Below are 55995 nucleotides of genomic sequence, written 5' to 3' on the forward strand. Positions count from 1 at the left end.
CTGCTCAACTCCGTGCGGCTGGGCACCACCCTCGCCGGACGACGGGTCGAGTTCGTGGACTGGGGGTTCTACCCGCCCGAGCCATGGCGCAACTACTGGCACAGCCACTCCTACTTCGAGTTCTGCTACGCCTACGCCGGGCGCGGGACGTTCCGGCTCGGCGCGCTGGAGCACCCGGTCGGAGCCGGCGAGCTGTTCCTGGCCCGCCCCGGCGAGGTCCACGAGATCACCACCGACGCCCGGGACCCGCTCGGCATCGTCTTCTGGTCCTGGACGATGGTCCCCGAACGCGGTCCGCGCGGGGCCGCCAGGCCCGGCTCCCCGGAGACCGCCGCCCTGCTCGACGCCGTCGCGGCCGGCCCGCGCCAGGTCGTCCCGGCCGCCGGAACCCCGCTTCCCCGGCTGTTGGCGACACTCGCCGAAGAGGCCGCGGCTCCGGGGCCGGCCAGCCCCGACCTGCTGGCCGCCCTCGGCCCCGCACTGGTCCTCACCTGCGCCCGCGTCGTCGCCGGCCTGCCCGACGCCCCGCGCCCGACGCCCGTGCCGGGTGGGCGCGCGGCGGCGGTCGCCGCGCGGATGACCCGCTACCTGGACGACAACTTCGACCGCCCGGTACGGGTACGGGACGTCGCCACCCAGGTCCACCTGAGCGAGCGCCACGCAGCACGGCTCTTCCAGCAGGAGACGGGGTGCACGATCATCGCCTACCTGACCCGCCGACGGCTGGACGTCGCCGCGCAGCGCCTGGCCGATCCCGCGCTGCGCCCGCTGTCCGTCGCGGCCGTCGCCCGCTCCTGCGGCTATGCGGACACCCGGCACTTCAGCACCGCGTTCCGGCGCTACTGGGGAGCGCTCCCGACGCAGGTGCGGGCCGGGGGCGGCACCACCCACGGCCTGTCCGCGGACCGCGGCGCGATCCGGTAGCCGGTGGCCGACCACGCCGGGGATGGGCGGGGCCGGGGCCGGGCGTCGGTTCTTGGGCGGATCGGCCTAGTCGGCCCCGCGAGCCGTGGCTGCGACGGCGACGGCCGTCCTACCGTGGGCGAATGACCGATCATCAGACCGCGCGACCCGCGATGGGCCGGGCGGGTTACCTCGGGGCGGCCGCCGGCTTCGCCGTCTGCATGGCGGGCACCACCCTGCCCACCCCGCTGTACGGGCTGTACCAGGAGCAGATCGGCTTCTCCGAACTGATGGTGACGGTCGTCTTCGCCATCTACGCCTTCGGCGTCATCGGCGTCCTGCTGCTCGTCGGCAACGTCTCCGACTCCGTCGGACGCCGGCCCGTCCTGCTCTGCGGACTGGCGCTCGCGGCGTGCAGCGCCGTCGCCTTCCTGGCCGAAGGCGGCCTCCCGCTGCTGGCCCTGGGCCGCCTGCTGTCCGGCCTGTCCGCGGGCCTGTTCACCGGCACCGCCACCGCGTACGTCCTGGAGCTCGCCCCACCCGGACACCAGGCCCGCGCGGGCTTCGTCGCGACCGCCGCCAACATCGGCGGCCTGGGCTGCGGACCGGTGCTGTCGGGACTGCTCGCCGAGTACACGGCCCACCCCCTGACCCTGCCGTTCGCCGTGCACCTGGTGCTGCTCGCCGCCTCCTTCACCGTCACCTGGCTCCTGCCGGAAACCGTCACCGGCGCCCGCCCGCTGCGCACCGCCCGGCCGCGCCGGCCGTCCCTGCCGCCGGAGGTCCGCGGGGTGTTCGTCCCGGCCGGCCTCGCCGCGTTCGCGGGCTTCTCCCTGCTGGGCGTCTTCACCTCCGTCAGCCCGGCCTTCCTCGCCCAGCGGCTGGGCGTCCACAGCCCGGCCGTCGTCGGTCTGATCGTCTGCACGGCCTTCTTCGCCTCCACCCTCGGCCAGCTCGTGGTGCCCCGGCTCGGCACCGCCCGGGCGATCCCGATCGGCTGCCTGGTGCTCATCGCCGGGCTGGCCCTGATGGCGGGCTCCCTCGCCTGGACGGCCCTGCCCCTGCTGGTGCTCAGCGCCCTGGTGGGCGGCGCCGGCCAGGGCATGGGCCTGCGCGGAGCCGTCGGCGAGATCGCCGCCGCGGCTCCCGCCGAGCACCGCGGCGGCGCCCTGTCGGCGCTCTTCGTGGTCGCCTACTTCGGCATCTCGATCCCGGTGATCGGTATCGGCCTGCTCACCGCGCCGATCGGCCTGGCCCGCGCCGGCCTGGTCTTCACCGCCTGCATGGCCCTGCTCGCCGCAGCCTCCGGCGCCTACCTGCTGCGCCGGGCCCGCGCCGGCTCCTGAACCGGCCGCGGCCCGGTGGCGCCCGCCCGCTTCCACGCGCTCTCGCGCAGCAGCCGCAGGCCGTTGAGGCCGACGATGACGGTCGAGCCCTCGTGGCCGAGGACGCCGAGCGGCAGGGGCAGGGTGGCGACCAGGTCCCACACGACCAGGCCGGAGATGAACACCGATGCGATCACCAGGTTCTGGACGACCAGCCGCCGGGCCGCCCGGGACAGCGCGATCACCGTGGGGACGGTCGCGAGTTCGTCGCGGACGACGACCGCGTCGGCGGTCTCCAGCGCCAGGTCGGAGCCCGCCCGGCCCATCGCGATGCCGGTGTGGGCGGCGGCGAGGGCGGGGGCGTCGTTGACGCCGTCGCCGATCACCAGCACCTTGCGCCCGGCCCGCTCCTGCTCCTGGACGGCGGCGACCTTGTCCTGGGGGAGCAGCCCGGCGCGGACGTCGGTGATGCCGACCTCGGCGGCGAGGCGGGCGGCGGCGCGCGGGTTGTCGCCGGTCACCAGCACCGGGGCGGCGCCGGTCAGGGCCGCCAGGGCGGTGACGGTGGCGGCGGCGTCGGGACGCAGGCGGTCGGCGATGCCGAGCACGCCGACCGGGACGCCGTCGCGCTGGACCAGGACGGCGGTGCGCCCGTCGCGCTCCAGCTCCTCGGCGACGGCGACGGCGACGGCTGCGGCGGTGGCCTCCGTCTCGGTGGAGGGCGCGTCGGCGGCGCCGTCGAGGAGCCGGGCGGGGGCGCCGACCGCGATGACGGCACCGGAGACGGTGGCGGTCACCCCGATGCCGGGGGTGGAGGCGAAGCCCTCGGCGACCGGCAGGTCGAGGCCGCGTCGGCGGGCGGCGTCGACCACCGCGCGGGCCAGCGGGTGCTCGCTGGGGTGCTCGGCGGCGCCCGCCAGGGCCAGCAGTTCGTCCTCGTCCAGGCCGCTGCCGGTGAGGGGGAGCAGGTCGGTGATCCGGGGAGTGCCCTCGGTGAGGGTGCCGGTCTTGTCCAGCGCCACCGCGTCGACCTGCCCGAGCCGCTCCATCACGACGGCGGACTTCACCAGGACGCCGTGGCGGCCGGCGTTGGCGATCGCGGACAGCAGCGGCGGCATGGTGGCCAGCACCACCGCGCAGGGCGAGGCGACGATCATGAAGGTCATCGCCCGCAGCAGCGAGCCGGTCACGGCGGCCCCGAAGGCCAGCGGGACCAGGAAGACGGCGAGGGTCGCGAAGACCATGCCCAGGGAGTAGCGCTGCTCGACCCTCTCGATGAACAGCTGGGTGGGGGCCTTGGTCTCCGAGGCCTCCTCGACCATGGCGACGATCCGGGCGATCACCGAGTCGGAGGCGTCGCGCTCGACCTTCACGCGCAGGGCGCCGGTGCCGTTCAGGGTGCCGGCGAAGACCTCGTCGCCCTGCTGCTTGGCGGCCGGCAGCGGCTCGCCGGTGATGGTGGCCTGGTCGATCTCGCTCGCGCCGTCCAGGACGCGGCCGTCGGCGCCGACGCGCTCGCCGGGGCGGATCAGGATGGTGTCGCCGACCACCAGGTCCTCGGTGGGGACGGTCTCCCCTCCGCCGTCGTCCAGCAGGCGGGTGGCGGTGGTGGGGGCGAGGTCGAGCAGGCCGCGTACCGAGTCCTGGGTGCGGGCGGTGGCCAGCGCCTCCAGCGCGCCCGAGGTGGCGAAGATGACGATCAGCAGCGCGCCGTCCATCACCTGCCCGATCGAGGCCGCGCCGATCGCGGCGACGATCATCAGCAGGTCGACGTCGAGCGTCTTCTCGCGCAGCGCCCGGAGGCCGGCCCAGCCGGGCTCCCAGCCGCCGGTGCCGTAGGCGATCGCGTACAGCGGCCCCCAGGCCCAGGCCGGGGCGCCGGTCAGCTGGAGCGGCAGGGCGGTCAGGAAGGCGACGGTCGCGGCGGCGGCCCAGCGGGCCTCGGCCAGCGCGAAGACGCGCGTACGGCGCTTGGGAGCGGCGCCGCCGCGCGGGGCTGCGGCGGCTGGGCGCTCGGTGAGGGTTGCGGACATTGCTGTGGTGTTCCTCCACGCGGGCAGGACGGGGCGACGCGTCGACCATACAGGAATACATGAACAGCTCTTCATTTATTCCCGCTGGATTGACCCTCCCGGGTGATGCGGTTGTCGCCCCCGCCGGGCACGCCCTAGTTGGCCCGCGCGGCGAGGCCCTGCGGCCAGTGGCGGTGGTACTGGTCGATGACGTAGTCGTGGCCGTGGAGCCAGCCGTCCGTGGCCGGGTGGGCGTCGGTGAGGTGGGGGTGGCCCGGGGGCAGGTCGGCGTGGACGTGGTCGAGCCTGGCGGGGTCGCGGGCGGGCCAGATCGCGGTGGCGGCGGTGGCGGCGAGCAGGGCGATGGCGCCGAGGACGACGGCCGTCACCGGGAGGCCGGCGCCGGCGGCGAGCCAGCCGGCGAGGGGGTAGGTGAGCAGCCAGCAGCTGTGCGAGAGGGAGAACTGCGCGGCGAAGGCGGCGGGCAGGTCCGCGTCGGCGGCGGAGCGGCGGATCAGGCGCCCGCCCGGCGTGAGGACGGCGGAACAGGCGGCGCCGATCGCGGCCCAGGACGCCAGCAGTGCGGCCCAGGACCAGCCGCCCGGGGCCGCGGCGGTGACGGCGGCGACGGCGGCCAGGACGGCGGGGAGCGCGAAGGCGGCCGGGAGCATGACGGCGCGGTCGGAGAGCCGTCGCAGGAGTCGGGGCAGGAGCAGGGCGGTCAGCATGGAGCCGGCACCGTAGGTGCCCAGGGCGAGCGAGACCGCGCCCGCCGGGCGGTGGAAGTGCTCGCGGACCGCGACGACGGTGTCGACGAAGACGATCGCCCCGGCGGCGGCGACCGCGAGGTCGAGGGCGAGCAGGGCCCGCAGGCGCGGGGTGGCCCAGAACAGGCGGGCGCCGAAGGCGGCCTTGGCGTGGACGCCGCCGGTCCGCTCGACGGGGGCGGGCTTGGGAAGGGCGACGGAGACGACCAGGGTGGCGGACGCGAGGAAGCCCGCGGTGGTGCCGGTGAACAGCCAGGTGTACGGGACCAGGGCGAGCAGGCCCGCGGCGAGCGCGGGACTGAACAGGGACTCCAGGTCGTAGGCGAGGCGGGACATCGACAGCGCCTGGGTGTAGTCCCGTTCGGCCGGCAGCACCTCGGGGATGGTGGCCTGGAAGGCCGGTGTGAAGGCGGCCGAGGCGGCCTGGAGCAGGAAGATCAGGACGTAGATCTGCCAGGCCTGGCTGACGAACGGCAGGGCGAGCGCGACGGCGGCGCGGGTGAGGTCCATCGCCACCAGCAGCGTTCGGCGCGGAACGCGGTCGGCGAGGGCTCCGACCACCGGTGCGACGGCCACGTAGGCGACCATCTTGACGGCCAGCGCGGTGCCGAGGACCGCTGAGGCGTCGGCGCCGGCGATGTCGTAGGCGAGCAGGCTCAGCGCCACGGTGGCCAGGCCCGTGCCCACCAGGGCGATGACCTGGGCTGCGAACAGGTGGCGGTAGGTGCGGTTGCGCAGTGTGGACAGCATCGGCCCCGTCCCGGTCGGCGGCGTGGTGAGGCGGCACCATCGTAGCCAACACGTGCATACGTGTGCACGTGTTGGCTACGGTGGTGCGGCTCTCGCTGCCGTTCCGGGCTGCGGGGGTGGGTCGGTCGTGCGGCGGGTCAGTCGTGCGGCGGCAGGGAGCCGATCTGGTGGTCGGCGACGTTCAGCGCCTCGTCGACCAGCCGCCGGAGGTGCCCGTGGCGCAGCGAGTAGACGACGCGGCGCCCGTCCCTGCGCGTGGTGACCAGGCCCGCGAGGCGGAGCTTCGCGAGGTGCTGGCTGACGGAGGTGCGCGGGGCCCCGCACGCCTCGATGAGGGAGGTGACGTCGGCCTCGCCCGCGCCGAGCCGGTGCAGCAGCGCGAGCCGGGTGCGGTCCGCGAGCAGGGCGAGGACGGACGCGGCGACGTCCAGCCGCTCGCCGCTGCCCTGCCCCTGTTCCTGCGAGCCGTGTGCAGCTGCTAGGTCGGTGCTTGTGCTCATGTGCTCATCGTAGATCGGCGCGCGCCCGATGCGTGCACGCGTGCGCACGTGATGGCTCCGCGCTGTCGGGGCCGCCGGGGCGGGCCCGGCTCTCGGGGTGTTCAGCGACCGGGGCCCCAGCGGGCTTCGAGCCGGCGGGTGCCGTCGGGGGTGGTGACGGCCCGCCAGCTGGCCCGCATCCGCACCGTGCGGCGAGCGGCGCCGGCGCCCCTGGAGGCGGTCGGGGCGCCCACGGCCTGGAGCACGGAATTGTCCAGGGGGCTGTCGGCGAGCCTGCGCACGATCGCGGACAGGGTCGCGGCGACCGAGCCGCGCGCCGGTGCGGATGCGGGCCAGCTGGCGGGGAGGGGCTGGCGGCGGTGGAAGGCGCCGAGAACGGCCACGGGGACCTCACCTTCGTTGACGTATCGTCCGACGCGGCGGATCGATCGGGTGTGGGCGGCTGAGGGCGTGTCTTGTGGATGCTCCGGAGGGCGGTGACGGGGCGCCGGGCCCGCGTCAGCCGGGCGGGGACGAGTCCGAGCCTAGGCCGCGGACCCTCGGGGGGTGGGCGATCCTGACGCCCCCTTGACTGCGCGGGCGTCGTCACTGACGGTGTCCTGACGGCGGCCCCGCGTATCGAGGGCCTCCGGCCCGGACGCGATCGCGCTCCGGCGGGGCGGCGCGTCGGGCGGACGGCCGTCGATACGCGGGCGAGGGGAGGGAGAGCCATGGCAGGCCGGTCAGACGGCGCCGGCGCGGTCCGCGACGGCCGGGGGGCGAACGATTGGGACGGGACGGGTTCGTTCACTAACATCGACAGTGGCCCTGGATATAGGGAACACATCCGTTCATTGCGGACAGCCGGTGAACGGGCGTGTCGAGAGGTGGAACCGAAGAAGGTGCGCAGCCATGCCCGCTGAACCCGCAGTCGCGCGCGGACCGGCGACGGGCGCCCCGCTCCGCAGGCGCGGCGAGGCGCTGGAGAACGCCATCTTCGAGGCCGCCCTCCAGCAGCTCACCGCCGACGGCTACGCCCGGCTCACCATGGAGGGCGTCGCCGCCGCCGCGCAGACCGGCAAGGCCGCGCTCTACCGGCGCTGGCCCTCCAAGGAGGAACTGGTCAAGGACGCGCTGCGCGCCTGCCTGCCCCCGGCCGGCCCGCCGCCCGACACCGGCGGCCTGCGAGGGGACCTGCTGGAGGTGGTGACCAGGCTGCGCGCGGCGATGCTGAGCGAACCCGGGGCCGCCGTGCGGGCCATCATGGGCGAGCTGGACCGGCACCGGGCCCACACCTTCCTGGCGATCGTGCTGGAGCGGGTGGTGGAGCCCACCGCCGCGCTGATCGCCGAGGTGCTCGCCCGCGGTGCCACCCGGGGCGAGGTCCGCCCCGGGTCCGTCACCCCCCTGGTCACCGACGTCGTCCCGGCGCTGATGCTGTACCGGATCAAGATGTGCGGCGGCGCGCCGGCGCAGCTCGACCCGGCGGAGATCGTCGACGAGGTGCTGCTGCCGATCGTCCGTCCGTGACGGACGGTCAGGCCGATGGCTGATGGCCGACGGCCGGTCCGGGGTGGGCCCCGGACCGGCCGTGGCCGTGCGGGCGGGCCGTCAGCCGGCGTCGGACGGCGCCTGGGCCGGGACGGCGGGCGCCGGCCCGGAGCCCGCCTCGGCGGCCCGGGCGGCGGAGGCCTCGAAGAAGCGCAGCAGCTCCACCGGGAACGGAAGCACCAGCGTCGAGTTCTTCTCCGCCGCGACCTCGACCACCGTCTGCAGCAGCCGCAGTTGCATCGCCGCCGGGGTCTCGGACATCGTGACGGCGGCCTCGGCGAGCTTGGCGGCGGCCTGGAACTCGCCGTCCGCGGTGATGATCCGGGCCCGCCGCTCGCGGTCGGCCTCCGCCTGGCGGGCCATCGAGCGCTTCATCGAGTCGGGCAGGCTGACGTCCTTGATCTCCACCCGGTCGATGTGCACGCCCCACCCGGTGGCCGGGCTCTCCAGCATGACCTCCAGCCCCTGGTGCAGGTTCTCCCGGCCGGAGAGCAGATCGTCCAGCTCGCTCTTGCCGATGATCGAGCGCAGCGAGGTCTGGGCGACCTGAAGCATCGCGAAGGAGTAGTTCTGGACGTCCACCGTGGCCTTGACCGGCTCGACGACGCGGAAGTACAGCACGGCGTCGACGCTGACGGAGACGTTGTCCTTGGTGATGCCCTCCTGGGCGGGCACCGGCATGGTGACGACCTGGACGTTGACCTTGCGCATCCGGTCGACCACCGGCACCAGCAGGGTGAGGCCCGGCTGGCGGACCTGCTCGCGCACCCGGCCGAGCCGGAACACCACGCCGCGCTCGTACTGCTGCACCACCCGCACGCCGGTGATCAGCCAGAACAGCGCCAGCACGACGACGAGAACGACAATTGCCACGTTCGTCCGACCTTCCCCGTAGCGGCGCAGCCCGGGCCGGGTCCGGAACGGGCCCTGTCGCGCGGGTGCGAGCCGCGCAGGACAGTATGCGCCCCGGCCGCGGGGATCGACAGCCGCGTGCGCCGGGGATCCTGACGGGCCGTCCGCTCCGCCGGTCGGTCCGTTCGGCGACGCCGCGGACGGCGGGCGGGTGGGCACCCTTCTCGGTGCCCACCCGCCCGCCGCCGCCCCGGCCTACCCCGCCGAGGCCGCCTGGACGCCCTGGAGGGCGGACACCAGGGCGTCGACGTCCTGCACGGTGTTGTACAGGGCCAGCGAGGCCCGCACCGCGCTCTGCAGGCCGAAGGCGGCGAGCGCCGGCTGCGCGCAGTGGTGCCCGGCGCGCACCGCGATGCCCTGCTGGTCGAGCGCCCCGGCCAGGGCCATCGGGTCGGTGCCGGCGAGCAGGAAGGTCAGCACCCCGATCTTCTCCGGCGCGTCGCCGATCAGGCGCAGCCCGGGGACGGTCGCCAGCGCGCCCATGGCGTACGCGGTGAGCTGTTCCTCGTACGCGGTGGCGGCCTGGCGGTCCAGCCCGGCCAGGTACCGCAGCGCCGCCCGCAGGCCGGCCACCCCGCCGATGTGGCCGGTGCCCGCCTCCAGCCGGTGCGGTACGGGCGCGTAGGAGGTCTCCTCGAAACCCACCGAGTCGATCATGTTGCCGCCGCCCTGCCACGGGGGCATGGCCTCCAGCAGCTCGCGCTTGCCGAAGAGCACGCCGATGCCGGTCGGGGCGAAGATCTTGTGCCCCGAGAAGGCGTAGAAGTCGGCGTCCAGCGCGGTGACGTCCACCGGGAAGTGGCTCACCGCCTGTGCGCCGTCCACCAGGACCTTGGCGCCGTACCGGTGCGCCAGCGCGGTCATCTCGGCCACCGGCGGGACCGTTCCCAGCACGTTCGAGGCGTGGGTGAGCGCGACGAGCTTCGTCCGCGACCCGAGCAGGTCCCGGTAGGCGTCCTGGTCGAGCTGCCCGTCGGGGAGCAGCGGGATCGGCCGGATCCGGGCCCGGCGCTCCTTGGCGATCAGCTGCCAGGGCACCAGGTTGGAGTGGTGCTCGGCCGCCGAGACCAGGATCTCGTCGCCCACGCCGAGGTTGGCGCGGCCCCAGGACTGTGCCACCAGGTTGACGGCCTCGGTGGTGCCCCGGACGAAGACGATCTCGCCGGCGTCCTGGGTGCCGAGCAGCTTGGCGGCCTCCTCGCGGCCCTCCTCGTAGACCTGGGTCGCCTGCTTGGCGAGGGTGTGTGCACCGCGGTGGACGTTGGAGGTGCCCATCGAGTAGTGCTCGGCGACCGCCTCGGCCACCTGGCGCGGCTTGAGGGTGGTGGCCCCGTTGTCGAGCCAGACCAGCGGGTGGCCGTTCACCTCCCGGTGCAGCTGGGGGAAGTCCCGCCGGACGGCCTCGACGTCGAACCCGCCCGGCGGTGCGGAGGGCGGGGTGGCGGGGTCGGCCCGGGCCGCCTGGTCCGGCTGCTGCGGCAGCCAGTACCGCGGACCGCCCGCCGCGTGGGCGAGCGCTGCGGGCAGCGGGACCGGGCCGGGTACCAGGCCGCTTCCCGGGCCCGTCGAGGAGCCGGTGTCGAGCGGCGGTCGACCCACTCCGGTGACCCCGGTACCGCGCCCGAATCCGTCAGGAGTAGTCATGGTAGTTCGACACCTCGACGTTCTGGAGCACCGCGATGGCGTCGTCCACCAGCGCGGCGGCCGAGAAGTAGCTGGTGACCAGGTACGAGGTGATGGCCTGCCGGTCCACGCCCATCGCCCGCACCGAGAGGCCCGGCTCCACCTCGTCCGGGACCTTCGACGGGCGCAGGCCCACCACGCCCTGACGGTCCTCGCCGACCCGCATCAGCAGGATGTTCGTGGTGCCGGGCGCCGAGGTGGCCGAGCCCTTCAGGTCGAGCTTGTCGGAGGGCAGCAGCGGGACGCCGCGCCAGGTCAGGAACGGACTGCCGAAGAGTTCCACGATCTGCGGCGGCACCCCGCGCCGGGTGCACTCGCGCCCGAACGCGGCGATCGCCCGCGGGTGGGCGAGGAAGAACGCCGGCTGCTTCCAGACCCGGGCCAGCAGCTCGTCCATGTCGTCCGGGGTCGGCGCGCCCTTGCGGGTGCGCACGCGCTGGTTGGGCACGACGCTGTTGAGCAGCCCGTACTCGGGGTGGTTGAGCATCTCCCACTCCTGGCGCTCGCGCAGCGCCTCGGTGGTCAGCCGCAGCTGGGCCTGGACCTGGTCGATCGAGGAGTTGTAGACGTCCGCGACCCGGGTGTGCACCTTGAGGACGGTTTGCGCGATACTCAACTCGTACTCGCGGGGGGCCTCCTCGTAGTCCACGAAGGTCTCCGGCAGGTACGGCTCGCCGGAGTGGCCCGAGGTGAGGTCGATCGGGTGCTCGCGGTCGGCGGGCTCCCGGCGGTCGTTGCCGAAGGCGTCCAGCTGAGCGCGCAACGACGGCTCACGGTCGGCGAGTTCGACGAGCATCCGGCGGTCGAGGGAGAGCACGGTACACGCGCTGACCGCCTTGACCCGGTAGGGCATCGGGGTGCCGTCGACCCAGGCGGTGGCGTCGAAGAAGTCGCCGTCGCCGAGGACGGCGATCAGGGCGTCCGAACCGTACTCCCCGGTGGCGCGCTGCTCGGCTCGCCCGAACGCGATGAGGTGCAGCTGCTCGGCGGGGGCACCGGCGTCGACGATCAGCTCGCCGGGCGCCACCTCGCGCTCGACGAAGCCGTTGGCGAGGGCGGTGAGCAGCGGGCTGTCCACCTGGCTGAGGAAGGGCAGCTCGCGCAGGTCCTCGGCGATCACCCGGGAGGCGCCGTCGCCGTTGACGTAGGTGCTGATCTGCCCGTCGCCGAGGATGAAGCCCCGGCGGCGGTTGACCCGGTAGACCCCGGCCTCCAGGTCCACCCAGGGCAGGGCGCGCAGCAGGTAGCGGGGGGTGATCCCGAGCATCTGCGGCGCGGTCTTGGTGGTGGTGGCCAGGTTCCTGGCGGCTGAGGTGCTGAGACTCTGCCTGCTCTGCTGACTCTGCTGGACGGTCTCGGTCGTCATGGCTGGCCCCTGTTCTGGTCGGGAGAACTGAGTTGGCGTCAAGTTCGTTGCGGAGGCGGGGATTCGGCCTCGGCCGACCCGCCGCGACGATTGTTCCGGCCGCACCGAGGGGGCGTGAGCGTGTTCGATGAGGGGCCGTGAGGACCGGTGCAAACCATCGGGTGTGCACCGTCGCCAAACTCACCCGATCGTATGAATTTATCTATAAGCAGATGTGAGATGTTCGAAAGTTGATCTTGGAGCTGGCCGGGTCGGGGCCCGTGCCCTCGGCCCGCCACCGGTCCCGGCCCGCGTCGAACATCCCGGCCGGGGCCGACACGCACGGCGCCCCGCCGTTCCTCGACTTGGCGCACGCCGGGCGCTTGGATGGATCCGGCCTGGTCACCGCCCGGACACGACCCCGGGACACGACCTCGGGCACCCGCCGGCAAGCCGAGGAGCCACCACCGTGAACGACACCCCTGACGCCGTCGACCGGGCCGAACCCGCCGCCGTGGCCGGCCGGATCGCCGAGCGGCGCGAACAACTCGGCCTCAGCGAGGACGACCTCGCCCACCAGGCGGCCATGGCCCCCCGCTACCTCCGCTACCTACTCGAAGCCGGACCGGCCTTCGATCCCGGCGGCTTCGTCCGGATCGCCGCCGCACTCGGCCTCAGCCGCGGCGAACTGCTCGAAGGCCGCGCCGACGCCCCGCCCGGCCAGGGCGGCCCTGGCCCGCACCCGCGGCTGTTCGGCCTGACCGAACCCGAGTGCTGGGAGCTGATCGGCACCCACGGCGTCGGCCGCATCGCCCTGCCGCTCCAGCCGGGCCCGGTCGTCGTCCCCGTCAACTACGTCGTCGACGACGCCGCCATCGCCTACCGCACCACCGAGCGAGGCGCCCCGGCCGAGGGCACCTCGCTCTCCTTCCAGATCGACCACATCGACGAATACCTCGGCCGGGGCTGGAGCGTCCTCCTCCTCGGCACCGCCCACCACGTGCACGACCCCGCCGTCCTGCACCACCTGGCCGGCCTCCCCGGCGCCATCCCCTGGGCCGGCGGCGACCGGACCTGCTGGATCCGGATCAGCCCGGACGAGATCACCGGCCGCCGCCTGGTGAGCGACTGAACGGTCCGTTCCGGTCGCCGGGAATCGCGGTGCTGAGCGGCCGAGTTGGCGGTGTCGAACCCCTGTCGCGGACCGGTCGGCGTGGCTAGCATGAGGCGCCAACCGCAAGGAACACCGGCCCAGGCCCCCTCTTGCGGGTCACGTCGCATCAGCGTGCCCAGGTGTCCCGCGCGCCCGGCGTGATCCAGGAGAGCAGGTCCAACCCCCAAGGGAGGAACCACCCATGAGCGCAGTGGTGACCGAGATCCGCGACGCAGGCCTGCTGGACATCGACGAGGACGCCATCGTCTTCGAGGACGAGCACGACGCGGACCTCGCCCCGGTCGCGTGTCTCGCCGACCCGTGGGTCACCTACGTTCCGACGCGCTTCGAGTGCGCCGTGGACTGCTGACCCGTACCGAGGAAGCGGACCGGGGGAGGGGCGGAGCGATGACCACACCACCCGACCCCGGCTCCGCCGAGGCACTGCGGCGCCGGGTCGCCGACCTGGCGGCCGCCGCGCCCGGCCCGCGCCGCCCGCTGCACACCGACGGGCAGTGGTGGTACCTCCAGGACCCGCGGATGCCGGCGCGCGCCCACGGCTGGAAGCTCCACCTGTCCGCCCGGCAGGGCCAACTCCCGCAACTGCTGGACGCGGTGGTCCCGATCCTGCTGCGCCGCACCTGCGACGCGAAGTTCGCGGCGGGCGCGGCCGTGCTGCGGGAGCTCAACAGCGGGCTGCGCGGCCCCGCGGCCGTGGGCAAGGCCGTCACGGTCTACCCGGACGAGGCGGACCTCGTCGCGCTGGGAACGGAGTTGGCCCGGGCGCTGGCCGGCTGGGCCGGGCCCCGGGTGGTGAGCGACCGCCGGCTCCGGCCGGACGCGCCGGTCTACTACCGCTACGGACTGTTCCGGGTCACGGACGACGGCGCCGACTACGGCATGACCGGCCCGGACGGGTCGGTCTTCCCCGGCCTGGCCGAAGCCCGCTACCGCCAACCGCCCTGGGCGAGCGACCCGTTCACACCCGTCGCGGCCGCCGCCCGGCCGCCGACCACCCGGGTCGGCGAGGGCCGGTACCGGATCACCGCAGGGATCACCCGCTCGCCGAACGGCCACGTCTACCGCGCGGTCGAACTCGCCACCGGGCGCGAGGTGGTGGTCAAACAGGCCCGTGCCCACGTCGGCGAGGACGGCGCGGGCACCGACGCGCGCGGCCGGCTCCGGCACGAACGCCGGGTGCTCACCGCCCTGGCCGGGGTGCCCGGGGTACCGGTGCTGGTCGACTACTTCCGGCACGGCGCCGACGAGTACCTGGTCAGCGGCGCGTGCGGGCCGCGCGACCTGCGGCGCGACGTCCTCGCCGCGGGCCCGTACGACCCCGGGCCGGGCACCGGCGGGCGCGACTGGTGGGACCTGGCGCGCGGACTGCTGCGGATCCTGGACGCGGTGCACGCGCGCGGCGTGGTGGTCTGCGACCTGAAACCCGCGAACGTGGTGCTCGGCGCCGCCGGCCGCTGCTCGCTGGTCGACTTCGGTGTCAGCGCCCTCGACGGCGCCCGACCGCCCGGGGCCACGGCGGGCTACGGGCTGCCCGGCGCCACCGGGACCGACCCCACCGAGGACTACTACGCGCTGGGCACCACGCTGCACCACGCCCTCACCGGCCTCGACCCGGTGGTGATCGACCCCGACCCGGCGACCAACCGTGACCGCACCCTGGCCTGTCTGCGCGCGGCCCTCCCCGGCCCTTCGGACTCGGCGGATTCCGCGGTGGCCCTGGTCGCGGGCCTGGTGAGCCCGGACGGGGACCGGCGCTCGGCCGCCGCCGCCGGCCTGCGGGGCGGGAGGCCGCTCGGCCGACCCCCGGCACGGCGCTCGGCCGGGCCGCGGCGGGCCCCGCTCGGCGAGGCCGTCGACCACACCGTCGGCACCTGCGTGCGGATGGCCCGCGAGCTGGTCGCCACCGACCCGCGCGCCGCCGAACCCCGCACCCTGCTGTCGCTCTACGACGGGGCCGCCGGCCTCGGCCTCGAACTGCTGGAGCACGCGGACCGCCCCGACGCCCGGGCCGCCGCCACCGCCCTGGCCGACTGGACGGCCGGCCACCCGGCGCTCGACCGCCTCGACGGCTCGCTCTACCAGGGCCGGGCGGGCGCCGACCTGTTCCTCGCCCGGGCCGCCGCCACCCTCGGTACGGAGCCGCCCGGCACGAAGTCCCCGTACCACCGCCACCACGAGCCCGCCGGGGCCGACCAGATCGCCGGGGCGGCCGGGATCGGCACCGCCCACCTGCTGCTCGCCGCCCTCGGCCGGGACACCGACCGGCACCTCGCGGCGGCCGCCGCGTGCGCTACGGCACTGACCGCCCGGCCCCTCGACGATCCCGGCGAGGAGCCCAACCCCGGCACCGCCGCCCTCGCCGAGGGTTTCGCGCACGGCCGCGCGGGCATCGCCCACTTCCTCCTCGCCCGGCCCGACGAGGCGTCCCGCCGGACCGCCCGCCGCATCGTCGACGGACTCGCCGCCGACCTTCCCCGCCTCAGCGCGGCCGCCCTGCGGCCCGGGGCGACCCGCCGCTACCTCTCCTGGTGCCGGGGCCTGGCAGGCCTCGGCACGGTCCTCGTCCAGGCCGGAATCCGGTACGGCGACGACACCCTCCTCGCCCTGGCCGCCGACGCGGCCGACACCTGCCGGACGCTCGCCCCGCGCACCGCCCTGGTGGTCCGCTGCTGCGGCCTGGCCGGAGTCGGCGACCTCCTCGTGGACCTCGCCGCGGCCACCGGCGACTCCCGCCACTGGCACGCGGCGGAGCAGCTGGCAGCCCTGCTCCTCACCCGCGCCGGCGGGCCGGCGGGCCGCCCGGTCTTCCCCGGCGGCGACCCGACCGCAGAGTCCCGCGCCTGGGCGGTCGGGACACCCGGAGTGCTGACGTTCCTGCGCCGGCTGTCCCGTCGCGGCGGCCCGGTGCCCGGACTGCTGCCGCTGGCGTGAACCGGCCGAGGTCGGCGATCGGGTCGGACGGGCGGACGTTCTGCGGCCGGTCGACCGAGGCCCGGTGGCCCACCGCTCAGCCGCGGTCGAGGAGTTCGCGGATCCGGGCGGCGACCACGTCGGGCCGCTCGCCCTGGATGAAGTGGCCGGCGGCGACGGTCTCGTAGCGGCCGTCGGGGAGGGTTTCGGTCCAGCGGCGCTGGTGTTCCTGGAGGGCGGGGTGGGTGCGTTCGCCGCCTCGGCGGGGACGGTCGGCGGACAGCAGGACGGTCGGGCAGACGGGGGGTGCCGGGGGTTCGGCGCGCAGCCGGGGGACGGCGGCCGCGACGGCGCGGAACTCGCGGCGGGTCTGGGCGAGGCCGGCCGGGACGAAGTCCTCGGCGAGCATGGTCTCGTAGGTGTCGGTGGGGAAGACCCGGCGGGCGGTGCCGCTGAGCAGACGGGCCACCAGGCGGCTGCGGACCAGGGGTTGGCCGATGGCGAGCGTGCGGTCGACGCGGCGGGCGATCTGGTCGATGGTGTCGAAGGCGGGCGCGGTCTCCGGTGTGGTGTCGACCATCAGGATGCCGCGCAGCCGGGGCGCGAGGCGCTGGTACGCGAGGCGGGCGACCAGGCCGCCCATGCTGTGGGCGACCAGGACGAACCGGCCGGGGGCGACGGCCTCGGCGAGGGCGACCAGGTCGGCCGCCAAGTCGTCGAGGTCGAGGGGGGCGTCGGTGCGGGCGCTGCGGCCGAAGCCGGCGCGGTCGTAGGCGACCAGCCGGGCACGGTCCGCGAGCAGCGGCAGGACCGGGTCCCAGGAGACGCGGCCGAGGCCCTGGCCCGACTCGAAGAGCACGACGTCCGTGCCGTGTCCGGACTCCTCGACGTAGAGCGATCGCCCGTTGACGGTGATGGCCCGCCCGTTCGTCTGGCGCATGGTGCTTCCCCCCTGGGAACCGGCACCCGGGTCGTCTCCCGGGCGCACTGTTTTCATCTTTGATAAAGATAGCGACTGTGAAATCGTGGGGCAATGGACCTCGACGCGGTAGACCTCCTCCTCCACCCGGTGCGCCTGCGTGTGGTGCACGCTCTCGCCGGCGGGCAGGTGCTCACCACGTCGCAGCTGTGCGAGCGGCTGTCCGGCGTGTCGAAGGTGACGGTGTACCGGCACGTCGCGCTGCTCGCCGAGGCCGGCTTCCTGGAGGTCGCCGAGGAGCGCCGGGTGCGCGGCGCCGTCGAGCGGCACTACCGGCTGCGCGAGGACCGTCCGGTCGTGGACGCCGCCGTGGCCGCCACGATGACGCGGGAGGACCACCGCCGGGGCTTCGCCGCCGCGATGGCCGTCCTGATCGCCGAGTTCAACGCCTACCTCGACCGCGAGGACGCCGACCCGGCCGCCCAGGGAGTGGCCTACCGGCAGGGCACGTTCTGGCTCGACCCGGCGGAACTCGCCGAGTTCAGCGGCGAGTTGCGTGCCGTCCTGGAGCCCCGGCTGGCGAACGGGCCGGGGCCGGGCCGGGAGCCGTACCTGCTCAGCCCGATCCTCTTCCCCGCCGCGCCGCCGGCCGCCGGCCCGTCCCCGATGGAGTAACACGAAACGGCGGGGGGGGGGCGCCCCGCCCCCCCGGGGGGGGGGGCGCGCGGGGGGGCGCCGGGGGGGGGCCCGGCCGGGGGGGGCCGCCCCCCCGGGCGGGGGGGGGGGGCGCCGCCGCCCGCGCCCGCCCCCCCCGGGGGCCCGGGGCCCGGGCCGGGGCGGGCCCCCCCACCCCGCCCCCGCGCCCTCCCCCCCCCCCCCGGCCCGGCCCGCCGCCGTTTCGCGCCGGGCGCGGGCCCGGTCAGGCCTTCTTGACCACGTTCGACTTGAGCTGCATCGCGCCGAACCCCTCGATCCGGCAGTCGATGTCGTGGCCGTCGACGCCGTCGACCAGACGGATGTTGCGGACCTTGGTGCCCGCCTTGATGCCGGAGACGCTGCCCTTGACCTTGAGCGCCTTGACGACGGTCACGGTGTCGCCGTCGCTGAGCACGTTGCCGACCGCGTCCCGGATCACCCGCTCGCCCGGGCCGGCCGGTTCGGCGGCGCCGCCTGCCGCGGGCATCCACTCGTGGCCGCACTCCGGGCAGACCATGAGGGCGTTCATCTCATAGGTGTACTCGCTGGAGCACGACGGGCACGGGGGGAGGTGGTCGCTCATGCGCGCGGGCTGTCCTCTCGGGTCGGGCCGGGGGTCGGCGGCTCGCCAGCATGTATGAAGTTGAAGAATTTTTCAAATCGCTTGTTCGACCGCGTCCGACCGCGGACGGTGACGTTCCCGGCCGGGCGTGCGCGGGCCGTGGACGCGGGTGCCCGATGACTGGTATCCAGGCCACTGGCAGCGCGACTGGCGGCCGACCGGTGCCCACCTCCCCCCGCGGGCTCACCAGCCCACGGACGGACGGGTGTTGAGGCCGGGCCAGGACGTACAACCAGGAAAGCGGAGACGATGCGCAGAGTTCTGATCGTCGGCGCGGGGCAGGCCGGCCTCCAACTGGCCCTGGGGCTCCAGGCCCACGGCTACGACGTGACGGTGATGACCGACCGCGACGCGGACGCGGTCCGGAGCGGCCGGGTGCTGTCCACCCAGTGCATGTTCGACGCCGCGCTGCGGACCGAACGCGACCTCGGCCTGGACCTCTGGGCGGACACCGCACCCCGGATCGAGGGCGTCGGAGTCTCCGTCGCCGGGCCGGAGTCCGCGCGGGTGATCGACTGGGTCGGGCGCCTGGACGCGCCCGCGCAGTCCGTCGACCAGCGGCTGAAGATGCCCGCCTGGCTGGAGACCTTCGCCGGGCGCGGCGGCCGGGTCGTGGTCCGCCCGGTGACCGTCGGCGACCTCGAACACCTCTCCGGCTCCTACGACCTGGTCCTGGTCGCGGCCGGAAAGGGCGACCTGGCCGCGATGTTCGAGCGCGACCACGAGCGCTCCCGCTACGACCGGCCGCAGCGCGCGCTGGCCGCCAGCTACGTGTACGGGCTCGGCCCGCGCCCCGAGCACGACTTCCCCGCCGTCCGCTGCAACGTGGTGCCCGGCGTCGGCGAACTGTTCGTCATGCCGGCGCTGACCGCGGCCGGCCCGTGCGACATCCTGCTCTGGGAGGCCGCCCCGGGCGGCCCGGCGGACGCCTTCGACGGGGTCCGCGACCCGGCCGAACACCTGCGGGTGACGCTCGACCTGATGAAGGCCTTCACTCCTTGGGAGTATGACCGCGCCCGGGCCGGAATCGAACTCACCGACGCCGGCGCCACCCTCGCCGGGCGCTTCACCCCCGTCGTCCGCCACCCGGTCGGCGAACTGCCCGGCGGCGGAGCGGCGCTGGGCGTCGCGGACGTCGTCGTCCTCAACGACCCGATCACCGGCCAGGGCTCCAACAACGCCGCCCGGTGCGCGGCCGGCTACCTCGACGCGATCCTCGCGCACGGCGACAAGCCGTTCGACCGCGACTTCATGCGGGCCGCCTTCGACCGCTTCTGGCAGACCGTGCGCCCCAGCACCGTCTGGAGCAACGCGATGCTCGCGCCGCCGCCCGAGCACGTCCTGCACCTGCTCGGCGCCGCCGGTCAACTCCCGCCCGTCGCCGACCGGTTCGCCAACGCCTTCAACGACCCGGCCGACCTGGAGCAGTGGTTCCTCGACCCCGCGAAGGCGGCCGCCTACCTGGAGTCGTTCACCCCGCAGGACTGACCGGCGCGGACTGACCCGCGCGGCGGCTGGCGTGGATCGGTCGGGGCACCCGAGCGGGACGACGGGCCCGTCCGGTCAGCGTGAGTGGGCGGCGAGGCTGAGCAGCAGGTGGGCGGATTCGGGGTGGTGGAAGTCGGAGTGGGCGCCCGCCGGGTTGAGGCGGGTGGCCAGGCCGCCGCGGTAGACCCGGGCGGCGTCGATGTTGACGATCGGGTGGTCCAACTCGGCGTGCGGGTACGGGGAGGCGGTCGGGCGCAGCCGGGTGCTGAACTGGGGGACGGGGGCGACGCCGGTGCCGGAGTGGCCGATGCCCGGGCGGCCCTCGGCGCGCAGGTGCCAGAAGCCGGTGGCGCGGTCCCAGCGGGAGTGGGTGAGCACCAGCGGGCCGCGCAGCGGGGCGCCGGGCCGGCCGGGGCCGAGGAACAGCCGGGGGAAGAGGTGGGTGAAGGCGTCGCGGGGCGCGGCCATCTGGAAGATCAGCGCGCTGTCGACGGTGAACGGCCGGGTGGGGTCGCCCGGCCGGCTCCAGCCCAGCACCGGTGGCCCGGCGGGCCGGTCGGCCGCGTACTGGACGGCCTCGCAGAGGAAACGGCCGCCGAAGGAGTGGCCGACCAGGTGCAGGTACTGGCCGTTGCGGTTGGCCAGGACGCGGGGCGCGGCCGGGTCGCCGCGGTCGGCGTCCAGGTAGCCGAGCAGGTGGCCCAGGACGCGCCCGGCCTGCCCCTGGGCGCTCATGGCGTGCGCCCGGGCCCGGATCCGGCGGTAGCCGGCCGGCGACGGCAGGCTGGAGGACGGCCAGCGCACCACCACGCACCACGGGCGGAACCCCCTGGTCAGCCCGGGGTAGGCGGTCGGCGCGGACCGGTGCAGGGCGGCGGCCTCGGTGAGCAGGGCGGCGGCCGAGCGGTCGGCGGCGGCGGGGCTGGTCTGCCAACCGTGGACGTAGACGTAGACGTCGGTCGCCCGCGGGGGGATGCGCAGGTGCCGGGCGAGGTGTTGGGCGATCCGGGCCTCGGGCACCGGCGTGCGGGTGCCGGGGACGAGCAGCCGGCCCTCCTCGTCCAGGTCGACGGTGGCGGTGGCGATGGGCGTGGGCGCCGTCACGGGGTCAGCTCCAGGATGCTGTCGAGGCCGCAGTGCAGGGAGTAGGTGAGCGCCAGCGGGTTGCGGTACTCGCGGGCGAACCACCGGACCAACTGCTGGGTGATCTCGCCCGCCGTGGACTCCCCGGTCAGGTAGAGGTCGAGGAAGGCGAAGGCGTACTCGGCGGCGAAGACCTGCGGGATCTCGATCTGCGGGCCGAGCACGCCGTTGGCGCCGAGGTCGACCAGCGCCCGGCCGAGGTGCTCCAGTTCGGCGGCCGTGGACTGCCCGGTGTGGCAGGCGTTCAGCAGCACGAACGGCCGGAACATGGCGTCCGGCGCCTCGGCGTGCCGGCGGCGGTGGCGGCGCACCAGGTCGGCGTCGATCTGGCGGTCGTCGGAGAGCCGGACGGCGAGCTGCTCGTACGGGGAGTCGCCGGCGACGAACTGGCCGTGGCACCAGAAGTACATGACGTCCTCGTCCAGCACGGCGGAGGACAGCGCCTTGAGTAGCGGTTCGGACTCGGTGCGCACGGTCAGCTGGGAGCGGTCCTCCAGCAGTTTGCGGACCTCGGGGGCCCGGCCGACGTCGGTGAGCTGGTCGTCGGTGTTGAGGCTGGTGACGGGCCTGGCGCGGGCCGGGTACGGCGGCTGGATCGGCGGGTAGCCGGCGCCGGTCTGCTCGACCTGGTGGCGGTGGCCGAGGAAGTCCGCCCACGGGTCGGCGTGGCCGCCGTCGACGGCGAGCATCGGCCAGGGCAGGTGGAGGTCGGAGTCGAAGCTGATCCGCAGCGAGCCGCTCTCGGTGAGCGTCCGGGTGAGGTAGTCGCGGAAGACGGTGAGTTCGCGGTCCGGCCCGTCGAGCATCACCTCCAGGAAGTACCGTCCCTCCTCGGCCAGTTCGGCGACCTGCCGCTCGGCGACGCCGGCCAGCCGGTTGAAGTCGACGGCCTGGGCGAAGGGGTAGCCGCCGATCGGCTCCGGGTCGTACTGGACCAGGCGGTCGCGCCAGATGGTCCGCAGCCGGGAGGCCCGGGCGAGCAGGGCGGGGGCGGACACCTTCAGCTCCGCGCGGTGGGGGCGGGACCAGGGCGTGCGCTCGCCGGGCCGGAAGGCGGAGACGAGCAGGTCGTCGCGGTGGCGGCGCAGCGAGACCACGAGGTCCAGCGGGGCCGGCTCCTTGGCCTGCGGGGCGTCCGGAGCCTGTTGCCGGGGGAGCCGGGTGAAGTCGGCGGAGGGGTTCTGACGGATCTCGACGAGGAGGTCCCGGGCCACGCGATTACTCCTCGTCCTGGGCGATGTGGGTGACGTCGGTGACGGTGGGGACTTGGCCGACTTGGCCGACTTGGGGGACGCGCGGGACGTGCGGGACGTCGACGACGGTGGACAGGTCCTGGAGCACGGAGCCGTGCCCCCGGTCGTAGACGGTGATCCGGACGGTGTGCGGCCCCGGCACGGACGGGGTCAGCGCGAAGCGGGCGGGCTCCCCGGCCGGGCTGTAGTCGGCGACGGGTGGATCGAGCACGGCGTCCGAGGCGGCGACGGCCACCAGGCGCAGGCCCGGCAGCTCGCCGGGGTCGGCCTGCGGCACCTCGGGTTCCAACCGCAGCTCCAGCCGCACGGCGGCCCCCACCGCCGGCTCGTCGAGCAGGGTGAGCCGGGTCCGCCAGGCCGTCCTCGGTACCGCGGGCGCCGGGGAGCGGCGCCGCTCCCCGCGCGAGCACCGGATCAGTGCGGCCGGCTCGGACGGTTCCGGCCCGAGCTCCGCGCGGACGGGTGCGGCCGGCAGCGACTCCGGCCCGCCGTCGTCAAGTGGGGCCGGCGACTGCGCTGCGCCGCCGTCGAGTCGGGCCAGGGCCGTCCGGCTCTCCACCGCCAGCGGATGGCCGGGGCCCATCAGGGTCCGGCGCGCGGTGTGGACGGCCACCAGCAGGTCCCGGGCGGCGTCCCGGCGCCCGCTCGCGGCGAGCGCGGCGGCCAGGCCGACGGCCAGGGTGGGGAACACCGGGAGCAGCCCGGGGCGCAGGGTACCGAGGCTGACGGCGACGTCGTCGGCGTGCCGGTGTCCGGTCAGCAGTGTCCCGGCCGGGAGCCGGTCGGCGACGATGCCCTCGTACACCCGCACCGCCCCGACGGCGTCGCCGGCCCGCAGCCGCGCGTGGGCGAGGCTCTGGCGGATGCTCAGGGTGAGGGAGTTGCGCGGGCCGTGGCTCGCGGCGCACTCCTCGGCGAGTTCCTCCAGCCGGACGACGGCGCGCAGCGGCCGCGGGCCGCAGGCCAGCAGCAGCGCGTGGGCCTCGCGGGCGGCGAGGGTGGCGTCGTCGGTGCTGCCGAGGGCGTCGTCCGCACAGGCGGCGAGGGTGGCGGCCAGGCGCACCGCCGCCTCGTGCTCCCCGTTGAGGTGGCGGGCGACGGCGAGGACGCACCCGGACCGGACGAGGCCGGGCAGGGCGGGGCCGGCGGGTCTGGTCCAGTCCGCCGTCAGGGGCGACAGTTCGGCGATCGCGCCCTCGTGGTCCCCGGCGAGCAGCAGCGCCTGGGCGAGGCCGTACCGCACGGCGTGGGCGAGCAGGTGCTCCGGGCCGAGGGCCGATTCGGCGGCGGCCAGCGCCTCCCGGTAGCAGTCGGCGCCCTCCGCGTACCGGCCGGCCTCGACGAGGTTGAGCGCGATGCTGTCCCGGTCGTCGAGGGAGTCGAGGGCATCGATGGTGTCCGGGGCGCCGGGGTGTTCGGCACCGAGGATCCGGGTGCGGTCGGCCAGCAGGGCGCGGTAGAGCGCGTCGGCGCGGTCGTGCTCCCAGCGGCGGCGGTGGGAGTGGGCGAGGTCGGTGCACGCGGTGAGGGTGTCGGGGTGGTCCTGGCCGTGTACGCGCTCGTGGTCGGCGAGCAGCATCAGCCGTTCGACGATCTCCTGCCGCTGCCGGCCGGCGCGGGCGTGGACGGAGGCGAGGCCGGAGCGCTCGCCGAGGGTGTCCGGGTGGTCCGCGCCCTGGACCCGGGTCCGGTGGGCGATCAGTTCGGTGAACAGGGCTGTGGCGCGGTCGAGTTCGCCGGTGGCGAGGACGGCCTCGGCGAGTTGGGAGAGCTGGAGGAGGGTGTCCGGGTGGTCGGGGCCGTGGATGCGCGCACGGTCGGCGGCCAGCGCCTCCCGTTCGGCCTCGGCCTGGTGCAGGAGGCCCGCGAGCCGGCGGTCCTGGGCGAGGCTGCCGCGACAGGCGAGGGTGTCGGGGTGGTCCGGGCCCTGGAGCCGGATCCGGTCCCGCAGCAGCGCCTCGTCGAGTTCCGTCGCGGGGCGGTGGTCGCCGCCCGACCGGTACGTCCAGGCCAGCAGGAACCGGGCGCCGAGGGCGTCGGGGTGGTCGGGCCCGAGCACCCGCTCGGTGTCGGCGACCAGGGGCGCGGCCAGGTCGAGCGCGCGTTGGAGGTCGTAGCCCGCGCGGTACGAGGAGGCCTGCCACCAGCGGGTGTTGAGGGTGTCGGGGTGGTCCGGGCCGAGCACCCGGGCCCGGTCGGCGGCGACGGCGCCGAAGGCCTCGGCCGCGCGGCGCTGGTCGTCCGCGTCGCGGTGGGCGGCGGCCTGCCACCACCGGGTGGTGAGCGTGTCCGGGTGGTCCGGGCCCTGCGCCCGCTCCTGGTCGGCCAGCAGCGCCGTGTACAGCTCGGCGGCGGCGGGGTGGTCGCCCGCCGCCACCACCGACCGCGCGAGGCCGAGCCGCGCGTCGAGGGTGTCGGGGTGGTCCGGTCCGAGCGCCCGCTCGTAGTCGGCGACCAGGGCCCGGAACAGGTCCACCGAGCGGTCGTGCTCGGCCGCCTCGCGGCAGGCCTGGGCCAGGCCGAGCCGGGTGTCCAGGGTGGTGGGGTGGTCGGCGCCCAGGACCCGGGCCAGGTCCGCGACCAGTGCCTCGTACAGCTCCAGGGCGCGGTCGAGTTCGCCGACCTCGTGGTGGCCCGCCGCCTGCGAGCGCCGGGTGCCGAGGGTGTCGGGGTGGTCGGGGCCCTGGATCCGGGTGCGGTCGGCCACCAGCGCGGAGTGCAGCTCTGCGGCGCGGCGGTGGTCGCCCGCCTCGGCGTGCGCCCAGGCCAGGGAGCCGCGGGCGTCCAGGGCCAGCGGGTGGTCGGCGCCGTGGATCCGGGTGCGGTCGGCGGCCAGGGCCTCGTAGCGGGCGATGGCGTGGCGGTGGTCGTTCGCGGAGGAGGTGGCCCAGGCCAGTCCGGCGCGCGTGGCCAGCGTCTCGGGGTGGTCGGCACCGCGGATCCGGGTGTCGTCGGCCACCAGCGCGTCGAACAGCTCCACCGCACGGTGGTGGTGGCCGGCCCGCTGGTGACCGTTCGCCTGCCACCAGCGGGCGGTGAGGGTCTGGGGGTGGTCGGCGCCCAGGATCCGGCCGCGATCGGCCGCCAGTGCGTCGTACAGCTCCACCGCGCGGCGGTGCTCGCCGGCCCGCTGGCAGTCGTGTGCCAGCCACCAGCGGGCATTGAGGGTGTCCGGGTGGTCGGGGCCCTGGATCCGGGCCCGGTCCGCGACGAGCTCCTGGTGGAGCTCCAGCGCCCGGCGGTGCCGGCCAGCGGCGGTGAGCGCCTGCGCCAGCACCAGACGGGCGCCCAGGGTGTCGGGGTGTTCCGGTCCGTGGACGCGGGATTGGTCGGCCACCAGGGTTTCGGACAGCGTGACGGCCCGCCGGTGGTCGCCCGCCTCCCGGCAGCTGTCGGCGTGCCACCGGCGGGTGTTGAGCGTCTCCGGGTGGTCGGGGCCCTGGAGCCGGGCGCGGTCGGCTGCCAGTGCTTCGTACAGTTCCGCCGCGTGCCGGTGCTCCCCGGCGTCCCCGTGCGCGGAGGCGAGCCACCACCGGGTGCTGAGGGTGCGGGGGTGCTCCTCGCCGTACAGCCGGACGCAGTCGGCGACCAGTTCCGCGTACAGCTCCACGGCGCGCGGGTGGTCGCCGCTCTCGTCGTGGGTCCGCGCCAGCTGGAGGCAGGCGCTGAGGGTGGTGGGATGCCCGGCGCCGAGCACCAGGGTCAGGTCGGCCAGCACCCGTTCGCGCTCGACGAGCGCCTCCCGGATCCGTCCCGCGCTCTGGAGGGCGTAGGCCAGGCCGGTGCGGGCGTTGAGGGTCTGCGGGTGGTCGGGGCCGTGGACCCGGTCGTAGTCGGCCACCAGCCGTTCGCGCAGTTCCACGGCCCGCCGGTGGTGCTCCGCCGCGCCGTGCAGCCAGGCCTGCCAGCCGCGGGTGTGGAGGACGGCGGGGTGGTCGGCGCCGAGCACCCGCAGCCGGTCGGCGACGAGTCGGTCGCACAGCTCCGCCGCGTGTCGGTGGTCGCCGGCGTCGCCGAAGGCCCGGGCCAGGCTCAGTCGAGCCTCGAAGGTCTCGTAGTGGTCGGGGCCGTGGACCCGCTCGCGGTCGGCGAGGAGCCGCTGGCATTCGGCGAGCGCCGCGCGGGGGCGCCCGGCCAACAGCAGGGTGCGGGTGAGGTTGGACCGTTCGTCCAGGGTGTCCGGGTGGTCCGGGCCCTGGACGCGGGCGCGGTGGGCCACCAGGTCCTCGAACTCGGCCAGTTCACGGCCGGTCCGGCCCGCGACGCGCAGCGCGTAGGCGAGGTCGCTGCGCTCCTCCAGCGTGCCGGGGTGGTCCGGCCCCTGGGCGCGGGCGCGGTCGCGGACCAGCGCCCGGTGTTCGTCCACCGCCGTCCGGAGCTGGCCCGCCTCGCGGTGGGCGTGGGCGAGACCGCTGCGCGCGTCCAGCGTGTGGGGGTGGTCGGGCCCGAGGACGCGGGTGTAGTCGCCGACCAGATCGGTGAACCGGGTGACCGCCGAGGCCGGGTGCCCGGCCTCGCAGTGGGCCGTCGCCAGCCGGCCGCGCGCGAAGAGGGTCTGCGGGTGGTCCGGCCCCTGGACCCGGACGTGGTCGGCGACCAGCGCCTCGTACCCGGCGACCGCGGCCCGGTGGTCTCCCGCGACGACGTGGGCGGCCGCGAGCCAGTCGCGGCTGGTGAGGGTGTCGGGGTGGTCGGCGCCGAGCACCCGGGCCCGGTCGGCCACCGCCTGCTCGTACAGGGTGATGGCCAACCGGTGCTGACCGGCGGTGAGTTGGGCGTACGCGAGCCCGTTGCGGTGGGCCAGGATGTCCGGGTGGTCGGGGTCGTCCAGGACCCGGCCGGCGTCGGCCAGCAGCCGCTCGAACTCCGCCACCGCCGCCTGGTGCTGACCGGCCACCTGGAGGGCGTAGGCCAGGCCCGCGCGGCTGGTGAGGGTCTCCCGGCTGTCGGCGCCGAGCACCCGGGCCCGGTCGGCCACCACCGCGCGGAACTCCTCGACGGCGCACCGGTGTTCACCCGCCTTGCGGTAGGCGTGGGCGAGGGTGCTGCGGTCGGCGAGGGCGGCCGGGTGGTCGTGGCCCTGGCGGCGGGTGCGGTCGGCCACCACCGCCCGGCAGAGCGCGACGGCGCGGGCCGGGTCGCCGGCCCGGGTGTGGAGTTCGGCGAGCCGGCCCCGGGTGGCCAGGGTGTCGGGGTGGTCGGAGCCCAGCAGGCGGGTCTGGCCGTCGGCCATCGCGGTGACCAGCGGGATGGCGAACACCCGCTGGGCCCGGTCGGTCAGCTCGCCGGCGGCCAGCCGGTACAGCGCGACGGTCTGCGGGGTGGGGTGATCGGACGGGCCGCCGGCGGCCAGCTCGCGGATGTGCGGCAGCAGCGCCCGGCGCAGCCGGGGCCCGGCGGTCGGCCAGAGCCGGGCGGCGGCCTCGGCGAGCTGCTGTTCGGCGCGCCGGCGCAGCGGGCGGGCTCCGTCGGAACGGCGCAGCACGCCCTGGAGCAGGCGGTGCACGGTGACGGTCTCGCCGAGGGTGATCAGGTTGTAGTCGGCGAGCAGCCGCAGCGCGGAGTCGACCTCGGCCGGGCGGCGCGCGCCGAAGGGCGTCAGGGCTTCGCGCGGCAGTGCCTCGGGGGCGTACCAGGCGAGCGTGCGCAGCAGCTCGACGGCGAACGGGGCGGTGGCCTGGACGGCGCGCAGGGTGGTGTGCCAGAGCCGGGAGACGGTGGCCACCGCGCCGGAGCCAGTACCGGAGTCGGAGCCGGCGTCAGGGCGGGCCGGGCCGCTGGTGCGCAGCAGCTCGCGGTAGGCGGCGAAGGTGGTGCCGGTCTGCTGCACGTAGGCGCCGGCCTGGGCGAGGGCGAGCGGGAGGTGGCCGAGTTCGTCGGCGAGGGCGAGCACCTCGGCCTGTTCGGCCCGCGCCCCGGGGTGGGCGGCGCCGCAGAGCAGCCGGGTGGCCTCGGGGGCGTCGAGGACGTCGATCCGCACCGGGCGGATGCCGGGGTGCCAGCCGCCGGCGCGGCGGCTGGTGACCAACTGGTGGCCGCAGCCGAGCAGCCGGCCGAGATAGGGGGTGAGGTGGACCGGGTCCTCGGCGTTGTCGTAGACGAGCAGCCAGCGGTCGTGGGCGCGCAGCCAGGCGAGCGCCCACTCGACCTGCTGGCCGGGCGGGGCGGTGAGGGCCCAGGTGGGGTGGAGGTGGACGGCGAGGTCGGCGAAGGCCTCGGCGAGCTGCTCCTCGGACTCGGCGGTGATCCACCAGATCAGCCGGTAGTGCGCGGCCTCGGCGTAGGCGTAGTGCAGCGCGACGGTGGTCTTGCCGACCCCGCCGAGGCCGTGCAGCGTGGTGGCCTGGGTGACCAGCCCGCTGCCGTCGCCGTCCGACAGCGCCTCGGCGATCGCCCGCAACGCGCCGTCGCGGCCCACGAGTCGGTCCGCGGCGCGGGGCGGCAGGTTGGGAGCGGGGGCGCTCGCCTCGACGGTCAGCGCGGCCCGCGCCGCCTCGGGCGGCAGTACGGCCGCCCGCTGCTCGGCGTGCGGGTTCCCGGCGGTGGCGGGCGAGACCGGGCGGCGCCGCTGGTCGAAGGCCTCGTGGTCGGGCAGGCCGCCCTCGGGCCGGACATGCGTCGTCCTGGACATCAACACTTCGGCGCCCTCACCCCCACGTACGGTTCCGCCCGCCCACCGTAGTCGCGGGCGGGCGCCGTGTCACCGGATCCCGCCGGTCGCCCGGAGGGGGCGCGCGCCTGTCGGTACCGGACGGTAGCGTGCCCGGATGATCACGCACACCGTTCCCACCTGGCAGGTCGCCGAGACGGGCGGCCTGGAGACGTCCTGGATCGAGCTCGGCGCCGCCGCCCTGCACGCCCGCGGCCGGGTCGCCGCCGCGCGGCCCGCGCCGTACTGGCTGACGTACGAACTGGAGACCGGCGAGGGCTTCGTCACCCGGTGGATGCGGGTCCGGGCCGAGACCGCCGACGGCGTCCGCGAGCTGGAACTGCGTCAGGACGGCGGCCGCTGGAGCGTCGACGGCGTGGAACGGCCCGACCTGGCCGGCGCGCTGGACTGCGACCTCGGGCTCTCCCCGGTGACCAACACCCCGCCGGTGCTGCGCCACGGCCTCCACCGGGGCCCGGGCGAGCGGCACTTCCTGATGGCGTGGATCCGGGTGCCCGACCTGACGGTGCACCCCTCCCGTCAGACCTACACCCACCTCGGCCTGGACGGCGGGCGGGCCACCGTCCGCTACGCCTCCGGGGACTTCCGCAGCGACCTCGTGCTGGACCGGGACGGCCTGGTCCTCGACTACCCCGGGCTGGCCGGCCGGATCGCCTGACGGCCGGGCGGCGTCAGTCCGCCAGTCCCAGCGGGTCCGGGGTGGGGTCGAGCAGTTCCGGCCCGTTGGCGCGGACGCTGTTGACGGCGGGGGAGACGGCCCGCACCCGCAGGGCGCCGTCGGCGGGGCGGCGCAGCAGGTGGTGGAGTTCGTCGGAGTCCGTGAGATCGGGGGCGAGCCAGGCGGACAGGTCGGCGGGGGCGATGGTGAGCGGCATCCGGTCGTGGACGCGCCCGGCGCTGTCGGTGGCGTCGGTGGTGATGACGGTGGCGGTGGCGAGCCAGGCCACCGGGTCGTCCTCGGGCCGGGTCTGGTCGCGCCAGAACTCGTACAGGCCGGCCATCAGCATGACCGAGCCGGTGCTGAGGAAGTACGGCTGCTTGTACTTCTTCCGGCCGGCGGCGGCGGGCACCTCGCGCCACTCGAAGTAGCCGTCGGCGGGGATGACGCAGCGCCGGGTGGTGAAGGCCTTGCGGAAGGCGGGCTTGAGGTGGACGGTCTCCGAGCGGGCGTTGATCATGCGGGCGCCGCCGGAGGGATCCTTGGACCAGGACGGCACCAGGCCCCAGCGCAGCGGGCGCAGCTGCCGCAGCAGCTCGCCGCTCTCCCGGTCGACGCGTTCCAGGACGGCGGGCACCGGGTCGGTGGGCGCCACGTTCCAGCTCGGCGCGAACGACTCGGCCGGATCCCAGCGCAGTTCGCCGAGCAGGGCGACGAGGTCCTGGGGCGTGGTGGTGGAGACGAAACGACCGCACATGCTCCCCACCCTGCCACCAGCGGCGGACGATTCGGGGTCAGTACGCGGGGTGGCGGCCCGGGGTGTGGCCGAAGGCGCGGCGGAAGACGTCGATGAAGGCGCTCGCGGAGGACCAGCCGCAGCGGTGCGCGACCGTGGTGACGGGCAGGCCCTCGGCGAGCAGCACCAGTGCGTGGTGCAGCCGCAGCTGGGTGCGCCACTGCGGGAAGGTCATGCCGAGGTCGGCCCGGAAGAGCCGGGAGAGCGTGCGGTCGCTGGCGCCGGCCGCCCGGCCCAGTTCGGTGAGGGTGCGCTGGTCGGCCGGATCGGCGCGGAGCCGGTCGCAGACCGCGCGCAGCAGCGGTGTGGCGGGGGCGGGCAGGTGCAGCGGCTGCTGCGGGGAGGCGCGCAGCTGGTCGAGCAGGACGGCGCGCAGCCGGGTCCGTTCGGGGCTGTCGTCCTCGGGGGTGCGGGTGTAGGCGACGATCAGCTCGCGCAGCAGCGGCCCGACGGCGAGCACGGTCGGCCGGTCCAGGCCGAGCGGGTTCTCGGTGGCGGGCAGCCCGACCAGGTGGAGGTCCAGTTCGCCGTGGGCCTGGTGGGCGTGCACGGTGCCGGCCGGGACCCAGATGGCGCGGGTGCCGGGGGCGACCCAGGAGCCGGCGTCGGTGGTGATGGCGAGCACGCCGCTGGCCGCGTAGGCGATCTGGTGGTCGTCGTGGCGGTGGGCGTCGATCCCGGCGCCGGACGCCAGCCGCTGAACGCGGGTCGGGGCGACGGGGTCGTGGCGGATGTTCGGCATCACCTGGCAGATTATCGGAAGCCCGACAGGTACCGCTGCGCCGAGCATGTCGGCATGCCGAAGACAACGCCGGACAACCCGCCGATCACTACGCCCAGTGCGTCCAACACCTCCAGTACACCGAGTACACCGAGTACGCCGAGTACGCCGAGTACGCCTGACCATCCGAAGAGCACACCCGGCAAGCGGGACTCCTCGATCACCCTGCTGTCCCTCGGACACGCCTGCGTGGACGTCTACCAGGGCGCGGTGGCCGCCCTGGTCCCGTTCTTCGTGGCCGAGCGCGGCTACGGCTACGCCGCCGTCTCGGGCGTGGTGCTCGCCGCCTCCCTGCTCTCCTCGGTGGCGCAGCCGCTGTTCGGCGCGATCACCGACCGCCGCCCGCTGCCCTGGCTGCTGCCGGTCAGCACGCTGGTGGGCGGCGTGGGCATCGCGCTCAGCGGGGTGAGCGGCTCGTACCCGCTGACCCTGGCCTTCGTGGCGCTGTCCGGGGTCGGGGTGGCCGCGTACCACCCGGAGTCCGCCCGGGTCGCCCGGCTGGCCGCGCGGGACGGCCACCGGGGGATGGCCTGGTTCTCGCTGGGCGGCAACCTGGGCTTCGCGGCGGCCCCGCTGCTGGTGTCCGTGGTGGTCTCGGGCGGCGGCCTGCGGCTGACTCCGCTGCTGGTGCTGCCGGCGCTCGCGGGCGCCGTCCTGTGCCTGCCGGTGCTGCGCGAACTGGAGCGCCGGCGGGCCGCCGGGACGGCTCCGGCGCCGGTGGCCGGGGCCGACGACCGGGTTTCGTTCGTGCGGCTGTCGCTGGCCGTGGTGTGCCGCTCGATCGCTTTCACCGGCCTGAGCACCTTCCTCGCGCTGTTCGCCACCCAGCGGGTCGGCGGCGGTACGGCGGCGGGCACCGCGGCGCTGGTGGTGCTGTACGCGGGCGGCGCGGTGGGTTCGGTGCTGGGCGGCGCGCTGGCGGACCGCTGGGGCCGGGTCGCGGTGGCGCGCTGGTCGTACCTGGTGGCGGCGGTGGCCGTGGCGGGCGTGGTGCTGGTGCCGGGCCCGGCGCTGTACGTCTTCGTGGCGCTGACCTCGGCGGGCCTGTACGTGCCGTTCTCGTTGCAGGTCACGCTGGGGCAGGACTACCTGCCTTCGCGGATCGGCACCGCCAGCGGGATCACGCTGGGCCTGACCGTCAGCATCGGCGGCCTGGCGAGCCCGGTGATCGGCGGCCTCGCCGACGCGACCTCGCTGCGCACTGCCCTGCTGCCGTTGGTGCTGATGCCGGTGCTGAGCTGGCTGCTGTTCCGCACCCTGCCGGAGCCGGTCGCGCCCGCAGCCCCGGCCGCGACGGAGGCGACCGAGCCGGGTCCGGCGGCTACGCGGTGACGGCCGCGACGACCTCGGCGTAGGCGTCGAACAGCCGGGGTGCGCCCGGCCCGGGGTCGGCGAGCAGCAGCGCCCAGCAGCGGGCGACGAGTTCGCGGGCCGCGGTGCCGGGCCAGGGCTGTGGCAGGAGTTCCGGCGGCAGCAGCGGGTCTGGCTCCATGGCCTCGGTGAAGGCGGCGGCCAACTCCAGGGCGACGGTGAGCAGTTCGGAGCCGGTGAGGCCCTTCTCCAGCCGGTCGAGGCGGTCGGCCGCGACCTCGGCGAGCCGCTGGTGGCCCTCGGCGACCTGGTCCAGCGGCCACCAGCGCCGGGCGAGCGCGCGGGGGTCGTCGGTCTCGCCGGCGCGCAGGTCGCGGCTGGTGAGGAGAGTGAGGTGGCCGCGCACGTCCAGGGCGGCGGCCTCGGCCAGGACGTCCTCCTCCCAGGGGTGCGGCGAGACGTAGAGGCCGTTCTGCACCGGGGCGCCGCCGAGCCGGAGGATCGCCTCGCGCAGCGCGTCCCGGGCGGGCCGGGCGTGCTCGGGGACGGCGAATCCCGCGAGGTGCCAGACGCCGTCCCAGGGGGCCCGGCCGCGGTCCTGGGCGTACATCAACGCCACGTACTCGACGTCGGGGTCGATCGAGCGCCGGGTCTCGGCGGTGGCCCGCAGCAGGGCCCGGCGGCCGCGCCCCTCCTGGACGAACCGCCCGTCGCCGGTGAGGCGCTTGACGGTCAGCCGGACCTGCTGGTCGGTCATCCCGAGCAGGTCGGCCACGGTGTACAGGTCGCCGCAGTCGACCGTGCCGTCCGTGCGGACCATCGCCTCGACCAGCACCCGGGTCGGAATCTCCACCATGGCGACCATCCTAATGCGTTCAGATCTGATACGTTCGTTTTGAGAACGATAGATTAGCGGAACGAAGATGCGCGGGCGATGGCTGCTCTGGGGATCACTGCTGTCCGTGGGTGGTGCTCCTGCTCGGCGCGGGCGGCTGGGTGGTGTACCGGAACGAGTACGACCTCAAGGGGGAACGCGTCACCATCACCGGCGGCAGACAGCCGCTGCACGGCGTCCTCGCCCGCCCGACCGGCGGCCGTACCCCCGCCGGCCTGGTCGTCCTCGTCCACGGGGACGGCCCCACCGCACCCCGCTCGCTGTTCAGCCCCGGCTACCTCGACGAGCACCGCAGCTTACTGACCTCGCTCGGGCAGCGCTGACGGCCCAGCCGCACAGCCGGTGAACACCGACCGGCGAAAGGAGAAACGACGATGAGAGTGCTCGCCCTCGGCGGAGCGGGAGCGATGGGCCGCGTCGCCGCCCGGGTCGCCGCCCGACTGCCCGGCGTCCACGAACTCGTGATCGCCGACCGCGACCCGGACGCCGCCCGCCGCACCGCCGCCGCCCTCGCCGGCGGCCCGGTACCGGTCCGGGCCCGCCAGGTCGACGTCACCGACGGGGTGCAACTGCACGCCGCCCTCGCGAAGGCCGACGCCGTCCTCAACACCGTCGGCCCGTACTACCGCTTCGGCCTCGGCGTGCTGCGCGCGGCGATCCGCACCGGCACCCACTACCTGGACATCTGCGACGACTGGGAACCCACCGTCGCCATGCTGGAACTCGACGACGAGGCCCGCGCCGCCGGCGTCCGCGCCGTGATCGGCATGGGCGCCAGCCCCGGCGTCAGCAACCTGCTCGCCGTCCGGGCCGCCGCCCGCCTCGACACCCTGGCCGACCTCTACACCGCCTGGCCCGTCGACGCGGGCGCCGAACCCGACGACACCTCCCTGCTCGGACCGGACGGTGCCCCGCTGGCGGCCGCCGTGCACTGGATGCAGCAGATCAGCGGCACGGTCGCGGTGGTCGACGGCGGCCGGATCGTCCAGCGGCCCCCGCTGCGGCCGGTCGCCCTCGACCTGCCCGGCGGCCACCGTGGCACCGCGTACACCGTCGGCCACCCCGAACCGGTCACCCTGCACCGCAGCCTGCGGCCCGGCGGCGCGGCCGCCAACCTCATGGTCGTCACCGCCAGGACGGCCGCCTACCTGGACGTCCTGCGGGACGACCTCGACGCCGGGCGCCTCGGCAACGAGACCGCCGCCGTCGACCTCGACCGCCCCACGCTGCGCCGCACCCTGCGGGCCGCCGCCCGCGCGGCCCGCTTCCCCGGCCCCGGCAGCCTCCCCGGCTTCTTCGCCGCCGCCACCGGCAGCCGCGACGGCCGGCCGGTCACCGTCCTCGCCCGGCTCACCGGCGCCGAGGCCCTGCTCGGCGACATGGCCGAGAGCACCGGCGTGCCGGCGGCCCTCGGCCTCGCCCAGCTCCTGGACGGCGGCGTCCGCGCCCCGGGCGTCCACCCGCCCGAGGCGGCGATCGACGCCGGGCGCTTCTTCGCCGACCTGGCACGCCACTGGCCGGGCGTCGGCGTCGTGGTGGAGGAGGAGCGCCCGGGATCGTGATCAGGAGACGCGGTCAGGAGGCGTGATCAGGGGACGTGGTCAGGGCGCGGGCGCCGGTGAGGTCAGGACACGACGCCCCAGCCCTGTCCGGGGGCGGCGCCGTCGGCCGCGTCCGTGGTCACGGTCGAACCCGCCGTGCCGGTGCGGGCGTTGAGGACCAGACCGGTGGCGACGTTGGTGACGGTGAGCGTGCCGGTGGCGCCGTCCTGGGTGACCCGCCACTCCTGCCAGCGGTTGCCGGGCGAGTAGTCGAGCAGGTAGGCGCTGTTGCCGGGGTCGGTGCCGGCGGCGAGCACGGTGTGCGCGTGGGTGGCGGTGGCGCAGTCGTCGGCGATCCGCACGGTGCCGTCCGGGTTGCTGGTGAAGGTCCACTGCTCGGAGGTGTGCGTGGGCCACCAGGTGTTGACGTCGGCGACGGCGCCGAGCGGCGAGCTACAGGTCCCCGCCACTTCGAGGACCAGCCCGCCGCTGCCGCCGGCGCCGATCGCGTGGTAGCGACCGTCGTCGACTACCGCGGCCGGCCCGGTGGCCGGCCGGGCGCTGAGCCGGTACAGCGCCACGCCGTGCGGGGCCACCGAGGCGCCGAGCGTGCCGGTGACGGTCGAACTCGCGCCCGTCCACAGCTCCTTGGCGGTGTAGCCGGGCCCGGTGAGGCCGAGTTCGCTCAGGCTGGTGCTCACCGTGCGGCTCGCGGCCGGGTCCTGGTTGACGAGCAGCACGGCGGTGTCGCCGTTCGCCAGCCGCCGCTGGAGGACGACCGGCGCGGTGGCGTTCGCGGGTTTGGCGCCGACCAGGGTGGCGGGCTTGGCCAGGGCGTCCTGGTCGATGGCTATGACGTCGCGGTTCTTCAGGATCGCCAGGCTCGCGGCGTCGATCCCGGTGGACCAGGTGTGGCCGTCCGCGCTGTGCTGGGACTGCGCGGCGGTGCGCAGGTCTGCGCCGGAGACCAGCGGGGCTGCGAGCATCGCGAGGACGGAGGTCTCGGTGCGGGACTCGTCGTCGGTGAACGGCTTGTGGCAGGTGCAGGTGTCGGTGGTGCCCCAGGCGCCGTAGACGTCCTGCCAGCCGGTGAACATCATGTCGAGGTCGTTCCAGCTGCCCGGGCGCACGTTGCCGGGGTACTGCAGCGCGGTCTGCAACTGCCCGTTCCAGAGCACCCCGTCGAGCTCGCTGTCGCGGTCGCCGCCGATCCGGCAGAGGTTGGCGACCTGGCCGCACCAGACGCCGGTCGGCGCGTAGCCGGGCGCCTGGAACGGCGCGGTGCCGGCGGCCTGCACCACCGGGTCGGTGCGCGCCGGGTCGTCGGCCGCGAGCAGGTACGGGACGCCGGTGTGGGCGGGCTGGGCGGAGACGCTGAGGGTGACCTTGGGCCGGCCCTGCGCGGCGGAGGCGGCGTCGAGGGCGTGCTGGAAGGTCTGGACGCGGGCGTAGACCGAGCGGGTGAGTTCCTTTCCCTCGCCCTGGGTGTAGTAGTTGTGGCCGTCCGGGCCGGTGATCTGTGGGCCGTAGGGGCAGTCGTCGTACTTGACGTAGTCGACGCCCCAGGAGACGAAGTCGCCCGCGTCGGTGCTCTCGTGGCCGAGGCTGCCGGGGTGCATCTGGCAGGTGAGGTAGGTGTCGGTGGCGTAGAGGCCGAACTTCACGCCCTTGCTGTGCGCGTACTGGGCGAGGTACTCGATGCCGTTGACGGTCCGCCCGTTGACGGTCTGTGACGGGAAGTGGTCCGGGCGGGGGATGAGGTGGCCGGAGGTGGGGTCGGTGCCGGTGCCGTCGGTGCCGGCGACGGGGTTTCCGGCGGTGTCGTAGAGCTGCATGGCGCCGTCGGCGTTGCGGACGAGGTCGGTGGTCTGGCCGTCGCGGTGCCAGAGCGACCAGCCGTCGTCGATGGTGACGGTGTCGTAGCCGGCCGCGACCAGGCCGTTGGCGGCCATGAAGTCGATGGTCTGGACGACCTGGTCCTCGGTGACCTCGGTGCCGAGGGAGTTCCAGGAGTTCCACCCCATGGGCGGGGTGAGGGCGTTGCCGTTGCCCAGGGCGGCGGCGGGGGCGGCCGTGCCGAGGGTGAGGGCGCCGAGGCCGGTGGCGGCGAGGGCCAGCGCGAGCACGGGTGCCGCGAGGCGGTGGGGGATGTGGCGCATGCGCACTCCTGCGGGTGTGGGGGAGGTGATGGTGCGTCGGGTGGTTCGGGGTGCGCGGCCGGCCGGTTGGGGGCCGGCCGGCCGCGGTACTGCGGTGTGGGGGTCAGTCGGTGACGGCGGCGCTCGCGGTGTGCCCGGGGGCGAGGGTGACGGTGGCGTAGGTGTAGGTCACGCCGTCGACGGTCCTGGTCCGGGTGGGCCGGGCCTTGCCGTCGACGGTGATCCCGCCGTGCGGGCCGGTGAAGCGGGCCTCCCAGGTGAGCGGCGCGCCGCCGGTGTTGGTGACGGTGCTGCTGCGGTGGCCGTCGTGCCGGACGGTGACCGAGCCGGCGCCGACCGGGATGTCGGCGACCTCCAGCCAGCCCATCGAGGCGGGCAGCCGGGAGGCGGTCACGAGGGTGTGCGCGGCGGCGTCGGGCTCGACGCCGAGCAGGCCCTGCACGGTCTGGCCCAGCAGGGTGAACGGGACCTCGGGGTAGTCGCCGTTGAGCATCCGGCCGCTCGCGTGGAGCTGGTCGACGCCCTGGTAGATCTGCCGCATCCACTTCCAGGCGGTGTCGCCGTCGTGGTTGGCGAAGAAGGCGTCCGGCAGGTAGGTGTAGGCCTCCAGGTTGGTCGAGCGCTGCGGGCCGGAGTCGGCGGCGTCGATGGCGGCGAGGAGGGCGTCCCGGCGCGGGCCGGGGTCGAGCAACTGCTTGACCGGCATCAGCACGCTGGACTCGTAGCCCCAGCCGGTCACCGGCTTGCCGGTGGTGTCGTAGCCGTGCACGACCTCGCCGGGCTGCTGCCGGTCCACGCTCCAGGTGGTGTTGACGTAGTCGCGCAGCGCGGTGGCGGCCTGCCGGTAGCCGGTGGCGGCGGCGGTGTCGCCCTTGGCGGTGGCCAGGGTCTCGGCGGCGAGGTACGCCTGGTACTGGGCGCCGATCGCGTCGCCGGCCTCGGCGTAGGTGCTGGTGGCGTTCTCGGCGTAGCTCGCGGTGCCGGCGAAGATGCTGCGGCTGGTGGCCTGCGGGATGGGGAGGCCGCCGTTGTCGACCGGGCCGGGGTGCTGGGCGATGAAGGGGCCGAGGGTGTTGCGGACGTAGCCGCTCAGCGCGGGGTCGTCGGCGTAGTCGCGGTCCCCCGTCCACCGGTAGGCCTCGCCGGCCTTCTCGACCAGCTCGAACGGCGCGGGCAGCTCGCGCACGAAGCGGTCGGGGCTCCGGTAGTCGATGCTGCCGTACGTCCTGGCGTCGAAGTTGAGCGCCCAGACCGGGTAGAGCTTGTTGGTCTCGGTGGCGGAGCCGGCGAAGCCGCGCAGCATGGTCTTGTTCTCGGCGTCCAGGCCGAGCAGGTGGGCGCCGACCAGTTGGTGGGCGAAGTCGCGGCTGTAGAAGTCGGAGCGGAACGGGTAGCCGGCCCAGTAGGTGGTGTCGTAGGTGGTGGTGCCGGTGCCGCCGGGGTTGTTCTCGTCCTGGTTGAGCACGCCGGTGGTGCCGGCCTGCTGCACCCAGCTGTTGGCCTTGGTCTTGGCCCAGTCGAACAGGGCGACGACCTCCGGGTCCGAGGAGCTGATCCTCGGGTCGCCGGGGGCGGACGGGGCGACGGAGGCGTCGTCCGCGTTGACCCAGCCGGTGGGGGAGGAGCCGATGCCGAGGGTGAGCCGGTCGCCGGCCGCGACGTGCACCCGGGGCAGGGTGTACTTCGCGTAGACGGGCTGCTCGGGCAGGGTCAGCGAGCGGACCACGGTGCCGTTGACGCTGACGGAGAAGGTGCCGCCGGCGCCGCCGGTGGCGATCCAGGCGGACAGGTCGTAGCTGCCGGCGGTGACGGCGGTGACCTGCTGGGCGATCCGGTGGCCGGAGCCGGCGTCCAGGTAGGCGAGGCGGGTGCCGCCGTGCGGGTTGTTGGTGGCGACGCCGGTGTGCTCGGTGAACGTCCAGCCGTCCGTGCCCTGTTCGAAGCCGGGGTCGGTGAGGGTGAGCGGTTCGCTGCGGGTGAGGGTCCAGCGGTGGGCGGGCCGGGCGTCGCAACGGCGGCGGTCGGCGGCGCTGCTCTGCTCGTGGTCGGCGGCGCCGTCCTGCTCGCGGTCGGCCGCCGTGGTGAGGCAGGCGCCGTGTGCGGTCAGGGTGTGACTCCCGCCCGGTGCCGGGGAGATGGCGAAGGTCTCGGCGGCGGGGTCGGTGCCGCAGTCGGCCGTGCCGGGGTGCCGCCCGGTGCCGTCGAGGGTCAGGCAGCGTCCGCTCGCGGCGTTGACCAGCCGGTAGCCGTCGGTGGTGCGGTGCAGTTGCCAGCGCTGGCTGAGCAGTCCCTGGCAGGCCGCGCCGACGACGGGCGTGCCGGCCGCCGACTGCGCGTACTGCGGGCCGAGGCAGCCGCCGTCCAGGACGGAGCCGAGGACGTAGCCGCCGCCGTCGACCAGCGGGGCCGGGCCGTCGGCTCGGGCCGGTCCCGCGCCGACGGCTTGGACGGCGAGGACGGCCAGGACGGCCAAGCCCGAGGGCAGGGCGCGGACCGGTCGGCGGCGCGGGGCGCGGGTGGGGGGCATCGGGGCTCTCCTGTCGGACGGGTGGCGGTGCGTCAGGGGGCGGGGCGGCGTGCGCGGGCAGGGGTTTGAACGTTCAAATCCCCGGAGCGGCGCTGGGTGACATGTGCAATGTCACATGCCCGTCCGAGTCGCGTCAACGGTCGGCGCACGGTCGGCTGCCGCCCTCCGGACTCGTCCTCCGGTTCGCGCGCCGGGAGCCGGGGCCCGCCCGGCGTCGGTGCGGGGCGGTGGCCGGCATCAGCGCAGCGCGGCGACCGGCGTCAGCGCAGGGCGGTGACCAGCATCAGCGCGGCCACGCCGAGCAGGGCGAACGCGAAGGCCCGCTGGAGGGTGCGCCCGCTGAGCCGGTCGGCGAGCCGCTTTCCGTCCCAGGCGCCGAGGATCGCGGCCCCGGTGAAGGGTGCGGCCACGGCCCAGTCGATGGCGCCGGTCGCGCCGAGGCGGGGCAGCAGCGCGGCCAGCGCGTTGGCGGTGATCACCAGCAGGCTGGTGCCCACCGCCTCGGCCATGGTGAAGGCGAGCACCGAGACCAGCGCGGGGACGGCGAGGAACCCGCCCCCGACACCCAGCAGCCCGGTGACCGCGCCGAGCCCGGCGCCGGTCGCCGTCGAGCGGCCCCACCCGGCGGCGGAATGTTCCTGCGGGGCGGCCTTCGGCGGCACCAGCATCCGCCAGGCGGCCAGCCCGGCCAGCACCGCGAACGCGCCGGTCAGCAGCGCCCCGGGCAGGTGCGCCGAGAGCGCCCCGGCGGCCGTGGCGGCGGGCAGCCCGGCGGCGGCGAACAGCGCGCCGGTGCGCCAGCGGACCCGGCCCGCCCGGGCGTGCGCGAGCAGGCCGGTCAGCGAGGTCGCGGCGACGATCACCAGGGCGGCCGTGGTGGCCAGCGCCGGGCTGAATCCGAGCAGGTAGACCAGCGCGGGGACGGCGAGCATGCTGCCGCCTCCGCCGAGGCCGCCGAGGGCGAGGCCGACCACGGCCCCGGCGGCCAGCGCCAGGAGCAGCGCGGTCATATCGCGTCCCCGGCGTCCCTGGAGCTCCCGTCGCCGGCGCTGCCGCCGCTGCCGCCGCTGCCGGTGCCGCCGCCCGGCGTGGTGACCGGCAGTCCGGCCCGCTCCCAGGCGGTCATGCCGCCGACGACGTTCAGCACCTCGACGCCGCGTTCGGCGAGCAGCTGCGCCGCCCGCGCGGAACGGTTGCCCGAGTGGCAGATCGCCAGGACGAGCCGTCCGCCCGCCTCGGGCGGCAGCGGTTCGCGGGCGGCCAGGGCGATCAGCGGCAGGTGGAGGGCGCCGGGGGCGTGGCCGGCCGCGAACTCGCCGCGCTCCCGGACGTCGAGCAGGACGGCTGTGCCGGCGCGGGCGAGCTGGTGGGCCTGGGCGGGGGTGGTCTGCCCGGGGTCGGGCGGCAGCGGGGGCATGCGGTGCTCCGGTGGTCTGGTCTGGTGCGGGCCGGACGGCGCCGGACGGGCCGCCGCGGGGCGGGGCGGGGCGGCGCGCCGGGCGGGCGCCCCAGGGGCGTGGGCGCCTCCTCGGTTCCGCCCGTCTCCGACGGCGGCGGCCGGTCCCGCGCAATGTCCACCATAGTACCCCGGGGGGTATTATCGACCTCGTTCGGCGATACCCTGCCCCGTATCGACCGTGGGGCCGTATGCTGGCACATATACCAGTGGGGGTATTGAGATCGCGCCGAGGCGCCCGACGCCGCCCAGGAGGTTCCCCGTGTACTTCGCTCAGTTCTACCTCGACTGCCTCTCCCAGGCCTCGTACCTGATCGCCGACGAGACCACCGGCCAGGCCGTGATCGTCGACCCTCGCCGGGACGTCGACGAATACCTCGCCGACGCCACGGCACGAGGCCTGACCGTCGTCGGCGTCATCAACACCCACTTCCACGCCGACTTCCTGGCCGGCCACCTCGAACTGGCCGCCCGCACCGGCGCCTGGATCGGCTACGGACACCGCGCCGAGACCGAGTACCCGATCCGCAAGCTCAGCGACGGCGAACGGATCGAACTCGGCGACGTCGCCCTCCAGATCATGGAGACCCCCGGCCACACCCCCGAGTCGATCAGCGTCCTGGTCCTCGAACAGCCCGACGACGCCGTCCCGTACGGCGTGCTCACCGGCGACGCCCTGTTCATCGGCGACGTCGGCCGCCCCGACCTGCTCGCCTCCACCGGCGTCACCGCCGTCGAACTCGGCGCCATGCTCTACGACAGCGTTCACCGCAAGCTGATGGCCCTGCCCGACGAGACCCTGGTCTTCCCCGCCCACGGCGCCGGCTCGGCCTGCGGCAAGAACCTCTCCACCGACCGCCGGTCCACCATCGGCACCCAGCGCCTGACCAACTACGCCTGCCAGCCCATGGACCAGGACACCTTCGTCCGTATCGTCACCGCCGGCCAGTCCACCGCCCCCGCCTACTTCGGCCACGACGCCACCCTCAACCGCCAGGACCACCCGCTGCTCGACCCCACGACCGCAGCCCGTCCCCTGTGCCCCGAAGGCTTCAAGGAGGTCCGCGGCGCAGGTGCCGTCGTCCTCGACGCCCGTAGCCCCCAGGAGTTCGGCGCGGGACACGTCCGCGGCGCCGTCAACGTCCCCGTCGACGGCCGCTTCGCCGAACAGGCCGGCACCGTCCTCACCCCCGACAGCAACATCGCGATCATCGCCCCGCAGGACCGCGAGGGAGAGGTCATCACCCGCCTCGCCCGCATCGGCTTCGACCGCATCGCCGGCTACCTGCGCAACCCCGGCAACGCCCTGCCCGCCCTCGCCGACGACCTCACCCCCGCCAGCCGCCTCACCGCCGACCAGCTCCGCACCGCACTCGCCAGCGAACAGCCCCCCACCGTCCTGGACGTCCGAACCTGTGGCGAACGCGAAACCGGATCCATCGAAGGCTCCCTGCACATCACCCTGACCGAACTCCCCAACCGCCTGGACGAGATCCCCACCGACCACCCCCTCGTCGTCCACTGCGCCAGCGGCCACCGCTCCTCCATCGCCGCCAGTCTGCTGCGCCACCACGGCCACCCCGACGTCTCCGACCTTCTCGGTGGCTACAACGCCTGGCACACCCTCACCCACCCCGCCGGGGCCTGAACCCAGCCGGCCCGGGCCGCGGGCGCGCCGGGCGGTGATGCACACACGGCCGCCCCCTGCCCGCCGGGACGGCCGGCGGACACGGAAGGACGGCCACCCCCGAGGGGCGGCCGTCCTTCTCGCACAACCCGCACCGACCCGGTACCGCCGGAGCGTGAAGCCCACGTGGGCCGACTCGCCCACGGGTGATCGGCATCGGGAACGCGACGGCGACACCGGGATCGCCCGGGTCGGCGGCAGGGCGATGGTCAGTCGTCGGCGCTGATCTTGATCGAGTCCAGGCACGGCTTCGCGGCGTCACCGGTCAGGTCGCCGTTGACACCGATGGTGAGTGTGGCCGACGGCCCGACGGCGAAGGGCGTCTCCGAGGCCATCGTGAGCGTGACCTCGAACTTGTCACTCCCGATCTGGTTGTTCTCGACCGAGACGTCGATCGGGATCCACGGGGTCAGCAGCAGATTCACATCGGTACCGCTTCCCGCGGCAGGCAGGATCAGGTTCACCTTCAGATGCTTCTGCACCTTCATCTCATCGCCGTCCTGGGCGATGCCCTTGATCTCGACCGCGCCGTAGTACTGGCTCTCGGCCCTGACCTCAGCCTTGAACGTGACTCCCACCGGGTTCCTCCCTTGAGTGACTGTGAACGTGTTGTCCTGGCACGGGAACGGGTTCCGGCTGCCAGGTGCACCCGCCGACCCCGGGGGCTCGGTAGAGGCCCGGTACGGCGGGGCGGGGCTCCGCGATCAAGGTCATCTTCACCGCATCCTGGGCGCCTTGCCCCCGAATGCTCGCGTCGGCAGGCAAGCATCATCGTTTCGGGCGAATCGATGGCCGATCGACGATCGAGCCGGGGCCTGCTGTGCTAGTCCGGGCCTGCCCCGCCCGCCGACCGAGCCGACGGTACGTCTCTGGTCACCCTCTGAAGCCGTCACCCGGTGGCCCCGGCTCCGCGTTCCCGTCATCGCGCACCCGCATCGCCGGGTCGGCCGGGTACTGCGGACGTGGACGGACGGCAGGGATCCGGATTCAGTCAGGTGGCGGGGATTGCGTCAGATCGGCCGCTGCGAGGCGCGTTCTTCACGGTACGCACCTGCTTCGTCACTGAATGTTGGATGCTGGGCTTCGCGCACCGGTGCCGTTCGGGACGCCGTCGCGCCGAGGCCGACCCGGCCGGCTCGTGCCGTGTTCGACAGGGAGAGGAAGCCCATGGCCGTCGATGCCAAGCTCGTCAAAGCCCTCGTGCCCCTGGCGGAGATGTTCGGTTATGTCGGCGACCTGCGCGCCAAGACCTCGGGACGCGCAAGCTACTCGATGCAGTTCGACTCCTACGGCCAGGTCCCCCAGGACACCGCCGATCAGATCATCAAAGAGCAGAGCGGCAGCCACTGACCCGCGTCACCACGCACATTCGGGCACTGGCCCCCGGCCGGTTCGCGCATGCAGCCCTGAGTGCACAGGCACGTCGCACATCGGGATGAGGGCCGCTGATCGGCAGGCCTTGTGAACCGTACGAGCGGGGCCGCCACCGAGTACCGGTGGCGGCCCCGCCTCGCTGCTGGGATCGCCTTCCCGGTCGGCGGGGACTTCAGGCCGGGCCCACTGACCCGTTCGGTCCGGTGGTCTGCCCCCGGGGCAGGCCGCCGGCCGATTGGCCGCCGCGCGTCGGGTCAGAGCAGGAGGACGGCGACGGTGGTGGTGAGGAGCAGGACGGTGACGACGGGCCAGTGGAGGAGCCGGGCGGCCATGTTGCCGTTCCAGTCGATCAGGCGGAAGCGGCGGGTGGAGGTGCACTCGACCACGTTGAAGGCGGCGAGGGCGATCACGAGGTAGAGGATGAAGTAGAAGTACTCGGCGTACGCCACGCCGGTGGAGCCGGTGAGGGTGTCGTCGGCGGCGACCGCGCCCCAGACGAACACGGTGGCGAGCAGGCAGAGCACGCTGACGCTCACGCTGAACCAGCCCAGGGTGGACGGTTTGGCGGGGCGGGGGCGCAGCAGCAGCCAGACCACCAGGGCTCTGTTGTCGTCGGCGGGGGCGGCGGCACGGACGTGGCGCGGACCACCCTCGGGTGGCACGGAGGTGCCCCGTGATCGTGCCGGCCTTGCCGGGACGATCACGGGGCACCCGACCGCGCGCGGAGGCGGCGATCACCCCGGGGCTCGTTCCTGTCCTGCTCCCGAGGGCGGTCCGCCCGCGTGCTACTTGACCAGCGTGTGGAACTCCTCGAAGTCGAGGACGCGGTCACGGTTGCTGTCCGCCGCCATCGCCTCCTTGACCTTCTCCTTGAGCTTCCCCTGGTGGCCCTCGCTCTTGAAGTGGTTGGCGAGTTCGACGATGCTGATCTGCCCGTCGGAGTCGCCGTCGATCTTGTCGAACAGTTCCCTGGCCTCGGCTTCGGTCATGGCGCGTCCTTTCAGTCATCATCAGGATCCTGAAGATCCATCTGGCCGCAGCCACATTGGCAGAGGTGTGCCGCGCATTGCACATGAGCGTGGGGCCATGTGGGTGAAAGGGTGACAGGCTTTCAGTCAACCCCGGCGCCGACCTGTGCAGCCGGCCTGGTGCACGCTGACGAGCACCAGGAGCACGGGCTGCTACACGCCGAGGTCCGTCCGGGCGTTGCACTCCGGGGCCCCGGGCCGCCGGTTACCGGGCCGGACTCACCGAACCCGGCACACGGCGCTCCGGCCTACAGGGCCAGCCGGTGGACGCTGCCTCCGCGCAGACCGGCGTACAGGCACGGTCCGTCGGGGTCGACAGCCAGGGTGCGGACGTCCAGGTTGGGCAGGTCGCCGGAGGCGTCGTGCCAGGTGCTGCCGTTGTCCGTGGAGCGCAGGACACCTTGACCGGCGGTGATCACCGGCGGGTTTCCCGGGTACCAGACGCCGGCGGTGGCGGCGAACAGGGCGTTGCCGTGCTGGGCGAACGCCACCACGCGGACGGGACGGTCTCCGTGTTCAAGACGGGCGTCGTGGAACGTGGCGCCGCCGTCGGCGACCTCACGGTCGGCGGTGAGGTCCTCGAACTTCCAGGTGTCGCCTCCGTCCCGGCTCACCTGCATGCTGCCCTCCGCCGTCACCGCCACCAGGAACCTCCCCTCCCGGTGCGCGCAGACCGACCGGAAGGACTCACCCGGCGCCGGCTCGGTTGCGAGCCGCTGCCAGGTCGAACCCTTGTCGTCCGTGCGGAAGATGCCGCTCTCGTGCGCTTCGGAGAGGGCGCCGGTCGACAGCCACCAACGGCGCGGATCGGCGTGGCTGCCGACCAGGCAGGTGGTCACCGGACAGCGCGTCGGCGGCACGATGACCCGCCAGGTGCCCCCGAGGCCCCCGCTCCAGAAGCCACCCACCGTTTCGGGGGACGAAACCAGCAGCAGGGATCCGCCCTCCGGGCGCGAGATCGCCTCGACCGTCGCGGCCGAGGCGAAAGGACCCAGGGCCTCCCACTTGTCGCTTCCCGCTCGTACCGTGCTCGACGCCATCACATCTCCTCAGTTCCGGCCAGGAGGCCCGACCATCGAGGACCCTGCACAGAACATGACGAGCTGCATGCGTACGGTGATCCAGCCGCGCCTGCATGCCCCTCCTGCCTGAAGAAATAACCGAAATCCGCCCCTTCCGGTGCGTACGTTCTTGCGTTCCTCGTACACCGCTCGCGACGGCTTTATGTTTCAGGTCGGGCAGTGAGGCAGGGGGTGAAGCCCCGAAGGGCCGGCCGCTGGGTACAGGCCTGCCGGAAGGCTTCGGATCCTCCTTCCGCGAAGCCGCCGGTTTCAGTGGCGTGCGGTGGCCACTATCGGCCCGCTGTCGACGGTGGGCGGCGGCGCGGCCCGCTCAGGGTGCGTGGCCATCGGAGTGAACGATGCTGAGTCGACGCTCTGTCGGACAAGTCAGCAAGAGGTCGGCATCGGGATGGGTGCACCCTGCTGCACACGCGAACACATGAGAGCGCTCGTCATCCATGCGGTGTTGCGAGGGGACGTTCGGAGGCCTGCTCCGGGCCGTCTCGTGCGACTCGGGCGAGATCGTCTCAGATTCGTCACACGGCAACCCCGACTTTCGATCGGGGAGGTATCTCCGCAGGTCAGCGCATCCATGTCCCGAGCGTCAGCCGTACCTGCCGTGCGGCTGACGTGCGTCTGGTCATCCGCTCAACCACGCACCTCGCCCGGATCTCACCTTCTTCCCCTGCCCCTCTCTCGTCCGTACGGTCTCCCTACCGGATCGGCCGACATAGTTCGCCCAGTTCCACCGCGACTGCCTCTCCCGGGCCTCGTACCTGATCGCCGACGAGCGCACCGGCCGCGCCGGCGGCCTCCGCTCCTCCGTCGCCGCGAGCCTGCTGCGCCACCACGGCCACGCCGAGGCCTGCGACCTGCTCGGCGGCTACGCGGCCTGGGAGGCCGCCCGGACCGGCTGAAGGGTGGGGGAGGGGCGGGCCGGCGGGCCGTCAGTCGGTGGCGCGCTGGGCCCGGTGGGCGGCGACCCGCACCCGGGTGGCGCAGCGCGGGGTGCAGAAGCGCTGCGGGGTGCGGCGGCCGGTGTCGATGAAGAAGCGGTTGCAGTCGGGGGCGGCGCACTCGCCCCAGGCGCAGGTGCCGCGCTCGCTGAGCCACAGGCCGAGGGCCAGGGCGGAGGTGGAGAGCAGCCAGTGGGTGAGGCCGGCGGCCGGGGGCGCCTGGGTGTGCATCGACCAGGGGCGGCCGGGGAGGCGGACGAGGCGGGGGCGGGCCGGGTAGTGGTCGAGCAGGGTGTTGATCGCTTCGGCCGCCTCGTCCTCGTCGTGGAGGGCGAGGATGCCGATCAGCGGGGCGGCGGCTTCGCGCAGCTCCCGGGCGTCGGCGTCGGTGAGGCGGAAGGGCGGGCCTCCGTGGCGTTCCAGGAGGGCTTGCAGATCGGCGGCGCCCGCCTCGGGGTCGGCGCGGACGGTGTTCGCGAGCTCGGTGACGAAGTGGAGGCCGCGGGGGTTGCCGCCGTCGTGGTCCTGGGTCATGGGTGCGCCCCTTCCGATCGTTTGCGCATCCCATGGTAACGTCAAAATCAAAGATTAGGCGTTACGAAGGAGTGGCATGCGATTCCCGGCAACGACGTCCGTCCTGATCGTCGGCGCAGGCCCGGTCGGCCTGACCATGTCGCTCCTCCTCTCCGGGCACGGCGTGCCGCACCTGCTCGTCGAGGCGCACCAGGGCACCTCCCGCCACCCCAAGGCCCGTGGCGTGTCCGCGCGTTCGATGGAGATCTTCCGTAGGCTCGGACTGGAAGCCGACATCCGGCAGGCCGGGCTCCCGGCCTCGCACGTCTTCTTCTACCGTGGCCGCGACCTCGTCGACCCGGACTTCGTACGCACCGGCGTGGCCGGCGCCCCGGACGGTGGCGCCGAGCGCACCCCGTCGCCGGGGCTCATCTGCTCGCAGGACGCCCTGGAGGCCGTGCTGCTGCGCCGGGCCCGTGAACTCGCGCCGGACGGCGTGCGGTTCGCCACCCGGCTGCTCTCCTTCACCGAGTTCACCGAGTTCACCGAGTTCACCGAGCCCGCCGCCGTCGGCGCATCCGCAGGCGGCGGCGAGGGCGTGCACGCGGTGCTGGAGGACCGGGCCACCGGCGACCGGCACACCGTGCGCGCCGACTGGCTGATCGGCTGCGACGGCGCAGCGAGCACCGTCCGCACCGGCGCCGGGATCGCCATGGCAGGGCCGACCGGCCTCGGCCACTTCCTCAGCATCCGCTTCGAGGCGCCGCTCGGCGAGGTCGTCGCCGACCGGGCCAGCGCGTCCTACTTCCTCACCGAGCCCGGCCGCGGCGGCTTCCTGGCCGTGGACAACGACCGGCACTGGATCTACCAGCACCCCTACGACCCCGGGCGCGACGACCTCGCCGACCTCCTCGGCGACCACCGGCAGCTGGCCCGGCTGGTGCGCGACGCCGCCGGACTGCCCGACCTCGACGTCACCGTCCGGGACACCCAGACCTGGCGGCTGGACGCCCAACTCGCCGACACCTACCGCCGGTCACGGGTCCTGATCGCGGGCGACGCGGCCCATGTGACGCCCCCCACCGGTGGACACGGCATGAACACCGGCATCGGCGACGCCGACAACCTGGCCTGGAAGCTCGCCGCGGTCGTGGCCGGGTCGGCCGGCGAAGCGCTGCTGGACACCTACCAGGCCGAGCGCCGCCCCGTCGCCAGCCAGGTCATCGACCTGTCCCTCGCCAACTCCCGCGCCCGCACCGGCTACCGGATCGACGACGAACTGCTGCTCACGGCGGCCTACCGCTCCACCGCCGTCCACGCCGACCCCGACGCACCCGCTCGCCCGCCGCTGGACCCGGACGGCGAGCACCCCGACGGCGGGCCCGGTGGCCGCCTCCCGCACCTGTGCCTGGCCGGACTCCCCGGGGCGGCGTCGACGCTCGACCTCGTCGGCCCCGGCTTCACCCTGCTCACACCCACCGGCGACCCCGCCTGGCAACGCCAGGCCGACACCGCCGCAGCGGCAGGCCTGCCCGTCGTGCTGCGGCCACTGCCCGCAGCCGACTGGCCCGGCCTCTCCGGCCTCCCCGCCACCGGCGCGCTCCTCACCCGCCCCGACGGCCACATCGCCTGGCAGGCGCCACACCCGCCCGCCGGCGACCGCGAGTTGCGGGAAGTCCTGCGGCGGATCCTGTCGGCGTAGGCGGCCGGCCCGAGGCCACCGGCCGACCCGACGCCACTGGCCGGGACCGTCACCGAATGCCGGCGGAGTACGACCGCGTCACGGTCGACGACGACCCGCGCGGGTACGTCCGCCGGCAGTACCGGCTCTGGCGCGACGTCAGGCCGTAGGGGGTCCCGCCCCCAGCAGCTGGTCCAGCACCCGGCCGAAGACCAGGCGCCCGGCGCGGGCCACGAGCGGGTCGAGCGGCGCGGGCAGGCACGCGACCCGGAGTTCCTCCGTCCAGGTCACCTCGGATCCGCCGGTCTCCCCGGTCTGCCCGGTGTCCTGGCCGGGGGCCCGTACGCGCAGTTCGGCCCAGCCGAGCACCAGTCGGCCCCGCTTCTCCAGCCGGCACAGCCCGTCGCGCCCAGGTGCGGGGGCGGCCAGGCCGACGATCTCCATCGGGTCGTCGAACCGGAACGGCCCGATGACCGTCCGGGCCAGGATGGCGTCCCCCGCCTGCCCGCCACCGCCCCGCACCACGGTGACCCGGGTGAACGGCACCCGGTCCCCGTGCCGGGGCCAGGCGGTCAGCCGCTCCCAGCAGACGGCCGGGGGCAGCGGCGAACGGCGGGTCAGGACGAAGCAGGCCATGCCTCACCTTAGGGTCCGCCGCACCGCAGGTGCTGAAGACGGAGCCTGGCGCCCTTCGCCAGCAGGTCGCGGCCGATCAGGGAGATCGCGGCCAGGCCTTTGCGAACCGGCGCACCAGTGCACCAGTGCACCAGTGCACCGGTCCGGGCACTCCGGGAGCTGACCCGCCCGCCACGTTCACGTCCCCGCCGGAGCGTGGCCGAACCCCCCTCACCCGTCTGGGAGGGCCTGGCAGGCCCGATGGCGGAGTGAGAGGGGTCCGCGGATTTCCTCGTGCCGTCAGCGGCGTCGGCGTCGCGGCCTCGGCCTGCCGAACCAGGCGGCACCCGCCCCCGTGGCGATGAGGGCGGCGGCAATCCACGCTGCCGGGCCGACGTGTGCTCCGGTCTCGGGCAGTTCAGGCCCGGTCGCGGTCGCGGTCGCGGTCGCGGTCGCGGGCGTGGTGGTCGTGGTCGTGGAGGGCGACGGCGACGGCGGCGCGGTGGTCGTGGAGGGCGAGGGGGAGGCCGACGGCGACGGTGAGGAGGAGGGGGACGCCGACGGTGAGGGGGACGGGGACGGGCTGGCGGTGGTGATGTTCAGTCGGGCGGTGGCGGGGCCCGAGGTGACCGTGGCTCCCGTGGCGAACGGCCTGGTCCCGTCGACGCCGGAGGCCGTGGCGGTGTTGGTGACCGATCCGGCGCTTCCGTCCGCCGCGGAGGGGGTGTAGGTGGCCTGGCAGGTCTGACTCTGCCCGGCTGCGAGGGGTGTGCCGGGGCAGCTGATCGACGACAGCCCCGGGAGCGGATCGTCGACCGCGACCGCCGTCCACGGCACGGGGCCGGTGTTGGTGACGGTGTACTGGTAGGTGACGGTCTGGCCGACCTGCGCCGTGGTGATCGGGGCTCCGCCGGCGGTCGCCGACTTGGCCAGCGACAGGCCGAACGGGTCGGGGATGGCGACCTGCACCGTGGTGCCGGTCACCGTTCCCGAGGGGTTGGTGCCGACCGCCCCGACCTGGTTGGTGCAGGCGCCGCCGCTGTCGCTGGAGACGATGTTCCACCCGGTGGCGTACTGCGGCACCACCGCGCCGGCCACGGTGCGCTGTTGCAGCGCCTTGGAACACCCGCCACTGCTCGCCTCGCCCGCCGGGAGCGCGGGCAGCGCCGGGCTGCCCGTCACCGTCGGGTTGGAGAACCCGGCCGTCGAGCCCTGGGTGACGTCCGTGAGCAGTTCGCTGTACGTGCCTGCGGCGCCGACGTACACGACTGCCGGGTCACCGGTCACGGTGACGTCCGCGACTTGGGTGCCCTGCGGGCCGGTGAGCTGAAACTGGCAGGGATCGCCCGAGGTCCCGATCGGCTCGACGATGAAGTAGGCGACTCCGGAAGCGTCGGTGTCGGAGAAGGACAGCGAGCAGTTGCCGGCGATATCCAGCTGGGTCAACGTCGGTGCCGCGGACGCCGTCGTGGGGACGGCCAACCACAGACTTGCGATGAGCAGGCCGAGGCAGGCAAGGGCGGTTCTACGGGCGAGCCAGATCATGCTGGTGACGCTAAGTGACCCAATTCGGCCGTGGGGGCGAGCCACGCGCCCTGGTCACTCGTCCGGCTGATGGGAACGATCGGGCGTCGGGCGCGGATCACGGCGGGGGCGTGCCGCCGAGGAGGGGGGCCAGGGCGAACAGGTCGGACGGGGCGGCGTCGTCGGGGAGCAGGACGACCAGCGGGGGGCGGGCCGGCGGGCCGAGCCGGGCGACCTCGTAGGCGGTGACGCCGCTGCCGGGCGCGGCGACCAGGGCGACCGGGGCCGGGGACTCCAGCAGCGGGGCGAGGACCGGGCGGTAGGCGGCCGGTGAGGGCGGGCCGGCGGCCGGGCGGAGCACGCCGAGCGCCTGCGGCCCCGGCCAGCCGCGCGCGGTGCCGGGGTAGCGGGTGTGCGGGGCGTCGGGCGGGGGCAGCAGCAGCACCCAGCCCGCGCCCGGGCGGGCGGCCCGGCGCAGCACCTCCAGCCGGACGGCCGGGCCGTCCGTCGGCGCGTCCGAGGCCGGCGGGTGGTCGGCGGGCCCGCCGGGTCGGGGAGCGGGGTGTCCGGCGAGGGTGGAGCGCAGCACCTCCGTGGTGCTGAGGCCGCTCGGCAGGTCGGGGAAGGTGCGCAGCAGGTGGGCGCTCTGGCTGAGGAGTTCGACGGCGTCCCGGTCGGCCAGCAGGGCGCGGTCGTGGGTGGTGGTGAGGACGAGTCCGCCGGTGGCGTCGTAGTGGGCGGCGAGGGTGATCGGGTACGAGGTGAAGGTGCCGGCCGGTACGGGGTTCTCCACGTGGATGCCGTGCGCGGCCAGGTCGGTCTCCAGCCGCAGGTGGTGCGGGGCGGTCGGCTGGTGTTCCAGGACGACCAGGCTGTGCGGCCGCTGCCCGCGCGGGGTGGCGCTCCAGCGGTGGGCCTGTCCGGGCGAGACCCACTCGTAGGCGGCGAGGTCGAGCACGCCGTCGCGCAGGGCCGCGAGCAGTTGCGGCACCGTCGTGCCCGGGTGCACCCGGACGGAGATCGGCAGCGGGTTGCGCAGCGCGCCGGGCAGCCGGTCGATGCCGTCCAGCGGGATGCCCCGTCCGGAGACCGTCACCGCGAAGCCGACCCGCACCGCCCGGGCCGGTCGGTGCTCGCGGGACTGCGCCGCGCGGTAGAGCAGCAGTGCCCAGGCGGCCTGGAGGGCGCTGCTCTCGCCCGCCCCCCAGGCGGCCGCCCAGCCGCGCAGCCGGACCGCCTCGTACGGGGTGAGCCGGCGCCGGGCGCGTCCGCTGCCGCGCCGGGTCGGGTCGGGGGCGAGCGGGAGGACGGCGCCGGCGGCGGTCCGGGTGGCCCAGAACTGCCGGGCGGCGTCGCTTCCCTGGGCGTCGAGCCAGCGGGCGTGGTCGCGGACGTCGGGGCGGCGCTCGCCGCCGGGCAGGACGCCGCCGGTCAGGTAGGCGCGGTAGAAGGCCTGGAGGAGCAGCCGCACGCTCCAGCCGTCGAGCATCGCGTGGTGGTAGGTGAGCAGGACCCGGGTGGCCGGCCCCTCGTCCTGGTCCTGCGGGCCGGAGTCGAGCAGGGTGGCGCGCAGCAGGGCGGGTCGGCGCAGGTCGAAGCCGCGGTGCCGGTCGGCTTCCAGCAGGTCGTCCCAGCCGACCGCGCCGTGCGGGTGCCGGGTGACTTCGGGGACGGCCCGTTCGTGCAGCACCATCCAGGGGTCGCCGGCGGTGTCGTCCCAGTCGAAGGCGGCGCGCAGCACCGTCTCGTGGTCGAACACGGACTGCCAGGCGGCGGTGAACCGGTCGGTGTCCAGCGGCCCGTGCCAGTTCCAGGACAGCTGTTCGACGTGCCGCCCGCCGTGGTCGGCGCGCCCGATGACCTGGCGCAGCATCTCCCGTTGCAGCGCGCTGGTCGGCACCGTGACGGGCTCCGGCGGGTGCGCCAGCGCCTCCCGCAGCCGCTCCACGAGTTCGGCGGCGCGCGCGGACGGTCCGGCGGCGATGCCGACGAACAGGCGCCGGAGGCCGTCCCGGCGGTCCTCGACCAGGACGGCGCGCAGCCGCGCTCCGGCGGCGAGGGCGCGTCCGAGGTCGGCCAGGACCCGGTCGAGCCCGTCGGGGCCGTCCACCGTGCGCTCCCAGAGCGCGTCCGCCCGGTCCTGGGGCGTGGGACTGGCCCCGTCGACGGCGCGCAGGGCGGCGCGCAGCACGTCGGCCTCGTAGGCCTGTTGCAGCTCGACCAGCAGGAACTCCGGGGGCCGGCCGGCCCCGCGTGGCTGCGGCGGACGCCACCGGCGGGTGGCGGTGCGGGCCAGCGCGGCGTTGACCGCCCCGGTGTCGAGCCGTCTTGGCGGACGGGCGGCGGGCAGGCAGGGCTCGGGCGACGGGGCGCCGGCCACCAGCAGGGTGACGGGTGCGCTGGAGAAGTGACGGTTCGTCATCGCTGATCAGCGGGCACCGGAGCCCGGTTCCTTCCCGTGGGCCGGCCAGGGTTGCGCCGGGGTTACTGGGTGGCGAGGCCGCCGCAGACGTTCAGCGCCTGGGCGGTGATGCTGGCGGCGGTCGGGGAGGTGAGGTAGCCGGCCAGCGAGGCGACCTCCTCCGGGGTGGTGTAGCGGCCGAGCGGGATGTGCGTCTGGAAGTGCTGGTGGATGGTCTCGGGGGTGGTGTTGTAGGCGGTGGCGTACTCGTGGTGGATCCGGGTGGTGTGCGGGGTGTGCACGTAGCCCGGGCAGATGGCGTTGACGGTGGTGCCGGTCGGGGCCAGTTCCTTGGCGAGTGCCCGGGTGAAGCCGATCACGGCGTGCTTGCTCGCGGTGTACGGGGCGCCGAGGGTGACGGCCTGCTTCCCGGCGGTGGAGGCGATGTTGATGATCCGCGGGTGCGCGGTGCCGGTGAGGTGGCCGTGCTTGAGGGTCTCCCGGGTGACCAGGAAGACGGCGTTCAGGTTGGTGTCGATGACGTCGTACCAGAGGTCGTCCGTGGTGGTGGCGATCGGCCCGCCGCCGGTGCGGCCGGCGTTGTTGACCAGCACGGTGATCGGGCCGTGCTCGGCCACCACGTGCCGGATCAGCGCGCTGACCTGGGTGGGGTCGCGCACGTCGCAGGTGGTGCCGTCGGCCTGGTGGCCCTCGCCGCGCAGGGTGGCCAGCGCGTCGGTGATGTGCGGGCCGGTGCGGGCGCAGATGAAGAGGCGGTGGCCGCGGCTGCCGAGCTCGCGGGCGATGGCGAGGCCGATCCCGCGGGTGCCGCCGGTGATCAGGGCGAGGGGTTGCTCGGGTGCGGTGGTCATGGCGGGTCCTGGGGGTGAGGGCGGGCTGGGAGCTCGGGCCGGTGGTGGGTGGTCGGTGGTCGGGGGTCGGTGGGGTGGTCGGGGCGGGAGCTCAGGCCGGGTAGAGGTTGTAGGTGGTCGGGTGGGCCGTGGTCGGGGTGTTGAGGGTGGGGTCGAGGGTGAGGATCGCGTGGTGCAGGTGTTGCAGGTGCGGGGAGGGCTGGATGCCGAGCTCGGTGGTGAGGCGGTGCCGCAGGTGGTGGTAGGTGGCGAGGGCGGTGGTCTGCCGGCCGGCCCGGTAGAGCGCGACCATGGCCTGGGCGTGCAGGCCCTCGTGGTGCGGGTGCTGGTGGGTGAGGTGGGTGAGTTCGGGGATGAGCTCGTTGTGCCGGCCGAGCCGCAGGTCGGTGTCGATGCGGCGTTCCAGGGTGATCAGGCGGCTCTCCTCCAGGCGCATGATCTCGATGGCGAGGATCGGCCCGGGCCGCACGTCGACCAGGGCCGGGCCGTGCCAGAGCGCGAGGGCCTGCCGGAAGTGGGTGGCGGCCTGGTGGTCGTGGCCGTGGTTGAAGGCGTGCTGCCCCTGGGTGGTGAGCAGGCTGTAGGTGTGGACGTCGAGGTTGTCCGGGTGGGTGGTGAGCTGGTAGCCGCCGTGCCGGGTGGTCAGGATGTCCTTGGCGGTGATGTGCGGGGTCGGCCCGAGGCCGTGGGTGATCCGGCGGCGCAGTTGCAGGATGTACGTCTGCATGGTGGTGAGCGCCTGTCTGGGCGGGTCGTCGCCCCAGATCTCCTCGATCAGGGTGGCGGTGGGCAGGATGCGGTTCGGGTAGAGCGCGAGGAGGGCCAGGATCTGGCGCTGCTTGGCGGCGGTGGGGACGACGGAGATGCCGTTGAGGTCGGCGGTGAGGGGGCCGAGGACCTTGAGGTGCATGGCGGTTCTCCTCTCGGGCGCGGGGCGTCCGCTCGGGTGGGCGTCATTCGGCTGCTTGTTCGGGTCGACGGAATGGTGGGGCGGACGCGTCGCACCCTAGTTGGGCCGAGGGGTGGGGGCCGGATTCCTCAAGTGCCCGTCGAGCGCGGTTCCGGGCGCTCTGGTGGGGCGCCTCCGGGCGGAGCGGTGCGGCGGGCCGGTGCGGCGGGCCGGCGCTCGACGGTGTGACGGGCGGGGCGCCCGGCGCGGACGGGGCCCGGGAACGTACGATCGGCGAATGGCTGACATGACGGAAACCACGCCAGGCTGGCTCGCCCCCGAGGAACTAGAGACCACCCGCGCCAAGATGCCGATCCTGTACGTCGAGGCCGTGCCGGTCCGCGTCGACGACGCCGGCGAGGTCACCCAGATCGGCCTCCTGCTGCGGATCGGACCGGACGGGACGGTCAGCCGCACGCTGGTCTCCGGCCGGGTGCTGCACCACGAGCGGATCCGCGACGCCCTGCTGCGCCATCTGGAGAAGGACCTCGGCCCGGTGGCGCTGCCCCGGATCCCGGCCTCGCTGCAACCGTTCACGGTCGCCGAGTACTTCCCGACCCTGGGGATCACCGAGTTCCACGACCCGCGTCAGCACGCGGTGTCGCTGG

At 74.8% G+C, this 55995-nt stretch carries 44 protein-coding genes and 1 pseudogene (2 of these 45 cut by a window edge); 16 read left to right on the forward strand and 29 right to left on the reverse strand.

Annotation, left to right across the window (positions count from 1 at the left end; translation table 11 throughout):
• Positions 1-924, forward strand: partial view of an AraC family transcriptional regulator gene (locus ACIOGZ_RS32220; protein ID WP_400988632.1) — the 3' portion only. 36 nt of this gene lie to the left of the window's left edge; 924 of the gene's 960 nt are visible here — the last part of the coding sequence; the start codon falls outside the window, past its left edge; the stop codon is at positions 922-924.
• Between the two features lie 122 nt (positions 925-1046).
• A complete protein-coding gene (locus ACIOGZ_RS32225) occupies positions 1047-2249 on the forward strand; it encodes an MFS transporter (RefSeq protein WP_400988633.1) in 1203 nt (400 codons plus the stop codon).
• Here the strand turns inward: ACIOGZ_RS32225 and ACIOGZ_RS32230 are convergent.
• From ACIOGZ_RS32230 to ACIOGZ_RS32245, 4 genes are all read right to left on the reverse strand, one after another.
• Positions 2216-4261, reverse strand: coding sequence for a heavy metal translocating P-type ATPase (locus tag ACIOGZ_RS32230; protein ID WP_400988635.1), 2046 nt, complete (start codon positions 4259-4261; stop codon positions 2216-2218). The genes ACIOGZ_RS32225 and ACIOGZ_RS32230 overlap by 34 nt on opposite strands.
• Positions 4262-4395: 134 nt before the next feature.
• A complete protein-coding gene (locus tag ACIOGZ_RS32235) occupies positions 4396-5757 on the reverse strand; it encodes an MFS transporter (protein ID WP_363633551.1) in 1362 nt (453 codons plus the stop codon).
• 137 nt (positions 5758-5894) lie between these two features.
• Entirely contained in the window at positions 5895-6257 is a 363-nt protein-coding gene (locus ACIOGZ_RS32240; protein ID WP_363589209.1) for a metalloregulator ArsR/SmtB family transcription factor, read from the reverse strand.
• A 101-nt stretch (positions 6258-6358) separates the two neighbouring features.
• Positions 6359-6640, reverse strand: coding sequence for a hypothetical protein (locus ACIOGZ_RS32245; RefSeq protein ID WP_363589207.1), 282 nt, complete (start codon positions 6638-6640; stop codon positions 6359-6361).
• A gap of 508 nt (positions 6641-7148) precedes the next feature.
• On the opposite strand from ACIOGZ_RS32245, the gene ACIOGZ_RS32250 reads away from it, so the two are divergent.
• Positions 7149-7766, forward strand: coding sequence for a TetR/AcrR family transcriptional regulator C-terminal ligand-binding domain-containing protein (locus ACIOGZ_RS32250; protein ID WP_363589205.1), 618 nt, complete (start codon positions 7149-7151; stop codon positions 7764-7766).
• Positions 7767-7847: 81 nt separating this feature from the next.
• Here ACIOGZ_RS32250 and ACIOGZ_RS32255 read toward each other — a convergent pair whose 3' ends face one another.
• The 3 genes from ACIOGZ_RS32255 to ACIOGZ_RS32265 form a co-directional block, all read right to left on the reverse strand.
• Complete coding sequence (locus ACIOGZ_RS32255) at positions 7848-8660, reverse strand: slipin family protein (RefSeq protein ID WP_363633553.1); 813 nt, start codon at positions 8658-8660, stop codon at positions 7848-7850.
• 234 nt (positions 8661-8894) lie between these two features.
• Positions 8895-10343 (reverse strand): SufS family cysteine desulfurase, encoded by a 1449-nt coding sequence (locus ACIOGZ_RS32260; RefSeq protein ID WP_400845000.1) that lies wholly within the window; start codon positions 10341-10343, stop codon positions 8895-8897.
• On the reverse strand, positions 10330-11748 hold the full coding sequence (locus tag ACIOGZ_RS32265) for a family 2B encapsulin nanocompartment shell protein (protein WP_363633677.1): 1419 nt from the start codon (positions 11746-11748) through the stop codon (positions 10330-10332). The genes ACIOGZ_RS32260 and ACIOGZ_RS32265 overlap by 14 nt, the downstream gene beginning before the upstream one ends.
• Positions 11749-12196: 448 nt before the next feature.
• Here ACIOGZ_RS32265 and ACIOGZ_RS32270 point away from each other — a divergent pair, with 448 nt between their 5' ends.
• From ACIOGZ_RS32270 to lanL, 3 genes are all read left to right on the forward strand, one after another.
• Positions 12197-12859 carry a pyridoxamine 5'-phosphate oxidase family protein gene (locus ACIOGZ_RS32270; RefSeq protein WP_363589547.1) on the forward strand — a complete coding sequence of 221 codons (663 nt, stop codon included), beginning with the start codon at positions 12197-12199 and terminating at the stop codon, positions 12857-12859.
• Between the two features lie 223 nt (positions 12860-13082).
• A complete protein-coding gene (locus ACIOGZ_RS32275) occupies positions 13083-13250 on the forward strand; it encodes an SflA family class IV lanthipeptide (protein WP_363589549.1) in 168 nt (55 codons plus the stop codon).
• A 38-nt stretch (positions 13251-13288) separates the two neighbouring features.
• Entirely contained in the window at positions 13289-15832 is a 2544-nt protein-coding gene (lanL, locus tag ACIOGZ_RS32280; RefSeq protein ID WP_400988637.1) for a class IV lanthionine synthetase LanL, read from the forward strand.
• A 76-nt stretch (positions 15833-15908) separates the two neighbouring features.
• On the opposite strand, the gene ACIOGZ_RS32285 is transcribed toward lanL, so the two are convergent.
• The gene (locus ACIOGZ_RS32285; protein WP_363589553.1) at positions 15909-16751 is read right to left on the reverse strand and encodes an alpha/beta hydrolase; all 843 of its coding nucleotides are present in this window, start codon (positions 16749-16751) and stop codon (positions 15909-15911) included.
• A gap of 93 nt (positions 16752-16844) precedes the next feature.
• Between ACIOGZ_RS32285 and ACIOGZ_RS32290 the strand changes: the two genes are divergently transcribed.
• Positions 16845-17405: a helix-turn-helix domain-containing protein gene (locus ACIOGZ_RS32290; protein WP_363589555.1), complete on the forward strand. Its 561-nt coding sequence runs from the start codon at positions 16845-16847 to the stop codon at positions 17403-17405.
• Between the two features lie 244 nt (positions 17406-17649).
• Here ACIOGZ_RS32290 and ACIOGZ_RS32295 read toward each other — a convergent pair whose 3' ends face one another.
• Positions 17650-18009, reverse strand: a complete 360-nt coding sequence (locus ACIOGZ_RS32295) for a zinc ribbon domain-containing protein YjdM (protein ID WP_400807955.1) — start codon at positions 18007-18009, stop codon at positions 17650-17652.
• Between the two features lie 288 nt (positions 18010-18297).
• Here ACIOGZ_RS32295 and ACIOGZ_RS32300 point away from each other — a divergent pair, with 288 nt between their 5' ends.
• On the forward strand, positions 18298-19536 hold the full coding sequence (locus ACIOGZ_RS32300; RefSeq protein WP_363586352.1) for a styrene monooxygenase/indole monooxygenase family protein: 1239 nt from the start codon (positions 18298-18300) through the stop codon (positions 19534-19536).
• Positions 19537-19611: 75 nt separating this feature from the next.
• Here ACIOGZ_RS32300 and ACIOGZ_RS32305 read toward each other — a convergent pair whose 3' ends face one another.
• From ACIOGZ_RS32305 to fxsT, 3 genes are read right to left on the reverse strand one after another with little or no spacing between them, the layout of a single operon-like run.
• Complete coding sequence (locus tag ACIOGZ_RS32305; RefSeq protein ID WP_363586353.1) at positions 19612-20640, reverse strand: hypothetical protein; 1029 nt, start codon at positions 20638-20640, stop codon at positions 19612-19614.
• Positions 20637-21893 carry a CHAT domain-containing protein gene (locus tag ACIOGZ_RS32310; protein ID WP_363586354.1) on the reverse strand — a complete coding sequence of 419 codons (1257 nt, stop codon included), beginning with the start codon at positions 21891-21893 and terminating at the stop codon, positions 20637-20639. The genes ACIOGZ_RS32305 and ACIOGZ_RS32310 overlap by 4 nt, the downstream gene beginning before the upstream one ends.
• Before the next feature lie 4 nt (positions 21894-21897).
• Positions 21898-28563, reverse strand: a complete 6666-nt coding sequence (gene fxsT, locus ACIOGZ_RS32315; protein ID WP_400988638.1) for an FxSxx-COOH system tetratricopeptide repeat protein — start codon at positions 28561-28563, stop codon at positions 21898-21900.
• A 136-nt stretch (positions 28564-28699) separates the two neighbouring features.
• Between fxsT and ACIOGZ_RS32320 the strand changes: the two genes are divergently transcribed.
• The gene (locus tag ACIOGZ_RS32320; protein ID WP_363586356.1) at positions 28700-29260 is read left to right on the forward strand and encodes a putative glycolipid-binding domain-containing protein; all 561 of its coding nucleotides are present in this window, start codon (positions 28700-28702) and stop codon (positions 29258-29260) included.
• Positions 29261-29273: 13 nt separating this feature from the next.
• Here the strand turns inward: ACIOGZ_RS32320 and ACIOGZ_RS32325 are convergent, their stop codons facing one another.
• Positions 29274-30017, reverse strand: a complete 744-nt coding sequence (locus ACIOGZ_RS32325) for an SOS response-associated peptidase (protein ID WP_363586357.1) — start codon at positions 30015-30017, stop codon at positions 29274-29276.
• Positions 30018-30054: 37 nt separating this feature from the next.
• The gene (locus ACIOGZ_RS32330; RefSeq protein ID WP_363586358.1) at positions 30055-30798 is read right to left on the reverse strand and encodes a helix-turn-helix transcriptional regulator; all 744 of its coding nucleotides are present in this window, start codon (positions 30796-30798) and stop codon (positions 30055-30057) included.
• A 54-nt stretch (positions 30799-30852) separates the two neighbouring features.
• Here ACIOGZ_RS32330 and ACIOGZ_RS32335 point away from each other — a divergent pair, with 54 nt between their 5' ends.
• Positions 30853-32169, forward strand: a complete 1317-nt coding sequence (locus ACIOGZ_RS32335; RefSeq protein ID WP_400988639.1) for an MFS transporter — start codon at positions 30853-30855, stop codon at positions 32167-32169.
• On the opposite strand, the gene ACIOGZ_RS32340 is transcribed toward ACIOGZ_RS32335, so the two are convergent.
• A complete protein-coding gene (locus ACIOGZ_RS32340; RefSeq protein ID WP_363586360.1) occupies positions 32159-33004 on the reverse strand; it encodes a PaaX family transcriptional regulator C-terminal domain-containing protein in 846 nt (281 codons plus the stop codon). The genes ACIOGZ_RS32335 and ACIOGZ_RS32340 overlap by 11 nt on opposite strands.
• A gap of 110 nt (positions 33005-33114) precedes the next feature.
• Here ACIOGZ_RS32340 and ACIOGZ_RS32345 point away from each other — a divergent pair, with 110 nt between their 5' ends.
• Together ACIOGZ_RS32345 and ACIOGZ_RS32350 are read left to right on the forward strand one after the other, a co-directional pair.
• On the forward strand, positions 33115-33366 hold the full coding sequence (locus tag ACIOGZ_RS32345) for a hypothetical protein (protein ID WP_363586361.1): 252 nt from the start codon (positions 33115-33117) through the stop codon (positions 33364-33366).
• Between the two features lie 51 nt (positions 33367-33417).
• Positions 33418-34605, forward strand: coding sequence for a saccharopine dehydrogenase family protein (locus ACIOGZ_RS32350; RefSeq protein WP_400988641.1), 1188 nt, complete (start codon positions 33418-33420; stop codon positions 34603-34605).
• A 62-nt stretch (positions 34606-34667) separates the two neighbouring features.
• Here ACIOGZ_RS32350 and ACIOGZ_RS32355 read toward each other — a convergent pair whose 3' ends face one another.
• From ACIOGZ_RS32355 to ACIOGZ_RS32370, 4 genes are all read right to left on the reverse strand, one after another.
• Complete coding sequence (locus ACIOGZ_RS32355) at positions 34668-36743, reverse strand: RICIN domain-containing protein (protein ID WP_400988643.1); 2076 nt, start codon at positions 36741-36743, stop codon at positions 34668-34670.
• Positions 36744-36846: 103 nt separating this feature from the next.
• Complete coding sequence (locus tag ACIOGZ_RS32360) at positions 36847-39270, reverse strand: RICIN domain-containing protein (protein ID WP_363586364.1); 2424 nt, start codon at positions 39268-39270, stop codon at positions 36847-36849.
• Positions 39271-39530: 260 nt separating this feature from the next.
• The gene (locus ACIOGZ_RS32365; protein WP_363586365.1) at positions 39531-40280 is read right to left on the reverse strand and encodes a sulfite exporter TauE/SafE family protein; all 750 of its coding nucleotides are present in this window, start codon (positions 40278-40280) and stop codon (positions 39531-39533) included.
• The gene (locus tag ACIOGZ_RS32370) at positions 40277-40687 is read right to left on the reverse strand and encodes a rhodanese-like domain-containing protein (protein ID WP_363586366.1); all 411 of its coding nucleotides are present in this window, start codon (positions 40685-40687) and stop codon (positions 40277-40279) included. The genes ACIOGZ_RS32365 and ACIOGZ_RS32370 overlap by 4 nt, the downstream gene beginning before the upstream one ends.
• A 301-nt stretch (positions 40688-40988) precedes the next feature.
• Between ACIOGZ_RS32370 and ACIOGZ_RS32375 the strand changes: the two genes are divergently transcribed.
• Positions 40989-42374 (forward strand): rhodanese-like domain-containing protein, encoded by a 1386-nt coding sequence (locus ACIOGZ_RS32375; protein WP_363586367.1) that lies wholly within the window; start codon positions 40989-40991, stop codon positions 42372-42374.
• A gap of 248 nt (positions 42375-42622) precedes the next feature.
• Here ACIOGZ_RS32375 and ACIOGZ_RS32380 read toward each other — a convergent pair whose 3' ends face one another.
• A complete protein-coding gene (locus ACIOGZ_RS32380; protein WP_400988646.1) occupies positions 42623-42991 on the reverse strand; it encodes a hypothetical protein in 369 nt (122 codons plus the stop codon).
• Between the two features lie 601 nt (positions 42992-43592).
• Between ACIOGZ_RS32380 and ACIOGZ_RS32385 the strand changes: the two are divergent.
• Positions 43593-43763: pseudogene (locus tag ACIOGZ_RS32385) on the forward strand (hypothetical protein); the annotation flags it as partial.
• A gap of 278 nt (positions 43764-44041) precedes the next feature.
• Here the strand turns inward: ACIOGZ_RS32385 and ACIOGZ_RS32390 are convergent.
• The 4 genes from ACIOGZ_RS32390 to ACIOGZ_RS32405 all read right to left on the reverse strand — a co-directional run bounded on the left by ACIOGZ_RS32390 (position 44042) and on the right by ACIOGZ_RS32405 (position 47366).
• A complete protein-coding gene (locus ACIOGZ_RS32390) occupies positions 44042-44449 on the reverse strand; it encodes a hypothetical protein (protein WP_400988647.1) in 408 nt (135 codons plus the stop codon).
• Positions 44450-44572: 123 nt separating this feature from the next.
• Positions 44573-44776, reverse strand: a complete 204-nt coding sequence (locus tag ACIOGZ_RS32395) for an EF-hand domain-containing protein (RefSeq protein WP_400988649.1) — start codon at positions 44774-44776, stop codon at positions 44573-44575.
• A 287-nt stretch (positions 44777-45063) separates the two neighbouring features.
• A complete protein-coding gene (locus ACIOGZ_RS32400) occupies positions 45064-45855 on the reverse strand; it encodes a WD40/YVTN/BNR-like repeat-containing protein (protein ID WP_400988650.1) in 792 nt (263 codons plus the stop codon).
• A gap of 968 nt (positions 45856-46823) precedes the next feature.
• A complete protein-coding gene (locus ACIOGZ_RS32405; RefSeq protein WP_363586371.1) occupies positions 46824-47366 on the reverse strand; it encodes a CGNR zinc finger domain-containing protein in 543 nt (180 codons plus the stop codon).
• A gap of 76 nt (positions 47367-47442) precedes the next feature.
• Between ACIOGZ_RS32405 and ACIOGZ_RS32410 the strand changes: the two genes are divergently transcribed.
• Complete coding sequence (locus ACIOGZ_RS32410; protein WP_400988652.1) at positions 47443-49047, forward strand: FAD-dependent monooxygenase; 1605 nt, start codon at positions 47443-47445, stop codon at positions 49045-49047.
• A 138-nt stretch (positions 49048-49185) separates the two neighbouring features.
• On the opposite strand, the gene ACIOGZ_RS32415 is transcribed toward ACIOGZ_RS32410, so the two are convergent.
• The 5 genes from ACIOGZ_RS32415 to ACIOGZ_RS32435 form a co-directional block, all read right to left on the reverse strand.
• Entirely contained in the window at positions 49186-49662 is a 477-nt protein-coding gene (locus tag ACIOGZ_RS32415) for an SRPBCC family protein (RefSeq protein ID WP_400988654.1), read from the reverse strand.
• A 279-nt stretch (positions 49663-49941) separates the two neighbouring features.
• Positions 49942-51186, reverse strand: coding sequence for a hypothetical protein (locus ACIOGZ_RS32420; protein WP_400988656.1), 1245 nt, complete (start codon positions 51184-51186; stop codon positions 49942-49944).
• Between the two features lie 97 nt (positions 51187-51283).
• Entirely contained in the window at positions 51284-53587 is a 2304-nt protein-coding gene (locus tag ACIOGZ_RS32425) for a condensation domain-containing protein (RefSeq protein WP_363586375.1), read from the reverse strand.
• Between the two features lie 62 nt (positions 53588-53649).
• The gene (locus ACIOGZ_RS32430; protein WP_363586376.1) at positions 53650-54438 is read right to left on the reverse strand and encodes an SDR family NAD(P)-dependent oxidoreductase; all 789 of its coding nucleotides are present in this window, start codon (positions 54436-54438) and stop codon (positions 53650-53652) included.
• Positions 54439-54529: 91 nt separating this feature from the next.
• Positions 54530-55348 carry an AfsR/SARP family transcriptional regulator gene (locus ACIOGZ_RS32435; protein WP_363586377.1) on the reverse strand — a complete coding sequence of 273 codons (819 nt, stop codon included), beginning with the start codon at positions 55346-55348 and terminating at the stop codon, positions 54530-54532.
• 286 nt (positions 55349-55634) lie between these two features.
• Between ACIOGZ_RS32435 and ACIOGZ_RS32440 the strand changes: the two genes are divergently transcribed.
• Positions 55635-55995: the 5' portion of an NUDIX hydrolase family protein gene (locus tag ACIOGZ_RS32440; RefSeq protein ID WP_350884975.1), read on the forward strand. It continues 167 nt past the right edge of the window; only the first 361 of its 528 coding nucleotides appear in the window; its start codon is at positions 55635-55637; its stop codon lies beyond the right edge, outside the window.

It is taken from the genome of Kitasatospora sp. NPDC088160, assembly GCF_044741445.1.
Classification (GTDB): Bacteria; Actinomycetota; Actinomycetes; order Streptomycetales; family Streptomycetaceae; genus Kitasatospora.

What these genes read in the sequence shown, in the direction of transcription:
- ACIOGZ_RS32225 (WP_400988633.1), top strand. Translation starts at nt 1,047, where the DNA reads ATGACCGATCATCAGACCGCGCGACCCGCGATGGGCCGGGCGGGTTAC.
- ACIOGZ_RS32230 (WP_400988635.1), bottom strand. Translation starts at nt 4,261, where the DNA reads ATGTCCGCAACCCTCACCGAGCGCCCAGCCGCCGCAGCCCCGCGCGGC.
- ACIOGZ_RS32235 (WP_363633551.1), bottom strand. Translation starts at nt 5,757, where the DNA reads ATGCTGTCCACACTGCGCAACCGCACCTACCGCCACCTGTTCGCAGCC.
- ACIOGZ_RS32240 (WP_363589209.1), bottom strand. Translation starts at nt 6,257, where the DNA reads ATGAGCACAAGCACCGACCTAGCAGCTGCACACGGCTCGCAGGAACAG.
- ACIOGZ_RS32250 (WP_363589205.1), top strand. Translation starts at nt 7,149, where the DNA reads ATGCCCGCTGAACCCGCAGTCGCGCGCGGACCGGCGACGGGCGCCCCG.
- ACIOGZ_RS32260 (WP_400845000.1), bottom strand. Translation starts at nt 10,343, where the DNA reads ATGACTACTCCTGACGGATTCGGGCGCGGTACCGGGGTCACCGGAGTG.
- ACIOGZ_RS32265 (WP_363633677.1), bottom strand. Translation starts at nt 11,748, where the DNA reads ATGACGACCGAGACCGTCCAGCAGAGTCAGCAGAGCAGGCAGAGTCTC.
- ACIOGZ_RS32275 (WP_363589549.1), top strand. Translation starts at nt 13,083, where the DNA reads ATGAGCGCAGTGGTGACCGAGATCCGCGACGCAGGCCTGCTGGACATC.
- lanL (WP_400988637.1), top strand. Translation starts at nt 13,289, where the DNA reads ATGACCACACCACCCGACCCCGGCTCCGCCGAGGCACTGCGGCGCCGG.
- ACIOGZ_RS32285 (WP_363589553.1), bottom strand. Translation starts at nt 16,751, where the DNA reads ATGCGCCAGACGAACGGGCGGGCCATCACCGTCAACGGGCGATCGCTC.
- ACIOGZ_RS32290 (WP_363589555.1), top strand. Translation starts at nt 16,845, where the DNA reads ATGGACCTCGACGCGGTAGACCTCCTCCTCCACCCGGTGCGCCTGCGT.
- ACIOGZ_RS32295 (WP_400807955.1), bottom strand. Translation starts at nt 18,009, where the DNA reads ATGAGCGACCACCTCCCCCCGTGCCCGTCGTGCTCCAGCGAGTACACC.
- ACIOGZ_RS32300 (WP_363586352.1), top strand. Translation starts at nt 18,298, where the DNA reads ATGCGCAGAGTTCTGATCGTCGGCGCGGGGCAGGCCGGCCTCCAACTG.
- fxsT (WP_400988638.1), bottom strand. Translation starts at nt 28,563, where the DNA reads ATGTCCAGGACGACGCATGTCCGGCCCGAGGGCGGCCTGCCCGACCAC.
- ACIOGZ_RS32320 (WP_363586356.1), top strand. Translation starts at nt 28,700, where the DNA reads ATGATCACGCACACCGTTCCCACCTGGCAGGTCGCCGAGACGGGCGGC.
- ACIOGZ_RS32325 (WP_363586357.1), bottom strand. Translation starts at nt 30,017, where the DNA reads ATGTGCGGTCGTTTCGTCTCCACCACCACGCCCCAGGACCTCGTCGCC.
- ACIOGZ_RS32330 (WP_363586358.1), bottom strand. Translation starts at nt 30,798, where the DNA reads ATGCCGAACATCCGCCACGACCCCGTCGCCCCGACCCGCGTTCAGCGG.
- ACIOGZ_RS32335 (WP_400988639.1), top strand. Translation starts at nt 30,853, where the DNA reads ATGCCGAAGACAACGCCGGACAACCCGCCGATCACTACGCCCAGTGCG.
- ACIOGZ_RS32340 (WP_363586360.1), bottom strand. Translation starts at nt 33,004, where the DNA reads ATGGTGGAGATTCCGACCCGGGTGCTGGTCGAGGCGATGGTCCGCACG.
- ACIOGZ_RS32350 (WP_400988641.1), top strand. Translation starts at nt 33,418, where the DNA reads ATGAGAGTGCTCGCCCTCGGCGGAGCGGGAGCGATGGGCCGCGTCGCC.
- ACIOGZ_RS32355 (WP_400988643.1), bottom strand. Translation starts at nt 36,743, where the DNA reads ATGCGCCACATCCCCCACCGCCTCGCGGCACCCGTGCTCGCGCTGGCC.
- ACIOGZ_RS32360 (WP_363586364.1), bottom strand. Translation starts at nt 39,270, where the DNA reads ATGCCCCCCACCCGCGCCCCGCGCCGCCGACCGGTCCGCGCCCTGCCC.
- ACIOGZ_RS32365 (WP_363586365.1), bottom strand. Translation starts at nt 40,280, where the DNA reads ATGACCGCGCTGCTCCTGGCGCTGGCCGCCGGGGCCGTGGTCGGCCTC.
- ACIOGZ_RS32370 (WP_363586366.1), bottom strand. Translation starts at nt 40,687, where the DNA reads ATGCCCCCGCTGCCGCCCGACCCCGGGCAGACCACCCCCGCCCAGGCC.
- ACIOGZ_RS32395 (WP_400988649.1), bottom strand. Translation starts at nt 44,776, where the DNA reads ATGACCGAAGCCGAGGCCAGGGAACTGTTCGACAAGATCGACGGCGAC.
- ACIOGZ_RS32400 (WP_400988650.1), bottom strand. Translation starts at nt 45,855, where the DNA reads ATGGCGTCGAGCACGGTACGAGCGGGAAGCGACAAGTGGGAGGCCCTG.
- ACIOGZ_RS32405 (WP_363586371.1), bottom strand. Translation starts at nt 47,366, where the DNA reads ATGACCCAGGACCACGACGGCGGCAACCCCCGCGGCCTCCACTTCGTC.
- ACIOGZ_RS32410 (WP_400988652.1), top strand. Translation starts at nt 47,443, where the DNA reads ATGCGATTCCCGGCAACGACGTCCGTCCTGATCGTCGGCGCAGGCCCG.
- ACIOGZ_RS32415 (WP_400988654.1), bottom strand. Translation starts at nt 49,662, where the DNA reads ATGGCCTGCTTCGTCCTGACCCGCCGTTCGCCGCTGCCCCCGGCCGTC.
- ACIOGZ_RS32420 (WP_400988656.1), bottom strand. Translation starts at nt 51,186, where the DNA reads ATGATCTGGCTCGCCCGTAGAACCGCCCTTGCCTGCCTCGGCCTGCTC.
- ACIOGZ_RS32425 (WP_363586375.1), bottom strand. Translation starts at nt 53,587, where the DNA reads ATGACGAACCGTCACTTCTCCAGCGCACCCGTCACCCTGCTGGTGGCC.
- ACIOGZ_RS32430 (WP_363586376.1), bottom strand. Translation starts at nt 54,438, where the DNA reads ATGACCACCGCACCCGAGCAACCCCTCGCCCTGATCACCGGCGGCACC.
- ACIOGZ_RS32435 (WP_363586377.1), bottom strand. Translation starts at nt 55,348, where the DNA reads ATGCACCTCAAGGTCCTCGGCCCCCTCACCGCCGACCTCAACGGCATC.